55 protein-coding genes and 2 rRNA genes (1 of these 57 cut by a window edge) are annotated in these 50,021 nt (G+C 70.0%); 20 read left to right on the plus strand and 37 right to left on the minus strand.

All coding sequences use genetic code 11. The features are described 5' to 3' along the window. Together ACNQOV_RS02540 and ACNQOV_RS02545 are read right to left on the minus strand one after the other, a co-directional pair. Positions 1 to 1,848: the 5' portion of an ABC transporter ATP-binding protein gene (locus ACNQOV_RS02540; protein WP_416393238.1), read on the minus strand. 60 nt of this gene lie to the left of the window's left edge; only the first 1,848 of its 1,908 coding nucleotides appear in the window; the start codon lies at positions 1,846 to 1,848; the stop codon falls past the left edge of the window. A gap of 240 nt (positions 1,849 to 2,088) precedes the next feature. After that, the gene (locus tag ACNQOV_RS02545; protein WP_416393239.1) at positions 2,089 to 3,030 is read right to left on the minus strand and encodes a LysR family transcriptional regulator; all 942 of its coding nucleotides are present in this window, start codon (positions 3,028 to 3,030) and stop codon (positions 2,089 to 2,091) included. 120 nt (positions 3,031 to 3,150) lie between these two features. Between ACNQOV_RS02545 and ACNQOV_RS02550 the strand changes: the two genes are divergently transcribed. Both ACNQOV_RS02550 and ACNQOV_RS02555 read left to right on the plus strand, forming a co-directional pair. Then, a complete protein-coding gene (locus ACNQOV_RS02550) occupies positions 3,151 to 4,110 on the plus strand; it encodes a putative oxygenase MesX (RefSeq protein ID WP_416393240.1) in 960 nt (319 codons plus the stop codon). Between the two features lie 32 nt (positions 4,111 to 4,142). Then, complete coding sequence (locus tag ACNQOV_RS02555; protein WP_416393241.1) at positions 4,143 to 5,195, plus strand: methionine synthase; 1,053 nt, start codon at positions 4,143 to 4,145, stop codon at positions 5,193 to 5,195. Between the two features lie 137 nt (positions 5,196 to 5,332). Here ACNQOV_RS02555 and ACNQOV_RS02560 read toward each other — a convergent pair whose 3' ends face one another. Further along, positions 5,333 to 5,560, minus strand: coding sequence for a PLDc N-terminal domain-containing protein (locus ACNQOV_RS02560; protein ID WP_416393243.1), 228 nt, complete (start codon positions 5,558 to 5,560; stop codon positions 5,333 to 5,335). Positions 5,561 to 5,592: 32 nt separating this feature from the next. After that, positions 5,593 to 6,339 (minus strand): hypothetical protein, encoded by a 747-nt coding sequence (locus ACNQOV_RS02565; RefSeq protein WP_416393244.1) that lies wholly within the window; start codon positions 6,337 to 6,339, stop codon positions 5,593 to 5,595. Between the two features lie 508 nt (positions 6,340 to 6,847). On the opposite strand from ACNQOV_RS02565, the gene ACNQOV_RS02570 reads away from it, so the two are divergent. Then, positions 6,848 to 7,273: a PRC-barrel domain-containing protein gene (locus ACNQOV_RS02570; RefSeq protein ID WP_416393245.1), complete on the plus strand. Its 426-nt coding sequence runs from the start codon at positions 6,848 to 6,850 to the stop codon at positions 7,271 to 7,273. Positions 7,274 to 7,359: 86 nt separating this feature from the next. Here ACNQOV_RS02570 and ACNQOV_RS02575 read toward each other — a convergent pair whose 3' ends face one another. Then, the gene (locus ACNQOV_RS02575; protein WP_416393246.1) at positions 7,360 to 7,725 is read right to left on the minus strand and encodes a helix-turn-helix transcriptional regulator; all 366 of its coding nucleotides are present in this window, start codon (positions 7,723 to 7,725) and stop codon (positions 7,360 to 7,362) included. Between ACNQOV_RS02575 and ACNQOV_RS02580 the strand changes: the two genes are divergently transcribed. Both ACNQOV_RS02580 and ACNQOV_RS02585 read left to right on the plus strand, forming a co-directional pair. Further along, on the plus strand, positions 7,608 to 8,144 hold the full coding sequence (locus tag ACNQOV_RS02580) for a DUF1345 domain-containing protein (RefSeq protein ID WP_416393247.1): 537 nt from the start codon (positions 7,608 to 7,610) through the stop codon (positions 8,142 to 8,144). The two genes, ACNQOV_RS02575 and ACNQOV_RS02580, sit on opposite strands and share 118 nt — an antisense overlap. Positions 8,145 to 8,377: 233 nt before the next feature. Then, positions 8,378 to 8,803, plus strand: coding sequence for a hypothetical protein (locus ACNQOV_RS02585; RefSeq protein ID WP_416393248.1), 426 nt, complete (start codon positions 8,378 to 8,380; stop codon positions 8,801 to 8,803). A gap of 105 nt (positions 8,804 to 8,908) precedes the next feature. Here ACNQOV_RS02585 and ACNQOV_RS02590 read toward each other — a convergent pair whose 3' ends face one another. Then, entirely contained in the window at positions 8,909 to 9,310 is a 402-nt protein-coding gene (locus tag ACNQOV_RS02590) for a hypothetical protein (RefSeq protein WP_416393250.1), read from the minus strand. Positions 9,311 to 9,858: 548 nt separating this feature from the next. On the opposite strand from ACNQOV_RS02590, the gene ACNQOV_RS02595 reads away from it, so the two are divergent. Continuing rightward, positions 9,859 to 10,020, plus strand: a complete 162-nt coding sequence (locus ACNQOV_RS02595; RefSeq protein WP_416393251.1) for a hypothetical protein — start codon at positions 9,859 to 9,861, stop codon at positions 10,018 to 10,020. A 290-nt stretch (positions 10,021 to 10,310) separates the two neighbouring features. Here ACNQOV_RS02595 and ACNQOV_RS02600 read toward each other — a convergent pair whose 3' ends face one another. Then, positions 10,311 to 10,502, minus strand: a complete 192-nt coding sequence (locus tag ACNQOV_RS02600; protein ID WP_416393253.1) for a hypothetical protein — start codon at positions 10,500 to 10,502, stop codon at positions 10,311 to 10,313. A gap of 113 nt (positions 10,503 to 10,615) precedes the next feature. Between ACNQOV_RS02600 and ACNQOV_RS02605 the strand changes: the two genes are divergently transcribed. Further along, a complete protein-coding gene (locus ACNQOV_RS02605; protein WP_416393255.1) occupies positions 10,616 to 11,143 on the plus strand; it encodes a hypothetical protein in 528 nt (175 codons plus the stop codon). Between the two features lie 92 nt (positions 11,144 to 11,235). Further along, a complete protein-coding gene (locus tag ACNQOV_RS02610) occupies positions 11,236 to 11,475 on the plus strand; it encodes a hypothetical protein (RefSeq protein WP_416393256.1) in 240 nt (79 codons plus the stop codon). Positions 11,476 to 11,544: 69 nt separating this feature from the next. Here ACNQOV_RS02610 and ACNQOV_RS02615 read toward each other — a convergent pair whose 3' ends face one another. The 3 genes from ACNQOV_RS02615 to ACNQOV_RS02625 form a co-directional block, all read right to left on the minus strand. Further along, a complete protein-coding gene (locus tag ACNQOV_RS02615) occupies positions 11,545 to 11,766 on the minus strand; it encodes a hypothetical protein (RefSeq protein WP_416393258.1) in 222 nt (73 codons plus the stop codon). A 96-nt stretch (positions 11,767 to 11,862) separates the two neighbouring features. Further along, positions 11,863 to 12,318: a hypothetical protein gene (locus tag ACNQOV_RS02620; protein ID WP_416393260.1), complete on the minus strand. Its 456-nt coding sequence runs from the start codon at positions 12,316 to 12,318 to the stop codon at positions 11,863 to 11,865. 34 nt (positions 12,319 to 12,352) lie between these two features. Continuing rightward, positions 12,353 to 12,655 (minus strand): hypothetical protein, encoded by a 303-nt coding sequence (locus ACNQOV_RS02625; protein WP_416393261.1) that lies wholly within the window; start codon positions 12,653 to 12,655, stop codon positions 12,353 to 12,355. 162 nt (positions 12,656 to 12,817) lie between these two features. On the opposite strand from ACNQOV_RS02625, the gene ACNQOV_RS02630 reads away from it, so the two are divergent. Then, positions 12,818 to 13,027, plus strand: a complete 210-nt coding sequence (locus ACNQOV_RS02630) for a hypothetical protein (protein WP_416393262.1) — start codon at positions 12,818 to 12,820, stop codon at positions 13,025 to 13,027. A 37-nt stretch (positions 13,028 to 13,064) separates the two neighbouring features. Next, positions 13,065 to 13,490, plus strand: coding sequence for a hypothetical protein (locus ACNQOV_RS02635; protein WP_289459950.1), 426 nt, complete (start codon positions 13,065 to 13,067; stop codon positions 13,488 to 13,490). Positions 13,491 to 13,713: 223 nt separating this feature from the next. Here ACNQOV_RS02635 and nrdF read toward each other — a convergent pair whose 3' ends face one another. The 4 genes from nrdF to nrdH form a co-directional block, all read right to left on the minus strand. Further along, complete coding sequence (nrdF, locus tag ACNQOV_RS02640) at positions 13,714 to 14,688, minus strand: class 1b ribonucleoside-diphosphate reductase subunit beta (protein ID WP_416393263.1); 975 nt, start codon at positions 14,686 to 14,688, stop codon at positions 13,714 to 13,716. Between the two features lie 98 nt (positions 14,689 to 14,786). Then, the gene (gene nrdE, locus ACNQOV_RS02645; protein ID WP_416393265.1) at positions 14,787 to 16,892 is read right to left on the minus strand and encodes a class 1b ribonucleoside-diphosphate reductase subunit alpha; all 2,106 of its coding nucleotides are present in this window, start codon (positions 16,890 to 16,892) and stop codon (positions 14,787 to 14,789) included. A 17-nt stretch (positions 16,893 to 16,909) separates the two neighbouring features. Next, positions 16,910 to 17,326, minus strand: a complete 417-nt coding sequence (nrdI, locus tag ACNQOV_RS02650; protein WP_022906556.1) for a class Ib ribonucleoside-diphosphate reductase assembly flavoprotein NrdI — start codon at positions 17,324 to 17,326, stop codon at positions 16,910 to 16,912. 107 nt (positions 17,327 to 17,433) lie between these two features. After that, positions 17,434 to 17,667, minus strand: coding sequence for a glutaredoxin-like protein NrdH (nrdH, locus tag ACNQOV_RS02655; RefSeq protein ID WP_022904483.1), 234 nt, complete (start codon positions 17,665 to 17,667; stop codon positions 17,434 to 17,436). Positions 17,668 to 18,091: 424 nt separating this feature from the next. On the opposite strand from nrdH, the gene ACNQOV_RS02660 reads away from it, so the two are divergent. Together ACNQOV_RS02660 and ACNQOV_RS02665 are read left to right on the plus strand one after the other, a co-directional pair. Continuing rightward, on the plus strand, positions 18,092 to 19,297 hold the full coding sequence (locus ACNQOV_RS02660) for an MFS transporter (protein ID WP_416393267.1): 1,206 nt from the start codon (positions 18,092 to 18,094) through the stop codon (positions 19,295 to 19,297). A gap of 176 nt (positions 19,298 to 19,473) precedes the next feature. Next, positions 19,474 to 20,292, plus strand: a complete 819-nt coding sequence (locus tag ACNQOV_RS02665; RefSeq protein ID WP_416393268.1) for an aldo/keto reductase — start codon at positions 19,474 to 19,476, stop codon at positions 20,290 to 20,292. Positions 20,293 to 20,297: 5 nt separating this feature from the next. On the opposite strand, the gene ACNQOV_RS02670 is transcribed toward ACNQOV_RS02665, so the two are convergent. Genes ACNQOV_RS02670 through ACNQOV_RS02680 form a run of 3 tightly spaced genes read right to left on the minus strand, consistent with a single transcriptional unit; the run spans position 20,298 to position 21,138 of the window. Further along, positions 20,298 to 20,519, minus strand: coding sequence for a hypothetical protein (locus ACNQOV_RS02670; RefSeq protein WP_416393270.1), 222 nt, complete (start codon positions 20,517 to 20,519; stop codon positions 20,298 to 20,300). Beyond that, complete coding sequence (locus ACNQOV_RS02675) at positions 20,516 to 20,752, minus strand: hypothetical protein (protein WP_416393271.1); 237 nt, start codon at positions 20,750 to 20,752, stop codon at positions 20,516 to 20,518. The genes ACNQOV_RS02670 and ACNQOV_RS02675 overlap by 4 nt, the downstream gene beginning before the upstream one ends. Before the next feature lie 47 nt (positions 20,753 to 20,799). Then, positions 20,800 to 21,138 (minus strand): hypothetical protein, encoded by a 339-nt coding sequence (locus ACNQOV_RS02680; protein WP_416393272.1) that lies wholly within the window; start codon positions 21,136 to 21,138, stop codon positions 20,800 to 20,802. Positions 21,139 to 21,308: 170 nt separating this feature from the next. Between ACNQOV_RS02680 and ACNQOV_RS02685 the strand changes: the two genes are divergently transcribed. After that, entirely contained in the window at positions 21,309 to 22,133 is an 825-nt protein-coding gene (locus tag ACNQOV_RS02685) for a hypothetical protein (RefSeq protein ID WP_416393273.1), read from the plus strand. Between the two features lie 66 nt (positions 22,134 to 22,199). After that, entirely contained in the window at positions 22,200 to 22,721 is a 522-nt protein-coding gene (locus tag ACNQOV_RS02690; RefSeq protein WP_402269353.1) for a ribonuclease H family protein, read from the plus strand. Between the two features lie 58 nt (positions 22,722 to 22,779). Here ACNQOV_RS02690 and ACNQOV_RS02695 read toward each other — a convergent pair whose 3' ends face one another. The 3 genes from ACNQOV_RS02695 to ACNQOV_RS02705 all read right to left on the minus strand — a co-directional run bounded on the left by ACNQOV_RS02695 (position 22,780) and on the right by ACNQOV_RS02705 (position 26,229). Further along, the gene (locus tag ACNQOV_RS02695) at positions 22,780 to 23,031 is read right to left on the minus strand and encodes a DUF6458 family protein (RefSeq protein WP_022908472.1); all 252 of its coding nucleotides are present in this window, start codon (positions 23,029 to 23,031) and stop codon (positions 22,780 to 22,782) included. 65 nt (positions 23,032 to 23,096) lie between these two features. Then, complete coding sequence (locus ACNQOV_RS02700) at positions 23,097 to 23,615, minus strand: GNAT family N-acetyltransferase (RefSeq protein WP_416405893.1); 519 nt, start codon at positions 23,613 to 23,615, stop codon at positions 23,097 to 23,099. 16 nt (positions 23,616 to 23,631) lie between these two features. Next, positions 23,632 to 26,229: a DEAD/DEAH box helicase gene (locus tag ACNQOV_RS02705; RefSeq protein ID WP_416393275.1), complete on the minus strand. Its 2,598-nt coding sequence runs from the start codon at positions 26,227 to 26,229 to the stop codon at positions 23,632 to 23,634. 102 nt (positions 26,230 to 26,331) lie between these two features. Between ACNQOV_RS02705 and ACNQOV_RS02710 the strand changes: the two genes are divergently transcribed. Beyond that, positions 26,332 to 27,348 (plus strand): LLM class flavin-dependent oxidoreductase, encoded by a 1,017-nt coding sequence (locus ACNQOV_RS02710; RefSeq protein WP_416393277.1) that lies wholly within the window; start codon positions 26,332 to 26,334, stop codon positions 27,346 to 27,348. 432 nt (positions 27,349 to 27,780) lie between these two features. On the opposite strand, the gene ACNQOV_RS02715 is transcribed toward ACNQOV_RS02710, so the two are convergent. Next, a complete protein-coding gene (locus ACNQOV_RS02715; RefSeq protein WP_416393279.1) occupies positions 27,781 to 30,261 on the minus strand; it encodes a beta-glucosidase H in 2,481 nt (826 codons plus the stop codon). A gap of 177 nt (positions 30,262 to 30,438) precedes the next feature. Between ACNQOV_RS02715 and ACNQOV_RS02720 the strand changes: the two genes are divergently transcribed. Together ACNQOV_RS02720 and ACNQOV_RS02725 are read left to right on the plus strand one after the other, a co-directional pair. After that, positions 30,439 to 31,029: a TetR/AcrR family transcriptional regulator gene (locus tag ACNQOV_RS02720; RefSeq protein ID WP_022908477.1), complete on the plus strand. Its 591-nt coding sequence runs from the start codon at positions 30,439 to 30,441 to the stop codon at positions 31,027 to 31,029. Between the two features lie 118 nt (positions 31,030 to 31,147). Beyond that, a complete protein-coding gene (locus tag ACNQOV_RS02725; protein WP_022908478.1) occupies positions 31,148 to 32,011 on the plus strand; it encodes an NAD-dependent epimerase/dehydratase family protein in 864 nt (287 codons plus the stop codon). 48 nt (positions 32,012 to 32,059) lie between these two features. On the opposite strand, the gene ACNQOV_RS02730 is transcribed toward ACNQOV_RS02725, so the two are convergent. Together ACNQOV_RS02730 and ACNQOV_RS02735 are read right to left on the minus strand one after the other, a co-directional pair. Then, a complete protein-coding gene (locus ACNQOV_RS02730; RefSeq protein ID WP_416393282.1) occupies positions 32,060 to 33,625 on the minus strand; it encodes a methyltransferase in 1,566 nt (521 codons plus the stop codon). Next, the gene (locus ACNQOV_RS02735) at positions 33,622 to 33,987 is read right to left on the minus strand and encodes an ArsR/SmtB family transcription factor (RefSeq protein ID WP_416393284.1); all 366 of its coding nucleotides are present in this window, start codon (positions 33,985 to 33,987) and stop codon (positions 33,622 to 33,624) included. Before ACNQOV_RS02735 ends, ACNQOV_RS02730 begins: the two co-directional genes overlap by 4 nt. 97 nt (positions 33,988 to 34,084) lie before the next feature. Between ACNQOV_RS02735 and ACNQOV_RS02740 the strand changes: the two genes are divergently transcribed. Continuing rightward, positions 34,085 to 35,341 (plus strand): MFS transporter, encoded by a 1,257-nt coding sequence (locus ACNQOV_RS02740; RefSeq protein ID WP_416393287.1) that lies wholly within the window; start codon positions 34,085 to 34,087, stop codon positions 35,339 to 35,341. Positions 35,342 to 35,438: 97 nt separating this feature from the next. Here ACNQOV_RS02740 and ACNQOV_RS02745 read toward each other — a convergent pair whose 3' ends face one another. Together ACNQOV_RS02745 and ACNQOV_RS02750 are read right to left on the minus strand one after the other, a co-directional pair. Continuing rightward, positions 35,439 to 35,882, minus strand: coding sequence for a TIGR02611 family protein (locus ACNQOV_RS02745; RefSeq protein WP_416393288.1), 444 nt, complete (start codon positions 35,880 to 35,882; stop codon positions 35,439 to 35,441). A 205-nt stretch (positions 35,883 to 36,087) separates the two neighbouring features. After that, a complete protein-coding gene (locus tag ACNQOV_RS02750; RefSeq protein ID WP_416393289.1) occupies positions 36,088 to 36,420 on the minus strand; it encodes a TraR/DksA family transcriptional regulator in 333 nt (110 codons plus the stop codon). A 56-nt stretch (positions 36,421 to 36,476) separates the two neighbouring features. On the opposite strand from ACNQOV_RS02750, the gene ACNQOV_RS02755 reads away from it, so the two are divergent. Beyond that, a complete protein-coding gene (locus ACNQOV_RS02755) occupies positions 36,477 to 37,508 on the plus strand; it encodes an LLM class flavin-dependent oxidoreductase (RefSeq protein WP_416393291.1) in 1,032 nt (343 codons plus the stop codon). A 122-nt stretch (positions 37,509 to 37,630) separates the two neighbouring features. Next, positions 37,631 to 38,077: a DUF2510 domain-containing protein gene (locus ACNQOV_RS02760; RefSeq protein WP_402269335.1), complete on the plus strand. Its 447-nt coding sequence runs from the start codon at positions 37,631 to 37,633 to the stop codon at positions 38,075 to 38,077. Between the two features lie 154 nt (positions 38,078 to 38,231). Here the strand turns inward: ACNQOV_RS02760 and ACNQOV_RS02765 are convergent, their stop codons facing one another. The 12 genes from ACNQOV_RS02765 to ACNQOV_RS02820 form a co-directional block, all read right to left on the minus strand. Next, on the minus strand, positions 38,232 to 39,263 hold the full coding sequence (locus ACNQOV_RS02765) for a site-specific tyrosine recombinase XerD (RefSeq protein ID WP_416393306.1): 1,032 nt from the start codon (positions 39,261 to 39,263) through the stop codon (positions 38,232 to 38,234). A 32-nt stretch (positions 39,264 to 39,295) separates the two neighbouring features. Beyond that, complete coding sequence (locus ACNQOV_RS02770) at positions 39,296 to 39,877, minus strand: DUF1349 domain-containing protein (RefSeq protein WP_416393293.1); 582 nt, start codon at positions 39,875 to 39,877, stop codon at positions 39,296 to 39,298. Further along, complete coding sequence (locus ACNQOV_RS02775; protein WP_416393295.1) at positions 39,874 to 40,449, minus strand: NUDIX domain-containing protein; 576 nt, start codon at positions 40,447 to 40,449, stop codon at positions 39,874 to 39,876. Before ACNQOV_RS02775 ends, ACNQOV_RS02770 begins: the two co-directional genes overlap by 4 nt. Before the next feature lie 101 nt (positions 40,450 to 40,550). Beyond that, complete coding sequence (locus tag ACNQOV_RS02780) at positions 40,551 to 42,266, minus strand: CTP synthase (protein ID WP_031263262.1); 1,716 nt, start codon at positions 42,264 to 42,266, stop codon at positions 40,551 to 40,553. Positions 42,267 to 42,798: 532 nt separating this feature from the next. Further along, complete coding sequence (recN, locus tag ACNQOV_RS02785) at positions 42,799 to 44,493, minus strand: DNA repair protein RecN (RefSeq protein ID WP_022908498.1); 1,695 nt, start codon at positions 44,491 to 44,493, stop codon at positions 42,799 to 42,801. After that, positions 44,490 to 45,416 carry an NAD kinase gene (locus ACNQOV_RS02790; protein ID WP_031263263.1) on the minus strand — a complete coding sequence of 309 codons (927 nt, stop codon included), beginning with the start codon at positions 45,414 to 45,416 and terminating at the stop codon, positions 44,490 to 44,492. Before ACNQOV_RS02790 ends, recN begins: the two co-directional genes overlap by 4 nt. Then, on the minus strand, positions 45,413 to 46,258 hold the full coding sequence (locus ACNQOV_RS02795; protein WP_416393297.1) for a TlyA family RNA methyltransferase: 846 nt from the start codon (positions 46,256 to 46,258) through the stop codon (positions 45,413 to 45,415). The genes ACNQOV_RS02790 and ACNQOV_RS02795 overlap by 4 nt, the downstream gene beginning before the upstream one ends. Then, positions 46,251 to 46,478 (minus strand): hypothetical protein, encoded by a 228-nt coding sequence (locus ACNQOV_RS02800; RefSeq protein ID WP_416393299.1) that lies wholly within the window; start codon positions 46,476 to 46,478, stop codon positions 46,251 to 46,253. Before ACNQOV_RS02800 ends, ACNQOV_RS02795 begins: the two co-directional genes overlap by 8 nt. 10 nt (positions 46,479 to 46,488) lie before the next feature. Next, positions 46,489 to 47,466 carry an HAD-IIA family hydrolase gene (locus tag ACNQOV_RS02805; RefSeq protein WP_042724101.1) on the minus strand — a complete coding sequence of 326 codons (978 nt, stop codon included), beginning with the start codon at positions 47,464 to 47,466 and terminating at the stop codon, positions 46,489 to 46,491. Positions 47,467 to 47,491: 25 nt separating this feature from the next. Continuing rightward, the gene (locus ACNQOV_RS02810; RefSeq protein WP_416393300.1) at positions 47,492 to 48,232 is read right to left on the minus strand and encodes a hypothetical protein; all 741 of its coding nucleotides are present in this window, start codon (positions 48,230 to 48,232) and stop codon (positions 47,492 to 47,494) included. 1,397 nt (positions 48,233 to 49,629) lie between these two features. Beyond that, positions 49,630 to 49,746, minus strand: a 5S ribosomal RNA gene (rrf, locus tag ACNQOV_RS02815). 135 nt (positions 49,747 to 49,881) lie between these two features. Continuing rightward, positions 49,882 to 50,021 (minus strand): 23S ribosomal RNA (locus tag ACNQOV_RS02820); the annotation flags it as partial.

Consider the following 50,021-nt stretch of genomic DNA (forward strand, 5'->3'; position numbering starts at 1 on the left):
CTGCGTCCGGTGCAGTTCCTCGTACCGGCCACCGGCCGCGAGCAGTTCGTCGTGCGTCCCGCGCTCGACGATCGAGCCGTCCTCGACGACGAGGATCTGGTCCGCGCTCCGGATGGTGGACAGGCGGTGCGCGATCACCATCGCCGTCCGGCCCTCGAGCGCCTCGCTGAGCGCCGCCTGCACCGCGGCCTCCGACGTCGAGTCGAGGGCTGCGGTGGCCTCGTCGAGGATGACCACGCGCGGCTGCGCGAGCAGGAGCCGCGCGATCGTCATCCGCTGCCGCTCCCCGCCGGACAGCCGGTACCCGCGCTCCCCCACCATCGTGTCGAGCTGGTCGGGCAGCGATCGGATGAGCGACTCGAGGCGGGCACGACGGACCGCGTCCCACACCTCGTCGTCCGAGGCGTCGGGGCGCGCGAGCCGCAGGTTCGAGCGGATGGTCTCGTGGAAGAGGTGCCCGTCCTGGGTCACCATCCCCATCGTGTGCCGGAGGGACTCGAACGTGACGTCGCGGACGTCCTCCCCCGCGAGCCGGACCGCGCCGCTGTCGACGTCGTAGAGGCGCGAGAGGAGCTGCGCGATCGTGGACTTGCCCGCACCGGAGGTCCCGACGAGCGCCACGGTCTGGCCGGGCTCGATGCGGAACGAGATGCCGTGCAGCACCTCGTCGCCCCCGCGGGTGTCGAGCGTGGAGACCTCCTCGAGCGAGGCCAGCGACACCCGGTCGGCCGAGGGGTAGGCGAACCGGACGTCGTCGAACTCCACGGCGACGGGACCGTCCGGCACCCGCACGGCCCCGGGCTTCTCCTGGATGAGCGGCTCGAGGTCGAGGACCTCGAACACCCGCTCGAAGCTGACGACGGCGCTCATGATCTCGACGCGGGCGTTCGCGAGGCTGGTCAGCGGCACGTACAGCCGGGTGAGCAGGAGCGCGAGCGTGACCACGTCACCCGTGTTCAGCTGGCCGCCGAGCGCCAGGACGCCGCCGAGCCCGTACACGAGCGCGAGGGCGAGCGCCGCGACGAGCGTCAGGGCGGTAACGAAGACGAACTGCAGCATCGCCGTCCGCACCCCGATGTCCCGGACGCGCGCCGCACGGACGCGGAACTCCTCGGACTCCTCGTCGGGGCGTCCGAACAGCTTGACGAGGGTGGCACCGGGTGCCGAGAACCGCTCGGTCATCTGCGTGCTCATCGCCGAGTTGTGGTCGGCGGCCTCGCGGCGCAGGGCTGCGAGCCGGCCACCCATGCGGCGGGCGGGCACCAGGAAGAGCGGCAGCATGAGCACCGCGATCACGGTCACGAGCCAGGACGTGCTGAGCATCACGGCGAGGGTGAGGACGAGCGCCACGAGGTTCGTGACCACGCCGGACAGCGTGCCGCTGAAGGCCTGCTGCGCCCCGATCACGTCGTTGTTGAGGCGGCTGACGAGCGCGCCCGTCCGGGTCCGGGTGAAGAAGGCGATCGGCATCTTCTGCACGTGGTCGAAGACCGCCGTGCGCAGGTCGAGGATCACCCCTTCGCCGATCCGGGCCGAGTACCACCGGGTCACCAGCGACGAGGCAGCGTCGGCGACGGCGACGAGGGCGATGACCACCGCGAGCCAGACGATCGTGCCGACCGCGCCCCGGGCGGCGATGACGTCCACCACCTGGCCCGCGAGCACCGGCGTCGCGACCGCGAGGAACGCGCCCACTATCGACAAGGCGATGAAGACCACGAGCTTGGCGCGGTACGGCGTGGCGAACGTCATGATCCGCCGGAGCGATTCGCGGGAGAACCCGTGCTTGCCGTCCTTGGCGGTCGAGATCTTGTAGAGCGAGCTCCAGGCCGCGCCTTCCATGCTCATGGCTGTTCCCTCCGTGCCGCGGGCTCGACGCGGACCGGGAGCAACGATACGGCGGTCCGCAGCGGCCTGCGTCGTGCGTGCGGCAGCTTGGAGGGGGGGGGGGGGGGGGGGGGGGGCGGCGGGGGGGTGGGGGGGGGGCGCCTGGCTGCGGGCGGCCCCCCCCCGGCGCGGGGCCCCCCCCCCCCCTCCAGGCTGGTCACCGCGCATGCGGTCGGTGCGGGTCCGCCCGCCGGTGGCGGACTACCCCAGCGGCTCGACGCCGTAGCCCGTGACCACGGCCCGCAGCTCGTCCAGGTACGTCTGCGCCTGCACGGTGAGGGGCACCGAGGCGTGCGCGATCCAGCCGATCTCGATGCGCTCGTCGACCTCGAGCGGGATGGCGACGATCTCGGGGTCGAGGTCGTCGCTGATGAGCCCGGTCGAGATCGTGTACCCGCCGAGGCCGATCATGAGGTTGAAGATCGTCGCCCGGTCCGAGACGCGGATCTCGCGCTTGCTCGACATCGTCGACAGGATCTCCTCGGCCAGGTAGAAGGAGTTGTTCGCGCCCTGGTCGAACGTGAGCCGCGGCAGGTCCTCGAGGTCCGCGAGCGTGGCGCGCTCCCGGGCCGCGATCGGGTTCCGCCGGGAGACGAAGATGTGCGGCTCCGCGACGAACAGCGGGGTGAACACGACCCCGGCGTCCCGCAGGAGCTTCCCGAGCACCTGCCTGTTGAAGTCGTTGCGGTAGAGGATCCCGACCTCGCTGCGCAGCGTCCGGACGTCCTCGATGATGTCCCAGGTGCGGGTCTCACGGAGCGAGAACTCGTACTCGTCCGCCGCCGCACCCTCGACCATCCGGACGAAGGCCTCGACCGCGAACGAGTAGTGCTGCGCGGACACCCCGAGCAGCCGACGCGATGCCTGCCGGCCGACGTAGCGCTGCTCGAGCAAGGAGACCTGCTCGACGACCTGCCGGGCGTACCCGAGGAACTCCACGCCGTCGACGGTGAGCACGACCCCCCGGGCCGAGCGGGTGAAGAGCGGGCGCCCGATCCGTGTCTCGAGGTCCTTCATCGCCGCGGACATGGTCGGCTGCGACACGTAGAGCAGATCGGCCGCGGCGCTCATCGAGCCCTCGGTCGCGACCTCGATGAAGTACCGGAGCTGCTGCAGGGTGATGTCGTTCGAGACCCGGGCCATAGGCCGAGGCTATACCGCCGCATAGTGTCTCGGTATTACCTGATGACCCTCGGTTCCGGTCATGATCGATGCATCCATCCCACCGTGCCCACGGGCAGCTCGACGAACAGATTGCCGACCATGGCGAACGACCTCACCTTCAGCATCACCCGGACCCGGTTCGACGAGGACTACTCCCCGTCGGACAGCTCCCGGCTGACCACGAACTTCGCCAACCTGGCGCGCGGCAAGCGCCGGCAGGAGAACCTCCGTGCTGCGCTGGCGATGATCGACGGGCGCGCGAACGACCTCTCGTCCGCCGGGGACCGCTACCGCCTGGAGCTCGACATCGTCTCGGCCTCGCTGCAGTTCTCCGACGGTGGATCGGACGCCGAGTTCCCGCTGCTCGAGATGCTCGACGTCACGATCGTCGACCAGCACACCGGCGAGCGCCACCACGGCATCCTCGGCAACAACTTCTCGTCGTACCTGCGGGACTACGACTTCTCGGTGCTGCTGCCGTCGTCAGAGGGCCTGCCGTCCGACTTCGGTGTGCTGCACGGGGCGCTCTTCCAGCGGTTTCTCTCGTCGTCGGCGTTCCACGACGGGTTCGGTGCCGAGCCCGTCGTCTGCATCAGCGTCTCGACGAGCCAGACCTATCGCCGGACCGGGTACGTCCACCCGGTGCTCGGCGCCGAGTACGAGCACGAGCACTCCTCGCTCACCGACGACTACTTCGGCCGGATGGGCATGCAGGTCCGGTACTTCCAGCCCGCCGGAGCGTCGGCCCCGCTCGCGTTCTACTCGCGCGGTGACGTCACCGCGGACTACTCGGACCTCCAGCTGATCGGCACCATCGCCACGATGGAGACCTTCCAGAAGATCTACCGTCCGGAGATCTACGCCGCGAACACGCCGGCCGGGGACACCTACCGCCCCACCCTCGACCACACCGACTTCACGCCCACCCCGGTCACCTACGACCGCGAGGAGCGCAGCCGCCTCGGGATCACCCAGGGCCGGTGGACCGAGGAGCACCTCGTGACGCCGCACCACGCACTCCTCTCGCGGTTCGCCGCCGAAGCCACCGTTGCCCTCTGACCCCGTTCCCTCCTGACAGGATCCGCACGCGCATGACGTCTCTCCTCCCCACCGCGATCGTCGGCAGCCTGCCGAAGCCGTCCTGGCTCGCCGAGCCCGAACGACTCTGGTCCCCCTGGCTGCTCGACGGCGCCGCGCTGACCGAGGGCAAGCAGGACGCCCTCCGCGCGGCCGTCCACGAGCAGGAGCGCCGCGGCCTCGACATCGTCAGCGACGGCGAGCAGACCCGGCAGCACTTCGTGACGACGTTCATCGAGCACCTCGACGGCATCGACCAGGAGCGCAAGGAGACCGTCCGGATCCGCGACCGGTACGACGCCGCCGTCCCCACGGTCGTCGGCGCCGTGAGCCGCCCTGCCCCCGTGTTCGTCGAGGACGCGAAGTTCTTGCGCGCCCAGACCGACCGGCCGATCAAGTGGGCACTGCCCGGCCCGATGACCATGATCGACACGCTCTCCGACCAGCACTACAAGTCTCGCGAGAAGCTCGCGTGGGAGTTCGCCACCATCCTCAACCAAGAGGCCCGCGAGCTCCAGGACGCCGGCGTCGACATCATCCAGTTCGACGAGCCCGCCTTCACCGTCTTCCACGACGAGGTGCAGGACTGGGGCGTCGCCGCGCTCGAGCGTGCCGCCGAGGGCCTGCACACCGCCGAGACCGCCGTGCACATCTGCTACGGGTACGGCATCGAGGCGAACAACAAGTGGAAGGAGACGCTCGGCGCCGAGTGGCGACAGTACGAGCAGTCCTTCCCGCTGCTGCAGCAGTCGTCGATCGACATCGTGTCGCTGGAGTGCATCCACTCGCACGTGCCGCTCGACCTCGTGGAGCTCATCCGCGGGAAGAAGGTCATGCTCGGCGCAATCGACGTCGCCACCGAGACCGTCGAGACCCCGGACGAGGTCGCGGAGGTGCTCCGTCGGGCGCTCGACTTCGTCGACGCCGACAAGCTCATCCCGAGCTCGAACTGCGGGATGGCGCCGCTGGCGCGGGACGCTGCGCTCGCGAAGCTCAGTGCGCTGTCCGCCGGTGCGGGCATCGTGCGGGCCGAGCTCGTCGGCGCGGCCGTGCCGGCCGGGCGCTAGGCGCTTCCGGTCGACACGACGGCCCCGCTCCGGACGGAGCGGGGCCGTCGTGGTCGTCGCGTTGCCAGACGCTCAGCGTTCGAGCGGGCCCGGAGGCGCGGCGACCGTCCGGTGCGCAGGTCCCGCTGGCACTGCGGTCACGGGTTGCTGCGCGCGGTCGACCGCTCACGTCGCCGGGCGACGAACCACGCTGCCGGCCCGACGATCGGGACGACGAGGACGATGAGGGCCCAGGCGAGCAGGTGCCAGCCCGAGGCCGTCCTGGAGAGCAGCAGCGACACGAAGGCAGTGAGCGCCAGGATGAGTGCGCCGACCGCCACGGCCATCAGCGCGCCGTCGAACGTCGTCGGGACGAATGGGTTCATGATCTTCTCCTCGATCCGCGATGCCGTCTCGTTCACTCCCACCGGTTGGCGGTGATGGCGCCGTTGCCCTTCGCGCTGAGACGCTGGATCGCGGAGTAGGTGCTCCAGGCGACCGTTCCCCACGGAGTCAGTACGCCGCGCTTCACCGTCACCTTGCACTTCGCAGTTGCCTGCCCGCCGCTGACGTACCCGCTGCTCTTGGAGGTCTGCACCTCCGTGAAGGGCTGGACGTTCCTCGTGACCGCGCACGAGTAACCGAGCAGCCTCTTCGCTGTCGTGCCGCTGTACTCGTACGACATCGAGACCTTGGTCTCGGTGAGCCGGACGCCAGCGAAGGCGAACCACTGCGTCCCCCAGGACGATCGCGACGCCGCCCTGGACTCGGCCGAGCCTTCACCCAGCACAGCCCCCGACGCTGCGTCGACAGCTCCCCACTCGAAATCTCCGCTCGTGCGGATGGTCTTCGGCCCGAGGACCCTCTCGGCCGAGTCGGCAAGTGCCGCTGCCGCTGCATCCGGCTCCAGGAAGTACGAAGTGAGTTCGCGGCGCTGGTCAGCGTTGAGACGGTCGAGAGCGGCAACGTCGGAGGAGGCCCCGGACGCGGTCAGCTCGGCTCGGATGGCCGACAACACTGCCGACGGTGTGCGCGGAGCGACCTCGTCGCTCGCGGCGGGCCCCGTTGCCACGGCATTGGCCGGCACTGCTCCGATGACAGATGCCGCGACGACAGCACACGCTGCGCCGATCGGGATGGTCCGTCCATTGGTCGACTGCTTCATCAACGTTCCCCTCGTCGTCCGGCGTCAGTGCCGGGTCCGTTGTCGGCCGCGTTGCCGACAGGGACCATTCAAGTACTTGATACATCAGATACGCAAACCCAGAACCAAATTACACACCACCGGGAAGAGCACTCCGGCACGCCCATCAACGAGACTGCGGGGTATCGGCAGGCTGGTCCTCGCCGCAATACCGATGGTCCGATGGCACCACGGACAGCCGAGTGACCGATACTCGGCATCGGGGAGTGGCAGCTTGAGCGGTCCGTCTCGCTGACAGCCTTGGTTCACGAAGGAATCTGGCGACACGCGACGCACAGGAGGCGCGGTGCCAGCTGGCACCGCGCCTCCTGTCCGGACACGGTCACGCGGGGGCGATGGACGGCTTGGTCCTCTGGCAACGAGACAGCCCTATCGGACGCCCCTCGTGCGGGGCGACGGGCTCGCCCGCGTCGGAGAGTGGCCGAATTGCGTTCCGCGAAGCGTCAGACCCACGGCGTTGACTGTGGCCATGATCCCCAAGAACCTCATCCATCAGGTCGAGAGCGCGACGGTCCGTGATCGCGACGGCGCGACGGTCGGCAAGGTGACGCAGGTGTTCCCCTCCGACGAGGACGGCAGTGCGGCGTACGTCAGTGTCACGACCGGCTTGCTCGGGAGGCACCACGCGCTGGTCCCGGTCGAGGACGCCACCTTCGACGGCACGGATCTGCACGTCGGGTACACGAAGAACGCGATCACGGACGCTCCGTCCGTCGGTCCCAGGAACGCCCTGTCCCCCAGCGAGGCGAACGCCGTCCGCAGACACTTCGGCCTCTCCGCCGCGGGCGCAGCAACCGGAGACATGGGCGACCCGAACGAGAACCTCGATCAGGCCGGAACAGGGCCGGCAGGCGCGGACGACACCGAGGGAGCCGGCACGACACCGCCGGCGTGACCGGGAGGGGTCGACGGCATCCGACCGGGCCGAGCTCGTCGGCGCGGCCGTGCCCGCGGGGCGCTGACCCGGCCCGGCGACCTCCGTCACCGCCCCCGGCGCGCCGCGACGTCTGCGACGGCCGTCAGCGCCCCCGGCGCCCCGCAACGTCGCCGACGGCCGCTCGCCGAACCGCTCGGCGTAGGCCCCCGCGAACCGGCTGACGTGCAGGAAGCCCCAGCGGGACGCGATCTCCGAGACCGTGACGTGACGCTGCCGGGCCGAGCGGTGAGCAGGTCCTCGCGTGCACGTTCCAGACGCAGCCGCCGCAGGTAGGCCATCGGCGTGGTGTCGAGTGCCCGACGGAAGCCCTCCTGGAGACTGCGGACGCTCGTCGGGACCGACGCCGCGAGCTCGCCGAACGTCCACGGCCGCGCCGGGTCGTGGCGCAGCAGCTCGACGGCTCGGTCCACCGATCGCGCACCGGACCCGGGGGGCCGGGGCGTCGAGCGCGGCGGAGTGGTTGTGCGGCTGCCCGAGCAGGAGGCTGTGCAGGAACACCACCGGGTCAGCGGCAGCGATCCTGGCGGTCGTCGGGGCCGTGGCCGCCTGGGCGCTCGTCAACACGGTCTACGCCTTCAAGTACGCGCGAATGTACTACATCGACGACCGACACCGTTTCGACTTCGACCAAGACGAGGACCCTGCGTACAGCGACTTCGCGTTCACGGCCTTCTCGATCGGGATGTCGTACAGCGCGAACAGCATCACCAAGTCCTCGACCCCGTCGCGTCGAGTCGCGATGGGACACGCGCTGCTGTCCTACTTCTTCGGCACCTTCGTGGTCGCGGTGGCCATCAACCTCGTCACGAGCCTGACCCAGGGCGGGTGAGCCGGAACGTCGCAGGTGCGGCTGCGGCTCCTGCCGCACCCCGGACCGGCCTGGAGGCGCGGCTGCTGTCCGCCCCGTCCGTCACGTTGGGAGCGGACGCACGTCTCCGGCTCGCAGCCGCTGCCGGCGATTCGTGCTCTGTGCGTGGCGCTCCGCGCTCGGCGCCCGGCGCTCGGCGCCTGCGAAGCGTCAGGCGGACGGCGCTGACTGCGCTGACTGCGCTGACTGCGTCCATGATCTCGAAGCGCGACATCCACCAGATCGAGAGCGCGACGGTCCGTGATCGCGAGGGCGCGACGGTCGGCAAGGTCACACAGGTGTTCCCCTCCGACGAGGACGGCAGCGCCGCCTACGTCAGCGTCGCGACCGGGTTGCTCGGGAGGCACCTCGCGCTCGTCCCGGTCGAGGACGCCACCCTCGACGGCGCTGACCTGCACGTCGGGTACACGAAGGACGCGATCAAGGGTGCGCCCTCGATCGGACCCGGGAACGCCCTGTCCCCTGCCGAGGCGAACGCCGTGCGCAAGCATTTCGGGCTGTCACCGGTCGGCAAGGCGCCCGGTGACATGGGCGACCGGGACGAGAACCTCGACCAGGCCGGGACCGGTCTGCCGGGCACGGACGACACCGAGGGGGCGGGGACGACGCCGCCGGCGTGACCGGCGTCAGCACTTCCCTCTGCACCCCGGCGTGCCGGCCGCCGACCGGCCAGCGGCCTGTCCGATGCTGCTCGACGCACGCTTCCGGCACCCTGAGCGCACAACTCAGTCGGGCTGCGCTGCGAAGTGGACGACCGTTGCAGCGAGGACGAACAGGGCGACGATGGTGAGGACCGCTGCTGCTCCGCACATCCATGTGCGACGACGGGCACGCCGGCGGCGTTCAGCAAGCGACGCCCAGAACGCGATGCTGACGACGGCCGCGATCGGGAATCCGATCCAGGCGACCGATCCGGCGGTGTCGTTGCAACCCCCGCCAGCACAGGCGTCGAAGGCCATCATCGAGAGCACGACGCCGAACCAGCCGACAGCGAGCATCGGCAAGGTCAGACCGAACAACGTCAGGGTGACTGCGAGATCCTTCCAACCTGCAGGAGTGTCGATCGAGAGCGTGTGGCGGTCAGGGCGCCCGAGCGGGAAGAGATCGTCTGCGTCGTCCTGCTTCATCGCGACAGTGTGCCGGACCTTGTCCGCCGACGCTCGCATCATCAACCCGTCTCAGTGGCGGATCGGCTAGCGGTCGTGCGTGTCCTCTCTCGATCCTCTGCGCCGGCGGACAGCTCGGAGAATCGCTCTCCAGCAGGCGAGGTACCCAAAAACGCTGATTGCTATGGCGATCGGTTGAGGAACGTTCACGAGCATGAGCACCACGGCCGCGAGGAGCGCTGCCAGGAAAGCCCCGAGGAGAAGTAGGGTCTGGAGGTTGCGCAGCCGCCGCTCGGCCCTTGTCGGTCGCATGTCTTGAAGCTAACGGAAGTGTCCACTAGCCGATCGGCCACCGAACGCTTGCTGTGGCTAGCGTGTGACCATATTGCCTATTGCAGTCGCGCTGCCCCCAGGGGGCAGAGGCTCCCTCCCCGTCTGGCTTTGGGTTCCGATCGTTGCCGTCGTGTCGTCGCAGCGGTCGTCCTGTTCCTTCGGCGCAGCCGCTGATGGCGTCTCGTTAGCCGAACGACCTCCGGCACACACGTCGGCGGCAAGCTGACCTGAACTACTTGGAGATCTACGTCGTGAACTCGATTCTGCTGCTGCTCGCCGGCCCTCCCGGCGGCGCTGGTTCTCAGCACGGCATGTCCGTGCCTGTTTGGCTCATCGTTGCGGCCGTCGTCGTCATCGCCATCGTCGATGTGATCGGCATCCTCCGACGTCGTCGCTGACGGGACCGACAGGGCGCGGCGAAGCCGGTATCGCTTCATCCGACACCGTGCCACTGCCGGATGATCAATCACCCTCCGGGGGCTGGCTACTCGCGGCCGTTTTTCTTCCGCCACCACCCAAGGATCAAACCGAAGATCAGGATGGCACCAAGCACCGGCAGTGCCCACCAGTCTCCGTTTGCACCTGCCGCGAACATGAGCTGAAACTACGCCGCCTCGGAGCGGTCGGCCGTCCGATAGCCGATCGGTCAGCGGACAGGTGCTCCAGCCCGAGGCTGACGACGCAGGGGTCAGGACGATGCAGGCGTGGCGACGGCGTAGGCGATGGTGGCACTCATGATGAGCCCGGCCGCGCAGAAAGTTCCGATCGCTCGACGAGACATCGACCGGCCAGCTCGGATGTCCCTGATCGTGAAGACGATTGCGGCGATCGCCACCACGCATCCGACGGCGACTCCCACCAGGATCACTGCTCGCATCATCTGTCGACCGTAACGGCTCGACAATCAGGGAAACGGATACTGCCCAGGACCGGGGCGGCGGCCGTCCGATAGCCGGTCCGCTACCGGACGGCGCGAGCTGCAAGGATCGGGCCATGGCACTTTCAGACATCTTGGCGGCCCTTGGGCTGGCCGGAGGCGTAATCGGCTTCTTCGTCGCTCTCGCGGCACGCAAGAAGGCGGACGAGTCAGAGAGTGTTGCCAACGACGCTCGAGCGGACGCAGCAGCAGCCCTATCGCGCAGCGCAGATTCGGGTGAGCGGATTGCGGAGGCCGTCGAAAAGATGGCTGCGGTCGCTTCTGAGCCAGACGTCGACCTCGTCCGCGTGTACGAAGATGCCCTGCACGCGAAGGTGGAGTGGGCAATCGAGGAACGCGCAGACGCGCACTCGTACCGGCTGCGAAACGCCGGAAACGTTAGCGCTGAGGACGTGCAGATCAGCGCCGTTCCCTCCGAGCATGCAGCCCTCCTCGTCGGAGGTAGCCTCGGCAACCTCGACGCCGGCCAGGCCGGCGTCTTTCACACGTCACCGCGACTGACGCTGTCACTTCGCCGGATCGCGGTGAGCTGGTTCGAAGCAGACACCAGACAGCAGATGTCGGCGGAGCTGACTCTCCCCTGACCGCTTACGGCACGCCGGGTCCCTAACCACCACTGACCATTCCAATACACGATACGCTGCCGGACGCTTCCGCGCAGGAGGATGCTGGTCAGATGACGGACGAGGACGAAACGAGTGGGACTCCACGTCGCTTCCGAACGCTGCGACCAAACCCTCTCCGGGACGTTCTCCCGTTGGTTGGCGTTGTGGTGGGAGTGGTCTTGGTAGTTCGAGGGGTCTTCGACCTCGTCAACCGCCTCGGGCCCGATGAGCTTCTCGTGGGTGCCGGCCTTGCGGGCATCGGTCTGGTCGTGTTCTTCGTCAACCGATGGCAGGCGAGGAGAGGGCTCTGACGTCGTCTTGTACGCCGATCGCCTTCGGATGGGGTCCGCATCCGCAGCTCCTGATAGTCCCTCTTGTCGCTAGGCGCGGCCGGTGAGGGCGAGAAAGACCATGAATCCTCCGACCAGGACGAAGAAAATTCCGATCATCTGGACGAAGGTCGGCGTGACCATCCGGCCTGCTGCCTCGCCAAACGCCTTGGCCTGTGAGGCACGAAGCACGCGTGCGATCCGAGCCCCGAAAACCGTGAAGGCGAGCCCGACAATCACGCCGAAGACACCGAACAGGATCGACTGGATCATGCGACCGAGCTTAGCCAGCGGGCACGGATAGGGCTGACGTTGAGAGCGGCGAAGCGGCGGGCGAGAGACACACTCGAACGCTCGCAAGCGGATCCTCTACCGGGCAGTGGCCACCAGGACCATAACTTCAGACGAGTCCGTGACCGGCCCGCGCTGCCAGTCGCCGTACACCGAAGTGAGATCAAAGCCCGCGACGTCGAGTTGATCCCCAAGCTCGCTCAGCTCCCGAAAGAACAGGTCCTCCGTGTACGTGAGAAGTTCACCTGTACCAACGAAGGCGTTGTGAGCGACCAGGCGAACAACTCCCGGCGCAGTCTCCTTCGCCTCCAACCACTCTTCCAAGGGACCGCTCGCGGTTTCGCGGACGGAGCGCTCTGATGAGGACCACGTACGCCACGCTCCCGCGGCAGGGTTACGGCTCTCAAACGCGAGGGTGCCTCCGGCGCGAAGTGCGTGGTGAAGATCGGCGAGCGTCCGCTGCCAGTCTCCATCGGAAATGTGCTGCGCAACGTTGCCGGTCATCACTGCATAGTCAGCATCGATGACCGGCAACGCGCGACTGTCCCCAAGGACCCACATCACACCGTCACCGCCAGGCCGCTGCCTGGCGTAGTCCTGCCGCGCGAATCGAAGTCAGAAGGGACTGCTCGAATTGCGAGAGAACCGTGTCGGGCGCGGGCAGGCCACTCCGCCGAGCGCTGACGATCACGACCTCAGAGTCCGCATGCGGTGTTCGCCGGAACGCGAGCGAGATGACCTCGACACGAGGAATCAAGACGCCCGAGCGTTGCGTGAGTGTCGCCCCATTGCCGTCGAGCTCGGAGACGGATGCGTGGGGCAACCGCGCCACGGCAGCCCGCACGACGCTGGGTACGTCCGGCAGCGCCACTTCGACGAGCGTGGAACCCCTCACGGCTCTAGTCACGTGTCCACACAAGCACGCTATCCCGTTGATCGATGGGGTCCCGGACACTTCTGCGGCGTCGCGGTCGGCTGGCCAGTCAGCACAGATCCAGCCCGCCAACGGGCGGGTGATGTCTACAGTCGAGCCATGAACGGAGCTGACCTGTTCCTGCCGATCCTGATCGCGGGCGTGGTGATCGGAACGGCACTTCTCGTGGTTGCCGTGGTCAAGACCGTGCGGCACCACGGGTGGGGGCAGCAACGGTGGGCTCCCCCCGCCATCCCGTGGTTCGTGGCTGGGTTCATCGTCCTGGTGGCGGGGCCCGTGGCCGCGTTCACCGTCGCGAACGATGCGTGAGGCGGTGCGGACACGGCGAGACGTTCCGGTACCCGTCGTGACACGCGTCACACTCGGAGCAGGCGCAGCCGTGCTCACGGTGCTCGCGGTCGTCGTCCTGGTTGAGGACGTCCGTGACTGGCTCTTCGCTCTCCTGCTCGTGGGCGTCGCCGCTCTCATCGCGGTCCGCGGGGTCCCGGCCGGCATCGACCTCCACGAGGACGAGCTGGTGCTCCGCGACTACCTGCTCACCACTCGAATCCGACGAGTGCAGGTCGTTAGCGTCGAGCGATTCCCGGCGATCGACTGGCGCAGCGTCGGAGGAGTACCGCGAGAGACGCTGATGTGGGCGTTCGTCCGCCGCGCCGCCATGATCACCGCCCCCACAGACAGTGACCGAGCCCACGCCCGATCGATCATCGAGGACTGGCTCCACGACGGTGAAGAGCGCCAGCACCGATCGAGCGACGAAGCAACGTCGTAGAAGCACAGCTTCGGCAAGCCGTCGAAGAAGCGTCCGATAGCCGGTCCTTCAGCGGACGCACCCTCCTGTCCCGCGCGCACTGCAGCAGCCGTGTCGCACATACCCCGTCCGAATTGAATCTCGTTGAGGGCCCGCCATACGACCGCACCAGCGACGACGGCCGCGAACGAAGAACGCCCCGCCAGCCGAAGCCAGCGGGGCGTCCCCGTGAGTCAGATCTGGATCAGAAGTCCCAGTCCTCGTCCTCGGTGTTCACGGCCTTGCCGATCACGTACGACGAGCCCGACCCCGAGAAGAAGTCGTGGTTCTCGTCAGCGTTCGGCGACAGGGCCGACAGGATGGCCGGGTTCACGTCCGTGATGTTCTTCGGGAACATCGGCTCGTAGCCCAGGTTCATCAGCGCCTTGTTGGCGTTGTAGTGCAGGAACTTCTTGACGTCCTCGGTCAACCCGACCTCGTCGTAGAGGTCCTGCGTGTACTGCACCTCGTTCTCGTACAGCTCGAAGAGCAGCGAGAACGTGTAGTCCTTCAGTTCGTCGCGCTCGGCCTGCGTGAGATGCTCGAGCCCCTTCTGGTACTTGTACCCGATGTAGTACCCGTGGACGGCTTCGTCACGGATGATCAGGCGGATGAGGTCGGCGGTGTTCGTGAGCTTCGCCCGCGACGACCAGTGCATCGGCAGGTAGAAGCCGGAGTAGAACAGGAACGACTCGAGCAGCGTCGAAGCGACCTTGCGCTTCAGCGGCTGGTCGCCCTGGTAGTAGTCCATGACGATGGACGCCTTCTTCTGCAGGTTCGGGTTCTCCTCGGACCAGCGGAAGGCTTCATCGATCTCGGGCGTCGACGCGAGGGTCGAGAAGATCGACGAGTAGCTCTTGGCGTGCACCGACTCCATGAACGCGATGTTCGTGTAGACGGCTTCTTCGTGCGGGGTGACCGCGTCGGGGATGAGCGACACGGCGCCGACGGTGCCCTGGATGGTGTCGAGCAGGGTCAGGCCGGTGAAGACGCGCATGGTCAGCTTCTGCTCGGCCGGCGTCAGCGTGTTCCACGACTGCACGTCGTTCGACAGCGGCACCTTCTCGGGCAGCCAGAAGTTGTTGACGAGGCGGTTCCAGACCTCGACGTCCTTGTCGTCCTGGATGCGGTTCCAGTTGATGGCCTGGACCCGATCAATGAGCTTCAGCTTCTCGACCAACGCACGTTTCCTTCAAGAGATGGTGACTAAGTGACGGACTGGAGGCGCGGTGCGGGGCCGCCCCGCGCCTCCAGTCCAAAAGGTGATCGCGTGAGCGATCAGAGCATGCAGGAGACGCAGCCCTCGACCTCGGTGCCCTCGAGCGCGAGCTGCCGCAGACGGATGTAGTAGATCGTCTTGATGCCCTTGCGCCATGCGTAGATCTGCGCCTTGTTGATGTCGCGCGTGGTGGCGGTGTCCTTGAAGAACAGCGTCAGGGACAGGCCCTGGTCCACGTGCTGCGTCGCCGCGGCGTAGGTGTCGATGATCTTCTCGGCACCGATCTCGTACGCGTCCTGGTAGTAGTCCAGGTTGTCGTTCGTCATGAACGGCGCCGGGTAGTAGACGCGACCGAGCTTGCCTTCCTTGCGGATCTCGATCTTCGACGCGATCGGGTGGATCGACGACGTCGAGTGGTTGATGTACGAGATCGAACCGGTCGGCGGGACGGCCTGCAGGTTCTGGTTGTAGATGCCGTGCTCCTGGACGGACGCCTTCAGCGCCTTCCAGTCGTCCTGCGTCGGGATGGTGATGTTCGCGTTGGCGAACAGCTCCGCGACGCGGGCGGTCGCCGGCGTCCACTCCTGGTCGGTGTACTTGTCGAAGAACTCACCCGACGCGTACTTCGAGTCACGGAAGCCGTCGAAGGTCTCGCCGGTCTCGATGGCGATCTTGTTCGACGCACGCAGGGCGTGGAAGAGCACCGTGTAGAAGTAGATGTTCGTGAAGTCGATGCCCTCTTCGGAGCCGTAGTACACGCGCTCACGAGCGAGGTAGCCGTGCAGGTTCATCTGGCCGAGGCCGATGGCGTGCGACTTGTCGTTGCCGTCCTCGACGGAACGCACCGACGTGATGTGCGACATCTGCGACACCGAGGTGAGGCCGCGGATGGCGGTCTCGATGGTGCGGCCGAAGTCCGGCGAGTCCATCGTGAGCGCGATGTTCAGCGAGCCGAGGTTGCAGGAGATGTCCTTGCCGATCTCGTTGTACGAGAGGTCCTCGTTGAACGTGGTCGGGGTGTTGACCTGCAGGATCTCCGAGCACAGGTTGGACATGTTGATCCGACCCTTGATCGGGTTCGCCTTGTTCACCGTGTCCTCGAACACGATGTACGGGTAGCCCGACTCGAACTGGATCTCGGCGATGGTGGTGAAGAAGTCGCGCGCCTTGATCTTCGTCTTCTTGATGCGCGAGTCGTCGACCATCTCGCGGTACTTCTCGGAGATCGGGACGTCACCGAACGGGACGCCGTAGACCTTCTCGACGTCGTACGGCGAGAACAGGTACATGTCCTCGTTGTTCTTCGCGAGCTCGAACGTGATGTCCGGCACGACGACGCCGAGGGACAGCGTCTTGATGCGGATCTTCTCGTCGGCGTTCTCACGCTTGGTGTCGAGGAACCGCATGATGTCCGGGTGGTGGGCGCTGAGGTAGACCGCACCGGCACCCTGACGCGCGCCGAGCTGGTTCGCGTAGGAGAAGGAGTCTTCCAGCAGCTTCATCACGGGGATGATCCCCGAGGACTGGTTCTCGATCTGCTTGATCGGGGCGCCGGCCTCGCGGATGTTGGAGAGGAGCAGGGCCACGCCGCCGCCGCGCTTCGAGAGCTGCAGCGAGGAGTTGATGCCGCGCGAGATCGACTCCATGTTGTCCTCGATGCGGAGGAGGAAACAGGAGACGAGCTCGCCGCGCTGGGCCTTCGCGGTGTTGAGGAACGTCGGAGTCGCGGGCTGGAAGCGGCCGGCGATGATCTCTTCCACGAGGTCGATCGCGAGCTGCTCGTTGCCCTGTGCGAGGCCGAGGGCGGTCATCACGACGCGGTCCTCGAAGCGCTCGAGGTAGCGCTTGCCGTCGAACGTCTTGAGCGTGTAGCTCGTGTAGTACTTGAACGCACCGAGGAACGTCTGGAACCGGAACTTCTTCGAGTACGCCAGGTCGTTGAGCCGCTGGATGAAGTCGAGCGAGTACTGCTCGATCGTCGCGGCTTCGTAGTACTCGTTCTCGACCAGGTAGTCGAGCCGCTCCTTCAGGTTGTGGAAGAAGACGGTGTTCTGGTTGACGTGCTGCAGGAAGAACTGCTTCGCGGCCTCACGGTCCTTGTCGAACTGGATGTTCCCGTCCGCGTCGTAGAGGTTGAGCATCGCGTTGAGGGAGTGGTAGTCCATCCCCGTCTGCGGCGACGTCAGATCGACGTCTGCAACTGCTGCGTCCAAAATGCATCCAATCCTGTGTTGACCGCTGACACGTCGTCAGGAGTCCCGAAGAGTTCGAATCTGTAGAGGACGGGGACGTTGCACTTGCGTGCGATGACGTCCCCTGCGAGGCCGTACGCCTCGCCGAAGTTCGTGTTCCCCCCGACGATCACGCCGCGGATGAGCGAGCGGTTGCGTTCGTCGTTGAGGAACTTGATGACCTGCTTGGGGACCGCGCCCTGTCCGTTGCCGCCGCCGTAGGTGGGCAGCACCAGCACGTACGGCTCGTCCACGTGGAGGAACGGGTCGTTCGGGTAGAGCGGGATCCGGTCCGCGTCGCGGCCGAGCTTCTCGACGAAGCGCGCGGTGTACCCGGACACGCTCGAGAAGTAGACCAGTCGGCTCATGGTGCGCTCCTCGTGGAAGGTGCGGACAGACGGACCGTGGGTGTCCTGCGGTGGTGATCCGAGCCTCCTGAACGAGCTCGGGTCACCACCCGCGGACGTGGGACGAACTACGCGAGTTCGGCGCTGAGCGTCGCGATCTTGTCGGGACGGAAGCCCGACCAGTGGTCGTCGTCGGTGACGACGACGGGCGCCTGCAGGTAGCCGAGGCTCTTGACGTGCTCGAGCGCGGCCTCGTCGGTGGAGACGTCGTGCACTTCGTACTGGATGCCCTTGTTGTCGAGCGCCCGGTACGTCGCGGTGCACTGGACGCAGGACGGCTTGGTGTAGACGGTGACGGCCATGATCTCCCCTGGTGGTGGTACGCGCTTGCGTTGCTGTGTGTGGGTCGTGCTGGTGCCTGTGGACCGGTGCTCCCACCCCTGTGGAACCCGTCGTGACCGACGTTTCCGGGCAGGTGCTTTCCGGTGACTCGATACTACATCTAGTGGCCGACACCGGGACCGACCACAAGAGAAAGTGTTACAGCCGTGTAGTTCTCCACAACGCCCTCCACAGTGTGAACAGTTCGGAGAGGCCCGTGATTCCGCCACTCTGGCACCGGCCACCGACACTCCTCCACACCTTGTGGACACATCTCTCCACGGGTGTGCACTGCACTCGCTCGGCGTGTCGCAGCAACCCCTCCACAACCCGTCCGCGAGCCGCCGCCGTCCACCTCCCCCGGACGGGTGACAGGGCGATCCGTCCGGTCCGTACACTCGTGGCGTGAGCACGTACGGTCCCCTCCTCAAGACGCCCGGCGTCGGTCGCGTCATCGCCGCGCAGCTCACCGCACGCTTCCCGTTCGGCATGCTGTCGCTGGCCTACCTGCTGCACGTCGAGCACGTCTTCGGCTCGTACGGCGCAGCCGGCCTCGTGCTCGCGACGACGAGCGTCGGCCAGGCGATCGCGGGACCGCTCACCAGCCGGTGGATGGGCAGCTGGGGCATGCGTCCGGTGCTCGTGCTGACGAGCCTCGTCGCGCTCGTGAGCATGGGGGTGATCGCGTTCGTCGTCATGCCGCTGTGGGCCTACGTGGTCGTGGGGTTCCTGGGCGGTCTCGCCGTCCCGCCCGTGCAGCCCGCGGTGCGCACCATCTACCCGAAGATGGTGACCTCGTCGCAGCTGACACCCCTCTTCTCCCTCGACGCGAGCGCGCAGGAACTCATCTGGGTCGCCGGCCCGGTCATCACCACGTTCGTCGCGACGCAGATCGGCACGATCGAGGCGATCGTCCTCGCGATGGTGTTCCTCGTGGTGGGCGGCACGTGGTTCATCGCCTCCCCCGAGCTCGGCCGCGTCCGCATCCCACGGTCGAAGCGCGCGTTCGGCGTCGTCCTGAGGCGGCCGTCGGTCGTCGTCGCCACCCTCACCGGTCTCCTCCTGATCGGGGCCTGTGCCGCGGTCGAGGCGAGCGTCACGAGCGTCTTCGGCGAGGGCAGCCCGAACGCCGGCATCGTCCTCGCGGTGTTCGCGGTCGGGTCGCTCATCGGCGGCCTGACCCTCGGCCACCTGCCGATCTCGCGCAACACCCTGTGGACGCGCATGTCCATCGTGTTCGTCGGCCTCGCCCTGGCCGTCGGTGGCACGGACTTCTGGTGGCTCTGCCTCGCCCTCGTCATCGCCGGTGCCGGCATCGCCCCGGCCCTCGCGGTCATGTTCGGCTCGGTCTCGGCGACGGTGAAGTTCTCCGACACCGCCGAGGCCTACGGGTGGATGGGCACCGGACAGCTCATCGGCGCGGCGGGCGGGTCCGCCGTCGCCGGGTTCCTCATCGACAGCCAGGGCGCCACCGGCGGGATGATGGTCGGCGCGGTGATGGCCGCGGTGGGCGTCGTGCTCCCGCTGGTCACGAAGCGCTGGCTGCCCGACCTGCGCGGTCGCGACGCGAGCCCCATCCCCGACACCGAGCCGGTCAACATCCCCACGTAGCCGCGGCGTGCCCCGGGCCCGCGTACCTGGTCGAAACGGGCGTACCTGGTCGGAAGTCCCGACCAGGTACGCCCGTTCCCACTCTCCATCGCAGCCGTTCTGGGAAGGAACGACGCACGACCGACGCCCGGCCTGGAGGCGCGGCGCATCCCCGCCACGATCGGCAGGATGGGTGCATGGTCACCTCAGTCCCCCTCCGCGACGGCACCTCGATCCCCGCCGTCGGCTTCGGCGTCTACAAGGTCGACGACGCCGAGGCCGCGACGGCCGTCGGTCTCGCGCTCGACGCCGGCTACCGGCACGTCGACACCGCCGAGATGTACGGCAACGAGACCGGTGTCGGGAAGGCGATCCGCGCCTCCGGGCTCGACCGTGACGACGTCTTCGTGACGACGAAGGTGTGGAACGACCACCAGGGGCGCGACGCGACCCTGCGAGCGTTCGACGCGAGCCTCGAGCGGCTCGGGCTCGACACCGTCGACCTGTACCTGATCCACTGGCCGGCCGCCGCGAACGACCGCTACGTCGACACCTGGCGCGCACTCGTCGAGCTGCGCGCGTCTGGCCGCGCTCGGAGCGTCGGCGTCTCGAACTTCCAGGTGCCGCACCTCGAGCGGATCATCGACGAGACCGGCGAGGTCCCCGCGGTGAACCAGGTCGAGCGGCACCCATGGCTGCCGCAGCGCGAGCTGGTGGCCTTCCACGCACAGCACGGCATCGTGACCGAGGCCTGGTCGCCGCTCGGCCGCGGGCGACTCGTCGACGAGCCGGTCCTCACCGGCATCGCGGACGCCCACGGGGTGAGCGTCGCGCAGGTGCTCGTGCGCTGGAACGTGCAGCAGGACGTGGTGGTGCTGCCGAAGTCGGTGACGCCGTCGCGGATCCGGTCGAACCTCGACGTCGACGGGTTCGTGCTGACCGACGACGACCTGGCGGCGATCGCGTCGCTCGAGTCGGGGCAGCGCACGGGGTCCCACCCGGACTCGGTGTCCTGAGGCGCTCAGCCGGTCGGGAGCAGCCCACTGAAGGCGATCACGGCGATCCCGGTCCCCACGACTGCGAGGAAGATGCCGATCACCCGGACGAACCGCGGCGTGAGTGGCCTCCCGTTCGCGAGCTCGTCGCCACCGATGGACTGCGCCCACCGGTTGAACACCGCGATCGTCACACCCCACAGCGCCACGACGACCGCACCGATGCCGAACCAGGTCGCGCCGGTCACCGACCCCGCCTCCGCTCGATCTGCTGCCGGAGGTTCCGGACGAACACGACCTCCAGGGTGACCGCGATCGCCGTCAGGACGATCGCGAAGGCGATGTGCGCGAGGTCGTGCCCACGGCTCAGCACGCTCAGCGGCAGTCCGATGACGAGCACTGCGCAGACGACGACGTTGAACCACGCACCGACGACCCCGCCCGGGGTCCGACCAGTGCGCTCCATCCACGGGACCGGCATGCGCGGGACGCTACGCCGGCGGCCTGGGCGATCCGTACCCCGGACCCTCAGCCCCGCCGGTCCTCCTCCGACTGCCACGGCAGGTGCAGGTCGCCGGGCTCGGGTTCGACGTCGCCTGCATCGTCGGCGCCGCCGGTCCCCGGTGCGGCGACGATCCTCGACGGGTCGATGCCGTCGGCCTCGAGCTCGGCGTCGTCCCGCTGGTCGGTCTGCGCCGCCCGGGTCTCCCGTTCGCTGGACGGGCTGTACGAGGTGTCGGCTGCCCGCTGCTGGTGCTCCCCGGTGCCCTCCGCGCCCTCGTGCTGCACCCGGTCGCGCATCGCGTCGGTTCGTGCTCGGTCGTCGGAGTCCTCGGGGCCCGGGACGTCGGGGATGCTGTCGCTCATGGCGCCGACCGTAGGCCCCGGACCCCGAGCGGGTGCACCGGGCAGTCCGATCGGCGCACCCGGTCACCGTCCGTACCGATCCGGTCACGAGCCCCGGGATCGCCCCGGGCCCACGCTACGATCCCAGCGGGCCGCGCGTGATCCGACGCCGGCCGGGGACGAGGGGGATCATGCGACGTTCGGTGACGAAGGGACGGGCCACCGCGGTGGTGCTGGTCTCGGCGGTCGCGGCGATCGTGCTGACCGGCTGCTCGGTGTTCAGCGGACCCGACCCCGTGCCGACCCCGACCCGACTGGCCGTGCAGGGACCGGACGACACCGAGCGGCCTGCTCCCTCGCCGTCCCCGACGTCCGAACAGGTGCTCCCCGCCGGGACGGTCGCGGCCGAGACCGACGTCGTGTCGAAGACCGGGGACACGTCGATCCACGTGCGCGTCACCGCAGATGCCGACGGCGTGTTCACGGTGCACCTCTCGGACTACCGGACGACGAACCCGCAGCCGATGTCGATCCAGTTCCGCCACCGCGTCGCCGGGTTCCAGGACGGCTACGACGCGGTCGCCCGTGGGTTCCTGCAGTGGGACGCGGCCACACCACCCGTCTCGTACACGCTCGACGCCGGCGCACGGCCCGACTACCTGGCGAGCGCCGTCCTGGTGCCGATGTCGTCCGGCGACGGCAGCAGTGATGCGGACCGTCCGTGGGTCGGCTCCGTGCTCGCGGTCGGCAAGCTGGCGTGGAAGATCCCGAACCCCTACCCGGACCTGCGCGTCACCGTCGGGAAGGCCCGCCCGGGTGCGTACGGGTACGTGAAGGACGTCGACGGCACGCCCACCTGGTACATGGTGTCGCACGGCGACGACCTCACCACGGTGTCGAAGCGCTTCGGCGTCACCCCCGAACAGTTCGAGTGGATGAACCCCTACCTCGAGCTCCGCGGGGACAAGTGGTTGAACGAGGACGCCACCGTCAACATCTCCCCCGCCAACCGCTGACTCCGGGAAGGTCCGTGCGGTCCGTTACGGTTGACCAGCACTCGCCACACCCCAGGAGGTCCCACCGTGACGATCGTCGCCGCAGCAGACGGCTCAGCCCTCGGCAACCCCGGCCCGGCCGGCTGGGCCTGGTACGTCGACGACGACCGCTGGGCGGCCGGAGGGTGGCCGAACGCCACGAACAACCAGGGCGAGCTGACCGCCGTCCTCCAGCTGCTCCGTGCGACGAAGGACACCGGCGAGCCGCTGCACATCCTGTGCGACAGCCAGTACGCGATCAAGGCGTGCACCGAGTGGCTCGCGGGCTGGAAGCGGAAGGGCTGGCGCAAGGCCGACGGCAAGCCCGTGCTGAACGTCGAGATCATCAAGGAGCTCGACGCCGAGCTGCAGGGCCGGAAGGTCACGTTCGAGTGGGTCCGCGGGCACGTCGGGCACGAGATGAACGAGGCGGCGGACGTCCGTGCCCGCGGTGCGGCGACCGCCTACCAGCAGGGCACCGAAGTACCGCACGGGCCGGGCTGGCCCGGGGCCCCGGTCACCGAGCCGGCAGCGCTGCCCGAGGCGACGCCACCCGCGACCCTGTTCTGACGAGCCCCCGTGCGCGTCGGCCGGCGCCCACGACAGCGGGCGCGCACGACAGCGCCGGTCAGTACGTCCCGTCGCGCCGGTCCTGGCGGGTGATCTGCTCCCCCGACGCCGGGTCGACCCCGCTCCGGGTCGTGGTCGTCGTCCGGCGTCCACCGAACGCCACCGCGAGGCTGATGACCAGCAGCACGACGCCGGCGGCCATCAGGATGTAGCCGATCAATCGCAGGTCCACGCCGGCGACCTGGATGTTCAGGGCGAACGCCACGATGGCGCCGATGACGATCAGGGCGATGCTCGATCCGATGCGCATGGCAGGTCCTCTCGGTTGGACCGCACACCGGTCGGCGCAGGGTCGCGGTCGAACGTACCCGGAGGTCAGAGTGCGCGTTCCCACAGAGCGACGGTGCTCTCCAGGTGGTCGTAGCGGTACGGCTTCGTCTCACCGGTCGGCCGGTAGCCGAGCGCCCACCAGAACGGCTCCGCCACCGATGCGTTCGTCCCGACGATCCCGAGGCGCAAGCGGTCCACCCGTGCGGCGGCGGGCGCCGATCGCACGAAGCCGATGACCGCGTCGTGCATCGCCCGTCCGAGCCCGCGTCCGTGCGCGTCCCCTCGGACGACCAGCAGCCCGATGTACGCGACAGCGGGCGTCGGGTACCCGAGCAACACGTCCGCGAACGCCACGAGCCGCTCCCCCTCCCAGAGCCCGAGGCCGGCCTTGCCCGCCGGATCGAACCCGTCCGGCACCGACAGCAGGGCACTCAGCGCGTCGGACGGCCCCGGCGGGTACCCGGTGATCCGCAACGCGTAGTCCGGCACCGACTCGAGCAGGTCCTGCAGCGCGGCGACGTCACCGTCGGCCGACGAGCCGCCGAGCTCGCGCACCACCGCCATCAGCGCACCACGCGCATCAGTCGACGTCCACGTCCGACCAGCCGTCGAACCGCCCGATCTCGGTCACCCGGATCACGGCCTCGCCCGCCGCGTCCGACGCGTCGAGGTCGATCGTGGCGGAGAACCCGAAGTCCTTGTCGCCCGCGGGGTCGGCGAAGATCTGCCGCGCACGCCAGACGCGCGCCGAGCCCGACGCGCCAGCCGAACCGGACACCCCGGTCGCCCCGGCCTCGTCGAGCACCAGGTACTGCATCGACCGGGCGTCGGCATCGATCCCGATCGTGTCGTGCTGGTCGTAGTACTCCTCGAGCACGGCGTCCCAGGCGTCCTCGTCGAAGCCCGCGGTGCCGTCCAGCGCTGCGAGCCCGGCGACGTCGTCGGCCGCTGCGAGCAGCACGCGCTGGAACAGCGCGTTCCGCACGAGCACCCGGAAGGCGCGCGGGTTGCCGGTCAGGCGCGCGGGCTGCGGCGGCGCGATCTCCTCGTGCTCCGCCTCGGCGAGCGCCACGTCCCCGTTCATCAGCGCCTCCCACTCGTCGACGAGCGAGGAGTCGGTCTGCCGGACGACCTCGCCGAGCCACTCGATGAGGTCGTCCAGCTCGGGCGTGCGCTGCTCCTCGGTGATCGTCTGCCGCATCGTGCGGTAGGCGTCGGACAGGTAGCGGAGCACGAGCCCCTCGGAGCGGGTGAGTTGGTAGAACCGCACGAAGTCGCCGAACGTCATCGCGCGCTCGTACACGTCGCGGACGACGGACTTGGGCGAGAGCGCGAAGTCGAGGACCCACGGCTGCTCGGCGGCGTACGCCTCGTACGCCGCCTCCAACAGCTCGGACAGCGGGCGAGGCCAGGTGACCTCCTCGAGCAGCTCCATCCGCTCCTCGTACTCGATGCCTTCCCGCTTCATGCGGGCGACCGCTTCGCCACGCTCCTTGAACTGCTGCTGCGCGAGGATCGCCCGCGGATCGTCGAGGGTGGACTCGACGATCGACACCATGTCGAGCGCGTAGCTCGGCGACTCGGGGTCGAGCAGCTCGAACGCGGCGAGTGCGAACGGTGAGAGCGGCTGGTTCAGCGCGAAGTTCGGTGCGATGTCGACGGTCAACCGGTACTGGCCGTCGACCTTCTCGATGACCCGGGCGTTGATGAGCGTCCGCGCGATCGTCAGTGCCCGCCGTGCCATCGCGAGCTGCCGCGACCGGGGCTCGTGGTTGTCGAAGACGAGCGACCGGACGGACTCGAACGCCGAGCCGCCGCGTGCGACGACCGAGAGCACCATCGCGTGCGTGATCCGCATCCTGGACGCCATGGGCTCCGGCTCGGCCGCGATGAGCCGCTCGAAGGACGCCTGTCCCCACGACACGAAGCCGTCCGGCGCCTTCTTGCGCTTGATCTTGTTCTTCTTCTTCGGGTCGTCACCGGCCTTGGCGACGGCGCGGGCGTTCTCGATGTCGTGTTCCGGCGCCTCGGCGACGACGTCGCCCTCGGTGTCGTACCCGGCCCGGCCGGCACGTCCGGCGATCTGGTGGAACTCGCGGGCGGACAGCTGGCGCATCTTCGTGCCGTCGAACTTCGTCAGTCCGGTGAGCAGCACCGAGCGGATCGGCACGTTGATGCCGACACCGAGGGTGTCGGTGCCGCAGATGACCGGCAGGAGCCCGCGCTGGGCGAGCTGCTCGACGAGTCGTCGGTACTTCGGCAGCATGCCCGCGTGGTGGACGCCGATGCCCGCTCGGATGAGTCGCGACAGGGTCTGCCCGAACCCCGCGCTGAACCGGAAGCCAGCGATCGCGTCCGCGATCGCATCGCGGCGTTCGCGTGACGCGACGCGCGCCGACATGAGCGCCTGCGCCCGTTCGAGCGCGGCCGCCTGGGCGAAGTGCACGATGTAGATCGGCGCCTTGCCCTCCTCCAGCAGCCGTTCGACGGTCTCCTGCACGGGCGTCATCACGTACTCGTACGTCAGCGGGACCGGCCGCGAGACGCCGGTGACCCGCGCGGTGGGGCGGCCGGTCCGGCGCGAGAGGTCGTCGGCGATCGTGGTGACGTCGCCGAGCGTCGCCGACATGAGCAGGAACTGCGCGCGCTCGAGCACGAGCAGCGGCACCTGCCAGGCCCACCCGCGGTCGGGGTCGCCGTAGTAGTGGAACTCGTCCATCACGACCACGTCGACGTCGGCGTCCGGGCCCTGCCGCAGCGCGAGGTTCGCGAGGATCTCCGCCGTGCAGCACACGATCGGGGCGTCCGCGTTGACGCTCGAGTCGCCCGTGACCATGCCGACGTTCTGGGCGCCGAACAGGTCGACGAGCTGGAAGAACTTCTCGGAGACGAGGGCCTTGATCGGCGCCGTGTAGTAGCTCCGCTTGCCCTCGGCGAGGGCGGCGAAGTGCGCCCCGGCGGCGACGAGCGACTTGCCGGTGCCGGTGGGGGTCGACAGGACGACGTTGGCACCCGACACGAGTTCGATGACCGCCTCGTCCTGCGCCGGGTAGAGCGGGCGACCGCCCTCGGCGGCCCAGGCCGCGAACGCCTCGTAGACGGCGTCCGGATCGACGACACCGTCGACCGCCGCCGGCAGGGCGGCGACGAGCGGGGGCTGGGTGGTGACGTCGGTCATGCATCCATCCTCCCAGGTGCGGGTCCACCGGCCGGGAGGCGCGGTGCGGGCCCGACCCGCGCCTCCCGGCCGTCTGTGGATGCGTTCGCATACACTCGCGCCATGCGCGAACTCGGCTTCCTCTCCTTCGTCCCGAACCACGGCGGCACGGCCGGCGCGGCTGCCGCCCTCGAGGACGGCCTGCGGCTGTTCGAGACCGCCGAGGCGCTCGGCTACGGCACCGGCTGGGTCCGCGGTCGGCACTTCGAACCGTTCCTGACCAGTCCGATGACCTTCTTCGCAGCGGCCGCGCAGCGCACCTCGACCATCGGCTTCGGCACCGCGGTCCTCGGCATGCGCTACGAGGACCCGATCCGACTCGCCGAGGACGCGAGCACGGTCGACCTGCTGAGCGGGGGCCGCGTGCAGCTCGGCATCTCGACCGGGATCGCCGGGTACGGCCCCATCCTCGACCCGGTGTTCGGCGGCTCCGACCGCAGCTTCCGCGACGAGGCCGAGGCCCGCGCGGCGCGGCTGCTCGAGGTGCTGCAGGGCGAGCCGCTCGGCAGCGCGGGGAAGGGCTACGAGAGCATCCCCGCCGGCGCCGACCTGACCCTGCAGCCCCTCAGTCCCGCGCTCCGCGATCGTGTCTGGTGGGGCGGCGGCAGCATGGGCACCGCGGTCAGGACGGCCGAGAAGGGCCTGCTCCTGCACTGCTCGACGCTCAACACCGAGGACACCGGCGCACCGTTCGCCGAGGCGCAGGCGGACCAGATCCAGGCGTACCGCGCGCGGTTCGCCGAGCTCCACCCGGACCGCACCCCGAAGGTCGCCGTCGGGCGGATCGTCGTGCCGCTGCTCGACGAGCACGACCGGGCCGTGCACGAGGAGTTCCTCACCGGCTACGCGAGCGGCATGGACGACGAGGGGCGACCGCTCTCCGGGAACCCGCCGTTCCGCTTCAGCACGGTCGTCTCCGGCGAGCCGTCCGCCATCGTCGACGCCCTGCTGGCCGACCCGGCCGTGCGGGCGACCGACGAACTCGTCATCACCCTGCCGGCGAACGGCGACGCGGCGTCCCACGAGCGGATCCTGCGCATCGTCGCGGAGGAGATCGCGCCGGCCGTCCGCGACCACTGAGAGCAAGGGCATCCGGCGGGGCTCGCACCAGGGGTTGGTGAGGCTCCCCGGGAGCCCCTGCCGGATGACCATCTCGTCCCTGATCCGTACGGGATGGTGGACCCATCGTTTCACCTACCCGCCGGTTTGTCACACCGGATTGCGGTTCGTGGCCCCGAAAGTTGACGTTCGGTCACACCTTTTTCCCAGACTGGACGAAGCAACCGGTTGCGGCGCGACACCGCACCCCGTGAACGAACGAATGCGCCCCCGCGCGGACGCGGGGACGCATTCTGGACGCACCAGGACCGCCAGGGCTCCATCGGCCGGATCAGGAGGCCGTGTCGCACACGTGGCGATCCCTTCGCGGTGCGCGCGTCGACGGTAACCAGCCGTCAGGCGCAGGACGATGTTACTGAACGCAGCTTGGTTCCGCGCGGAAACCGGACGAAATCACGCCAGTTCGAGGGTCACGGTGCCGGATTCGGCTGCGACGGATGCGCCGACGTGCAGGGTGAACGCGCCCGGTTCGTAGGCCCAGGCGCCGTCCCAGTGCGCGAACGCCCGGGCCGGGACCTCGATCGAGACCTCGGTCGACTCGCCCGCACCGAGTCGCACGGGTGCGAACCCGACGAGCCAGCGGACCGGACGGTCGACGGCCGAGGACTCCCGCGACGCGTACACCTGCACGACGTGCTTGCCGGCACGGTCGCCCGTGTTCGCGACCGTCGCCGTCACGATGACGGCGTCGCCCTCGCGCACGGTCGGCGTCGCGGAGACACCGTCGATCGTCCAGGTCGTGTAGCCGAGGCCGTGGCCGAAGGGGTACGCGGGGGTGGTCCCGGCACGGAGCCACGCGCGGTAGCCGATGTGCACGCCCTCGTCGTAGGACACCTTGCCGTGCGCCGGGGTGACGTCGAGCACGGGCACGTCCGCCATCGCGGCCGGCCAGGTGGTGGGCAGACGACCGCCGGGCTCCGCGGCGCCCGTGAGGACGTCGGCGAGCGCGTTGCCGTACTCCTGACCACCGAACCAGGTGAGCAGGACCGCGGCGACGTCGTCCCGCCACGGCATCTCGACCGGCGAACCGGCGTTCACGACGACCACCGTGTTCGGGTTCGCCGCGGCGACCGCGCGGACGAGGTCGTCCTGGTGCCCCGGGAGTGCGAGCGACGAGCGGTCGTAGCCCTCGGACTCGACCTTCGAGTTGGTGCCGACCACGACGACCGCGACGTCCGCGCCGGTGGCGGCCGCGACGGCTGCCTCGATGAGCACCGACGGGTCCTCGTCGCTCGGCTCGGTGCCGAACTGGTAGGCCAGCACGCCGCCGAGGGTCTCGTCCTGGACGACGTCGTACTCGATGCGGATCGCGACGTCCTGGCCGGCCGTCACCGACACCGGCACCGACCGCGCCGGCGGGTTGAGGAACGCGGCGCCGAGCTGGTCGCCCTCGAACCCGACGAACTCGTCGAGGACGAGCGACCCGTCGATCCACATGCGGGAGTGTCCGGCCGCGCCGATGCCGATCCGGACGGTCCCGGTCGAGGGTGCGGTGTAGGTCGTGGTGATGTCGAGCCGGTCGGCCTCGCGCGTCGGGGCGTCGCCGCCGAACCAGAACAGCGCCGTGGCACGACGGTCCTCGACGTACAGCTCCTCGCCGTCCTTGACGAAGGCGACGCGTGCGCCGGGCTCGCCGGTGCCCGGGTTCGTGATGGTGGACAGCGGGAACTCCGCGATGCCCTCCTGCACGACCGCGCCGATGGCGTAGTCGACCGTTGCACCCGGGAACGCCGAGCGGATGCCGTCGAGCGGCGAGACGACCTGCGACGGCACGACCGTGGCCGAGCCACCGCCCTGGGTGCGGGCCTGGTCGGCGTTGTGGCCGATCACCGCGATGCGGGAGACGGCGGGGGCGTCGAGCGGCAGGATCCCGGTGTTGCGGACGAGCACGGTGCCCTCGGCCTCGGCTTCGCGGACGAACGCGACGCCGTCCTCCACGTGCACGGGCGCGGCGGCGACGGGCTCGAAGCCCTCGAGTGCGCCGACGCGGGCGGCCAGGGTCAGGATACGGCGGACCTTGCGGTCGATCGCGGCCTCGGGCACCGAACCGTCCTGCACGGCGGCGAGCAGGGGACCCTCGCTCCACCACGGGTTCGGGCCGGGCATCGCGACGTCCTGGGACGCCTTCGCCGAGTCGACCGAGCGGACGCCGGTCCAGTCGGACACGACGATGCCGTCGAAGCCCCACTCGGAGTTCAGTGGCGTCTCGAGCAGGTCGTTCTCGGACGCCGTGACGCCGTTGATCGCGTTGTAGGACGACATGACCGCCCAGGCGTGCGCCTCGGTCACGGCCTTCTCGAACGCGAGCAGGTACAGCTCGCGGAGGGCACGGTCGGACACCTCGGTCGACGCGGTGAAGCGGTCGGTCTCGTAGTCGTTCGCGATGTAGTGCTTCGGGGTGGCGGCGACGCCGTTCTCCTGCACGCCGTCGACGTAGGACGCGGCGAGGTCGCCGGTCAGCACCGGGTCCTCGCTGAACGCCTCGAAGTGTCGGCCGCCGAGCGGTGAGCGGTGCAGGTTGATGGTCGGGCCGAGCACGACGTCGACGCCCTTGCGACGGGCCTCGACGGCCGCCGCGGCGCCGTAGCGCTTCGCGATCGCGCGGTCCCACGACGCGCTCAGGGCGGTCGCCGACGGCAGGTTCAGCGACGGGTCGCGCTCGTCCCAGACCTCGCCGCGGACACCCGAGGGGCCGTCCGACATGAGGATGCGGCGCAGGCCGATCTTCTCGATCGGCCAGGTGGTCCAGAAGTCACGCCCCGTCAGGAGCTGCACCTTCTCCGCGGTGGTCAGCTGGTCGACCAGCGCGTCGATGCGCTCGGTCAGCGGGCTGGTCGGACTGGAGGCGGTGCTCGCGTCGGTCACGGTGGTCACGGTGGTCGGTCCTCTCGTTCGGGAAGCCGCGGGCGCCGCTCGGACGGCCGGGGCTCCGTCGCCCACACCCACCGTCCACCGGGTTCGCCGCCCGCACTGGCAGCTACCGCACCGTACCACCCAAAACCGACTATCGGTTGGTTTTATGCGGACACACACGAGCGGTACAGTCTGGCCATGGCACGACGGGGTTCGTACGCAAAGGGCATCGCGAAGCGCGAGGAGATCCTCACGGTCGCGCTGGACCTCGTCGCGTCGCAGGGCTTCCGGCGGACGAGCATCAAGGACATCGCCGACGCCGTCGGGCTCACCCAGGCCGGACTGCTGCACTACTTCGACTCGAAGGACGACCTCTGGGTCGAGATCCTGCGACGGCGCGACGAGATCGACCTCGCACACGACTGGGACGCATCCGACCCGGCGACCCTCCTCGCCGCGATCGTCCGGCACAACGCCGAGGTCCCGGGGCTCGTGCAGATGTTCGTGAACCTGTCCGCCGCGGCCGCGACCGACCCGGAGCACCCCGCGCACGAGTACTTCCGCGAGCGCTACGACCGGAGCCGGCAGAACCTGTCCGCCGACTTCCGGGCCATGCAGCAGGACGGGCGACTGCGGGACGACGTCGACGTCGAGGAACTGACGAGCGTGCTGCTCGCCGTGTCGGACGGCATGCAGATCCAGTGGCTCTTCGACCCGACCCGGGACATGGCCGAGCACGTCGAGCTCGTCGCCCGGCTGGCCACCGCCCAGGTCACCCGCACCGTCTGACGCCGCACCGCCCGGGTCCACCGCAACGGGGTACGGACAGGGCCTGGTCGCCCCAGGCCGAGCCGGGCAGGATGGGCGGTGCCCGGAAGGGCTCCCGACGACGATGTGGAGTGACGCGATGACGCGTGTAGTGGTGACCGGCGGCAGTGGGAAGCTCGGGCGAGCGGTGGTCCGCGACCTCGACGAGCACGGGTACGACGTGGTCCTGGTCGACCGCGTGCCCTCCCCCGACAAGCCCGAGCGGGTGCAGTTCGTCCGCACCGACCTCACCGACCACGGCCAGGTGCTGAACGTCCTGCTCGGCATCGACGACCGGTACGACCACGTCGACGCGGTGGTGCACCTCGCTGCCGTCCCGGCCCCGGGTCAGGTGCCGGACGTCGCCCTCATCACGAACAACGTGACGTCGTCGATCAACGTCTTCCACGCCGCGCGCCAGGCCCGGGTGAAGAACGTCGTCTGGGCGTCGAGCGAGACCCTGCTCGGCATCCCGATGGGCGAGCACCACCCGCCCTACCTGCCCGTCGACGAGGAGTTCCAGGTGCGCCCGCAGTCCTCGTACTCGCTCGGCAAGGCCGTCGAGGAGGAGATGGCCCGGCACTTCACCCGCTGGGACCCGGAGCTCAAGATGATCGGCCTGCGGTTCTCGAACGTGATGGACGAGACCGACTACCCGGCGTTCCCCTGGGACGCCACCCCCGAGGCGAAGACGTTCAACCTCTGGTCCTACATCGACTCCCGTGACGGCGCCCAGGCGGTGCGGAAGGCACTCGAGGCCGAGCTCACCGGCTTCGAGGCGTTCGTGATCGCGAGCCCGGACACGGTCATGGACACGCCGACGATCGAACTCGTCGAGCGGTACGTGCCGGACATCGAGCGCCGCGCGGACATCGACGGCGTCAGCTCGCTGCTCTCGTCCGACAAGGCCCGCGAGCTCCTCGGCTACGCACCCGAGCACAGCTGGCGCGACCACCGCGCCTGAGCACGGCCGGACCGGCCACGGCCCCGGGCCCGGGCCCGGGCCCGGGCGTCAGCCCGCCGGGACGAGCAGCCCGTCGAGCACCAGGTCGCGCGCCGCCGGCAGCAGATCGGCGGCGAGCGCCTGCTCGTCCACCCCGGTGATCTGCGCGAGGGCGCCGATGATCGCCGCCACCGACAGCTCGCCGTCGCACGCACCGACGAACGCGGCGAGCGCGGTGTCGGCGTCGACCCGGCGACCGAGTCCACCACCCTGCACGAGCGTCATCACGGTCGGGTCGTCGTTGCCCGGCCAGTAGAACCGTTCCTCGGTGACGTCGCCGGCGACCGCGAGGTGCGCGGTGGCGAGGGCCTGGTCGTCGTGCGCGGCCAGCCACGCCGCCGCGTCGAGGACCCGGGCGACCGTCGCACCGAGGCCCGCGGGGTTGGACCCGAGCGTCTCGGGGACGCGCTCGAAGCGGCGGAGGTGCACCGCGCCTCCCGGCCCGGGGCGGCGCACCACGACGTAGCCGAAACCGACGCCGGTCACCCGGCGGGCGGCGAAGTCGTCGAGCCAGGCGCCGACGAGCCGGTCGAACTCGGACGATCCGGGCTTCGTGCCGCCGTCGCGGATCCAGGTCTCGGCGTAGGCGGCGGGGTCCTGCCGCTCCCGCTCGACGACCCACGCGTCGAGCCCGCGCCCGTCGGTGTCGGCGCGTTCGAACCAGGAGCGCACGCGGTCGAGGCCGTCCGTGCCCCAGTGGTACTCCCAGTTGCCGAGCAGCTGCGCGGTCCCGCCGGGTTCGAGGTGGTCGCCGAGCCCCGTGAGGACCGTCTCGACGAGCGCGTCGCCGACCATGCCGCCGTCGCGGTACTCGTAGGCGGGGACGCCCTCGCTGCGGGGCGTGATGACGAACGGCGGGTTCGAGACGATCCGGTCGAAGCGCTCCCCCGCGACCGGTTCGAACAGCGACCCGGAGCGGAACTCGATGCCGTCGATGCCGTTGAGCATCGCGTTGAACCGGGCGATGTCGAGGGCCCGGTGCGAGATGTCGGTGGCGACGACCTCGGCGGCGAAGCGTCGGGCGTGCATCGCCTGGATGCCGCACCCGGTGCCGAGGTCGAGCACGCGCCGGACGGGCGCGGGGACCTGCAGGCCGGACAGCGTCGTCGTGGCACCGCCGATGCCGAGGACGTGTTCCTCGCCGAGGGCCGTCCCGAGCGCGAGTTCGCCGAGGTCGGAGACGATCCACCAGCTGCCGGCGCCGAGGTCGTCGACGAAGGCGTACGGCCGCAGGTCCACCGCGGGGTGGACGGTGTCGGCCTCGGTGCGGACCAGCCCGGCCGACGCGACGGCGGAGGTCCCGGCGGTCGGGAACGCCGCGTCGGCGTCGACCCGCGACACCGGGAGTCCGAGCACGAAGAGCGTGGCGAGCGTCGTGAGCGGGGTCGTCGGGCGCGCGCGCAGTGCCCGGAGCGCTGCGACGCGCGATCCGCGGTGGAGCGACGCGGCGGCCTCGGTCCCCCAGAGGGCGTCCACCCGTTCGACGGTGAACCCGGCGTCGGTCAGGTCACGGCGGAGGGCATCGGTGACGTCCGCCTCGGGGACGATCGTCGGGAGCGTGTGCACGGCGCTCACGCCGGGACGTCCTCGCGCATGAGGGCCGCCGGGACCTCCCACGCGAACACGAGGTCGAGGAGCCCGGGGAAGCGCCGCTCGACGTCCTCGACGCGGACCCGGCTCGACCGCGTGAGTCCCTCCTGGTGCTGCTCGAGGAGTCCGGCCTCGCGCAGGACGCGGAAGTGGTGGGTGAGCGTCGACTTCGGCCGGTCGATCCCGACCCATCCGCAGCTGCGGATGCCGCCGGCGGCGTCGACCAGGTAGCGGTGCAGGATGGCGAGCCGGATCGGGTCGCTCAGGGCGTCCATCACGACCGGCAGGTCCATCTCGGCCACGGTCGGCTGTGGCAGGCGTTCGGGAGCATCCACGGTCGCGGGCATGGACGGGACGCTACCACCGTTCCCCTCGCAGTACGAGTTGCGTCGTACAGCGGACTGCTGTACGAATGCACTCGTACTTGATTCGGAAGGGGCGCTCATGGCGCAGTCAGCTCGGTCGGTCGCGGGGTTCTGGATCCTCGCGGCGATGCTCCTCGTGTCCGTCGCCTCGTCGGCGGTCCCGTCGCCCATCTACCCCGTCTACGCCGCCGAGTGGCACCTCACCCCGCTCATGCTCACCGGGGTGTTCGCCATCTACGTCGCGGGGCTCCTGGCGAGCCTGCTCGTCGCCGGTCGCCTGTCGGACCACGTCGGCCGGAAGCCCGTGCTGGTCGTCGGTGGCCTCGGGGTGGCCCTGTCGCTCGGGCTCTTCGCGATCGCGGACGGCGTCGGCGCCCTCGTCGTCGACCGCATCGTGCAGGGCGTCTCGGTCGGCCTGCTCATCGGTGCGCTCGGTGCGGCGTTGATCGACAACTCGCTCGAGCGCCACCCGTCGCTCGCCGGCGTGCTGAACGGCGTGATCCCGCCGATCGCACTCGCCACCGGCGCCATGTCGAGCGGCGCCCTCATGCAGTGGGGCCCCGCGCCGGAGCAGCTGGTCTACGTGCTCTTCGGCGCGTTGCTCGTCCTCATGGTGATCGCACTCGTCGTGGTCCCGGAGCGGGTCACCCGACGACCGGGCGCCCTCCGCTCCCTGGCGCCCCGGATCAGCGTGCCGCGTGCCTCGCGCCGACTCTTCCGCAGCGTCGCCGGGTCCCTCATCGCGAGCTGGGCCCTCGGCGGGATGTTCCTCTCGCTCGTCCCGTCGGCACTCGGCGCGGTGTTCGGCATCACGAACCACTTCGCCGCCGGCGCGCTCATCGCCGTCGTCACGGGCGTCGGCGCGCTGACCGGGCTCGCGACGCAGCGGATGGACGCCCGCCGTGCCGTCCTGGTCGGCCTCGTCGCACTCGTCCTGGGACCGGTCGTGACCGTGGCGTTCGTGTTCGCGCACTCGCTGCCCGGGCTCGTCGTCGGGAGCGCGATCGCCGGCGTCGGCTTCGGCGCCGGGTTCCAGGCGCCGCTCCGGATGCTGCTCGCCACCGCGGCACCGACGCACCGTGCGGGGTTGCTCTCCACGATCTACGTCGTCAGCTACCTGGCGTTCGGGGTGCCCGCCGTCGTGGGCGGACTGCTCGAACCCGCCGTCGGTCTCGTGCCGGTCATCGCCGGGTACGGCGCCTTCATCGTCCTCGCCGCGGCCGTCGCCCTCGTGCTGCAGCTCGTGTCGCGGGACGCCGCCGTCGTCGAGGAGCAGGCCGCCGAGGTCCTCGAGCGCACCTGCACCGGCTCGGTCCGGGTGTCCCCGGCCGACTAGGTCGCTCCCCGAACGCCGAACGCCGACCGCCGACCGCCGAACGTCGTCCGCCGGACTCCGACTGCCGGACTCCGACTGCCGTCCGACCGCGACGGGGTCAGTGCCCGGGTCGCGCCCGCTTCGCCCCGCGCCCGCGGACCCCGACCGTGCGGGCAGCACCCGTGTGCGCCGCGTCGACGTCTGCCTTGCCGCGGTCCGCAGCGTTCCGCAGCCACCGGGGACCGCGCGCCTTCGCCCAGTCCCAGAAGCGGTGCAGCAGCGCCCGGAGCCACGTGATGATCCGGTGGAAGAAGTGGAACTCGCTCGCGAGGATCGTCAGCCCGATGAACACCACGAGCCACCCGGGACCGGGCAGCGGCACGAGGATCAGGCCGATCACGACGACCAGACCGCCGACGATCCCGACGAGCACCTTGTAGACGAGGTGCAGGTGCGGACGTGCGTGGATCCAGGCGCGCAGGTCGTGGAACCACTGGAACCGCCGGTGCGGCGTCTCGGCGCGTTCGACCGCGTCTGTCCGGTGGTTCGGGTCGCCTTCCATGTGCGGCAATGTAGGGCGCGCGGCTGGGAATCCGCGGCGCAGGCGGTGGGCGTGCGGTGCATCCGCGGCGGCCTGCCGGGGCGGTGGACGCCACCGCCCTGCGGCGGCCGGAGGCGCGGACCGGGGCCGACCCGCGCCTCCCGTCAGGCGATGCGGGCCAGGCCGACCCGCGCCTCCTGTCAGGCGATGCGGGCCAGGAGGCGCGTCACGCGTGCGCGACGCACGTCGCGGCCCACGGGACGGCGGCGAGGCGCGCCTGGGGGATCGGTTCCCCGCCGACCGCGCAGCGGCCGTAGCTCCCGGCGTCGAGCCGGGCGAGTGCGGCGTCCACCAACCGGATCCGCCCGCGGGCGTCGTCCCGCACGGCGCCGAGCGAGCCGCGCTCCCAGGCGAGGGTCGCGCCCTCCGGATCGTGCTCGTCGTCGGAGTTGGCGTCCTGCCGGGCGTCGCTGACGTCCCGCATGCTCCGCTCGACGTCCGCGAGGAGCCGCTCGCCTCGCGCCCGCTCCGCGACCAGTGCCTGACGGGGGTCGTCCATGCTGGTCACCGTAGTCGGCCCGGAATGACCGTGCCGTCGGATGCGTTTGTATCGACATGACGAAGATCGGGTTCCTGTCGTTCGGACACTGGCGCGACGTGCCGGGGTCGAAGGTGCGCAGCGGCCGCGAGGCCCTCGTGCAGGCGATCGACCTCGCGGTGGCCGCCGAGGAGGCCGGGGTCGACGGCGCCTACTTCCGCGTCCACCACTTCGCGCCGCAGCAGGCGGCGCCGTTCCCGCTGCTCTCCGCGATCGCCGCCCGCACCAGCCGCATCGAGATCGGCACCGGCGTCGTCGACATGCGCTACGAGAACCCGCTCTACATGGCCGAGGAGGCCGCCGCCACCGACCTCATCTCGGGTGGCCGACTGCAGCTCGGCGTCTCCCGTGGCTCACCCGAGACCGCCCTCGCCGGTTACCAGCAGTTCGGGTACGTGCCCGACGCGACCGACACGAACGGCGGCGACCTGGCGCGCTCCCACACCGACGTGTTCCGGCGCGCGATCGCCGGCGAGCCGATGGCGAACGCGAATCCCCAGATGACCGGATCGGTCGGGTCGCTCGCGATCTCCCCGCTGTCCGAGGGCCTCGGCGACCGCATCTGGTGGGGCGCCGGCACCCGTGCGACCGCCGAGTGGACGGCCGAGCAGGGCATGAACCTCATGTCGTCGACCCTGCTCACCGAGGACACCGGGGTGCCGTTCGACGAACTGCAGGCGGAGCAGATCGCACGGTTCCGGTCGACCTGGAGCGAGATGGGCTGGGAGCGGACCCCGCGGGTCAGCGTGAGCCGCAGCATCATCCCGATCATCGACGACGAGTCGCGGCACTACTTCGGCGTCCGGGCACAGGTCGAGGGGCAGGACCAGGTCGGGCACCTCGACGGTGGGCTCGCCCGGTTCGGCCGGTCCTACATCGGGTCGCCCGAGCAACTGGTCGCCGAGCTCGCGGCGGACCAGGCGGTGCGTGCTGCCGACACCGTGCTCGTCACGGTGCCGAACCAGCTCGGCGTGGACTTCAACGCGCGGCTGCTCGCCGCCGTGAAGGACGTCATGCGCGAGGTGGACGCGGCGGCCGTCCCGGCCTGACCCGGGATCAGTTCTCCGCGACTGGTCCCCCTTCCTGCCGACACCCGGGCTGGGACTGTGGCCGGTTCCCGCACTCCAGTACCGTCGGTGTGCACCTTCCCCCGCACCCCGAGGAGCACCCCGTGACGCTGCCGGCCGCCGGCTGGTTCCCCGACCCGCAGGACGCGAGCCGCCTGCGCTGGTGGGACGGGCGCGCCTGGGGAGCGGCGACGCGCGTGCTGCCGAGCCGGACCGAGCCGATCGTGCCGGTGGTCGTCGCCCCGGTGGGTCCGTCGTTCTCGGTGCACACCGCCTCGGTGCGGACCAGTGCCTGGGCGTCCGGAGGCTCGGGCGTGCACCGCTTCAGTGCGTTCTCCACGTTGGCGGTGCTGCTCGCGGTGGCGTCCGTACTGCTCAACCCCTGGGGCGTCTGCAGTGCGGCCGCGATGGTGTCGGGGCTGCTCGGCGTCGTGCGGCCCGGGGCGACCGGGGGCTGGCGGGTGCTGGCGCGGAGTGCTTCGGCGAGCGCCCTGGTCCTCGCGGTGGCGACGGCCGCCGTGGCAGCCTCCGCGCAGTTCCACGTGTTCTGAGCGGGCTGACGCACGCTCGTGCGTTCCCTCGGGCCATCGTGAGCACGAATGGTCGGGTCCGCGCAGGCAACCCGACCATTTGTGCTCACGAGACGCGCCCGCGCCGCGCGCCAGGCTGAGAAAGCGCGCCGCGCTCCCGCCGGGCCCGCCCGCGCTACCGCCTCGCCCGCGGGTGCGCCGTCTGGTAGACGTCGCGGAGCATGTCCGCCGTCACCATCGTGTAGATCTGCGTCGTCGCCACGCTCGCGTGCCCGAGCAGCTCCTGCACGACCCGCACGTCAGCTCCCCCCTCGAGCAGGTGCGTCGCGAACGAGTGCCGGAACGTGTGCGGCGACACGTGCTCGGAGAGCTCCGCACGCTCCGCCGCCGCCTGGATCACGAGCCACGCACTCTGCCGTGACAGCCGCGCGCCCCGGGCACCGAGGAACAGCGCCGGCGTCGACGCCCCCCGCGCCGCGAACACCGGCCGCGCCCGCACGAGGTACGCGTCGATCGCCGCCCGGGCGAAGCTCCCGAGCGGCACCACGCGCTGCTTGTTCCCCTTGCCGGTGACCTTCACGACCGAGAGCCCGTCGTCGGCCGCGGGCCCGGAGCCGTCGGACAGCGTCGTGACGTCGTCGACCGACAGCCCGACCGCCTCCGAGATCCGTGCCCCGGTGGCGTAGAGCAGTTCGAGCAGCGCGCGGTCCCGCAGCCCCACGAGATCGTCGGCGGGGCCGCCGGACGCGCCGGGGGCGTCGGTCGCACCGACGGGGCTCGCAGCCTGGAGCAGCCGCTCCATGTCGTGCACGGAGATCGCCTTCGGCAGCCGCATCGGGGCCTTCGGCGGCCGCACGGACGCGCCGGGGTCGAGCTGGAGCCACCCCTCGCCGGCGGCGAACGCGGTGAACGACCGCACGGAGCTGAGCATCCGCGCGACCGACCTCGGCGCGAGGGGTCCGGACGGCCGGGTCGCGAGGTGCTCCACGAACCCCGCGAGGTCCGCACGCGCGATCCTCCCGACGTCGTCGAGCACCGCAGGTCCCCCGGCGCGGTCGGCACCCTCCGACTCCACGACCGGAGCCGTCGCGAGCCACGACGCGAACGTCAGCAGGTCCCGCCGGTAGGCCGACAGCGTGTGCTGCGAGAGGCCCCGTTCGATCGCGATGTGCCGCAGGTACGTCTCCGTGGCACGCTCGAACGGGATCACTCCACGAGGCTAGCGCCGCTCGAGGAGCGTCAGTGCAGCGAACCGTCCGGCTCACCCAGGCGGAACCCGGTGAAGGTCACGGTGAGGCCCGCGCGTGACGGTGCCGCGCACAGCAACCCCGCCGAGACGTCGGCCCCGGGATCGAGGTACGCCACCCGCACGAGCCGCGGTGGCTCGTCGTCCGCCCACGCCCGGATCGTCACGGCGTCGCCGTCGCGGCTGGCCCGCACGGTGACGGTCCGCCCCGTCCACTCCGCGACCGGAGCGACCGACCAGTCGGACCAGTCACGTGTGACGACGGCGCCGACCTGCGGCGTCCCGTCGGCGAACTCGACGCCGGCCTTGATCCAGTTCCGGTCGTCCACCCGCAGGAACACCCCCGCCTGGTCGAACTGCTCCGTGTAGTCGAGCACGAACGACACCTCGACCGAGAACGCCCCGTCGAACGGCCGGAGCAGCGCGTGCTCGGAGTCGTGGACGAACCCGTACGAGGTCGTCCGCCAGGCGTCGCTGCCCTCGACGGCGGTCACGCGCAGGACGTCGCCGTCGAACTCCGCCGCGACGGGGTCGTTGGTCCACCGGCCCCCGTCGACGAGCGCCGCGAGGCTCATCGCGCGCGCCGTTCGACCGCGTCCACCGCGAGCACGGCCACGACGAGCCCGGAGTTGTGCAGCCGACCGTCGAGGATCGCCGCCACCAGCTCGGCCCGGGGCACCCACCGCTTCACGATGTCGGCCTCTTCAGCTTCGCGGTCGAACGCCGTCGCGGTCGCGCGCACCCCTCGGGCGCGGTAGATCTGCAGGAACTCGTCGCTGCCGCCGGAGGACGTGTTGTACGTCACGAGCGGTTCCCAGTGGTCGGCCTCGAGGTCGGCCTCCTCCGCCAGCTCGCGCTGTGCCGCGGTGAGGTGGTCCTCGCCGGCCATGTCGAGCAGGCCGGCCGGGAGCTCCCAGTCGCGCATGCGCACCGGGTGCCGGTACTGCTGGATGACGAGGACGCGCCCCTCGTCGTCCTCGGCGTAGACCGCGACGGCGCCGGTGTGGTCGATGTACTCCCGCACCATCGTGTCGTCGTGGTACGCGATGCTGTCGCGGCGCACGTCCCAGACGGCGCCCTCGTAGACGACGGTGGAGTCGGTGACCTCGAACGAGGCGGGTTCGTCAGCGATGGGTGCGTCAGTCACGCGCCCATCCTGGCACGCGCCTCCGACGCGACGACACGGCAGACGGGAGGCGCGGTGCCAGCTGGCACCGCGCCTCCCGTCTGATCGTGGCTGTGCTGCGCTTACGCGACCTGCTCCTCTTCCTGCGGGTCGAAGAGGCTCGACGCCTCGTGCCGCTCGATCGCGGCACCGACGAGCCCCGCGAACAGCGGGTGCGCGTCCGTCGGGCGCGAGCGCAGCTCGGGGTGCGCCTGCGTGGCGATGTAGAACGGGTGCACCTCGCGCGGCAGCTCGACGTACTCGACCAGCGTGCCGTCGGGCGACGTGCCCGAGAACACCAGACCGGCGTCCGCGATCTGCTCGCGGTACTTGTTGTTCACCTCGTAGCGGTGACGGTGGCGCTCGGAGGCCTCGGGAGCGCCGTACAGCGACGCCGCGAGCGACCCCTCGGTGAACGTCGCCGGGTAGAGGCCGAGGCGCATGGTGCCGCCCAGGTCGCCGCCCGCGATGATGTCCACCTGCTCCGCCATGGTCGCGATGACCGGCGTCGAGGTCTCCGGGTCGAACTCGGTGCTCGACGCGTCGGTGAGGCCGACCTCGTGCCGGGCGTACTCGATGACCATGCACTGCAGGCCGAGGCACAGACCGAGCGTCGGGATGCCCTGCTCACGTGCGAACTTCAGCGCGCCGAGCTTGCCCTCGATGCCACGGACGCCGAACCCACCGGGGACGCAGATGCCGTCGACGTCGCCGAGCTGCTTCGCGGCGCCCTCGGGCGTGGTGCAGTCGTCGGACACGACCCACTTCAGCGTGACCTTCGCGTCGTGCGCGAACCCGCCGGCACGGAGCGCCTCGGTGACGGACAGGTACGCGTCCGGCAGGTCGATGTACTTGCCGACCAGGGCGATCGTGACGTCCTTCTTCGGCTCGTGCACGGCACGGAGCACGGGGGTCCACGCGGTCCAGTCGACCGGACCGGCCTCGAGCTTCAGCGCGTCGACGATGACCTGGTCGAGCCCCTGGTTGTTGAGCAGCGTCGGGAGGTCGTAGATCGACGGCACGTCCACCGCGTTCACCACCGCGTCCTCGTCGACGTCGCACATGAGCGCGATCTTGCGCTTGTTCGCGTCCGACACCGGACGGTCGCTGCGGAGGACCAGCGCGTCCGGCTGGATGCCGATCGAGCGGAGCGCGGCCACCGAGTGCTGCGTCGGCTTCGTCTTCTGCTCACCCGAGGCGTTCATGAACGGCACGAGCGACACGTGCACGAAGAACACGTTGTTGCGGCCGAGTTCGTGGCGCACCTGCCGCGCGGACTCGATGAACGGCTGGGACTCGATGTCGCCGACGGTGCCGCCGACCTCGGTGATGATGACGTCGGGCTGCGGGTCGTTCTGCGCCTGCTCACGCATCCGCCGCTTGATCTCGTCGGTGATGTGCGGGATGACCTGCACGGTGTCGCCGAGGTACTCACCCCGACGCTCCTTCGCGATCACCGTCGAGTAGACCTGCCCGGTCGTGACGTTCGCGGCCTGCGACAGGTTGATGTCGAGGAAGCGCTCGTAGTGCCCGATGTCGAGGTCCGTCTCCGCACCGTCGTCGGTCACGAAGACCTCGCCGTGCTGGAACGGGTTCATGGTGCCCGGGTCCACGTTGAGGTACGGGTCGAGCTTCTGCATGACGACCTTGAGGCCGCGAGCCGTCAGGAGGTTGCCGAGGCTGGCCGCCGTCAGCCCCTTGCCGAGAGACGAGACGACCCCGCCGGTCACGAAGATCTGCTTCGTCACCTTCGGGGTCGCGTTCGAAGAATTGGTACCGCCGCTGAGAGTGTCCGCCACGGGATTCCATCGTACGTCAGAACTGCCGGGAGGCGCGACCTCGGTTCGCCGCGGGCGTTGCGCGTGCGCGTGCGCGGGCCGCGCCCGCCGCGCCGGCCGCACCGCACCGTGCGTGCTCCGCCACCCCGTGCGAGGTTGCACGCACGGTGCCCGATCACAGCCCCGCACCATGCCGCGAACCCCGCACCAGCCGACGACCGACGCACCGTGCGGAGCTGCCCAGCCCGCACGCCGCCCGCCACCCCGTGCGCACTCCGCCATCCCGTGCGAAGTTGCACGCACGGTGCCCGACTACAGCCCCGCACCATGCCGCGAACCCCGCACCAGCCGACGACCGACGCACCGTGCGGAGCTGCCCGGCCCACACGCCGCCCGCCACCCCGTGCGCACTCCGCCATTCCGTGCGAGGTTGCACGCACGGTGCCCGATCACAGCCCCGCACCATGCCGCGAACCCCGCACCAGCCGACGATCGACGCACCGTGCGGCGCGGGCGTGAGCCGCGCCTCCTGGATCGGCGTGTGGAGACGCGCTCAGGCCTTCTGGCCGGCGACGTCGAGGAGCTCGCGCGCGTGCTCGATCCCGCTCGCACTGTCACCGAGACCCGAGAGCAGGCGTGCCATCTCCTGCAGGCGGTCGTCGCCCTCGAGGCGACGGACGCTCGACGATGTCACTGCGCCGCTCGCGTCCTTCACGACGTTGAGGTGGTTGTTCGCGAACGCCGCGACCTGAGCGAGGTGGGTCACGACGATGACCTGGGTGCGTTCGGCGAGCTTCGCCAGACGACGGCCGATCTCGATCGCCGCGGCGCCGCCGACGCCGGCGTCGACCTCGTCGAAGACGAACGTCGGGACCGTCGTGCTGCCCGCCATGACCACCTCGATCGCGAGCATCACCCGGGAGAGCTCACCGCCCGAGGCGCCCTTGCCGATCGGCCGGGGATCGGTTCCGGAGTGCGGTTGCAGGAGGATCGACACCTGGTCGCGTCCGTGGCGTCGGTAGTCGCCGGCGTCGGAGACCTCGACGACGAGGGTCGCTCCGGCCATCGCGAGGGACTTCAGCTCGGCGGTGACCCGCTTGGCGAGGTCCTTCGCGGCCTTGGACCGTGCCGCGGTCAGCGCGGCTGAGGCGTCGGCGAGGGCGCGCTCGTCCTGCTCGACCGCCTGCTGCAGGGCGACGATCCGGTCGTCGTCCCCGTCGAGCTCGAGGAGACGGTCGCTCGCCCGCTGACCGTAGGCGATCACGTCGTCGACGGTCTCGCCGTACTTGCGGGTGAGACCGGCGAGCAGCGACCGACGTTCGTTGATGAGTTCGAGGTCGTGACCGGCGTCCGGTTCGAGCGAACCGAGGTAGCTCGACAGGCTCGCCGAGGCCTCGGACGCCTGGATCCCGAGTTCCGTCAGCTGCTCGAGCACGGGCTGCAGCTCGGCGTCGGACGACACGACCCGTTCGATCGCCCGGCGGGCGGACTCGACCAGCCCGACGACGTCCTGCACGCCGTCGAGGGACTCGCTCGACAGCGCTTCGTGCGCGAGCCCGGCGGAGAGCCGGAGCTCTTCGAGGTTCCCCAGTCGCTCGGCGCGGTCGGCCAGCTCGACGTCCTCGCCGGGCTGCGGGTCCGCGGCCTCGATCTCGTCGGAAGCCGCACGGACGCGCTCGGCCTCGGCAACGCGGTCGTCGCGGTCCCGGGTGAGCGTCTCGAGGTCGCCGGTGTGCTGCTGCCAGGTGTCGTACGCCCGCACGTACGCGGCGAGGACCTTCTCGAGCGCCGCACCGCCGAACCCGTCGAGGGCCGCACGCTGTGCGGTGGCCGAGGTCAGGCGGATCTGGTCGGACTGCCCGTGCACCGTGACCAGCTGGTCCGCGAGCTCGCCGAGCACCGCGACCGGGGCACTGCGCCCGCCGACGGTCGCGCGACTGCGCCCCTCGGCAGAGACGGTGCGCGTCAGGATGAGTTCGCCGTCCTCGACCGTGCCGCCAGCGTCCTCGACGCGCTCGGCGACGGCGTCGTGCTCCGGTACGTGCCACCGGCCCTCGACCACTGCGGTCGACGCACCCCGTCGCACCGAACCCGCATCGGCCCGCGCACCGAGGAGCAGACCGAGGGCGGTGACGATCATCGTCTTGCCCGCGCCGGTCTCGCCGGTGACCACGGTGAAGCCGGGCCCGAGCTCGAGGGTGGTCTCGCCGATGACCCCGAGGTCCGAGATGGAGATCTCCTCGATCACAGCGTGTCCTCGTCGTCCTGCTGCGGGCCGCGCCACCCGGCGACGGGCAGCTGGAACTTCGCGACGAGTCGGTCGGTGAACGGGGCGTCCTTGAGCCGTGCGACGCGCACCGGATCCGGCGAACGTCGGACCTCGACGCGAGCGCCTGGTGCGAGGTCGTGGGTCCGTCGGCCGTCGCACCACAGCACGCCGACGCCGCTCGTCCGACGGAGCACCTCGATCGCGAGCGTGCAGTCCGGTCCGACCACGATGGGCCGTGCGAACAGGGCGTGGGCGCTCAGCGGCACCATGAGCAGGGCGTCGACGTCCGGCCAGACGATCGGCCCGCCGCCGGAGAACGAGTACGCGGTGGAACCGGTCGGTGTCGAGACGACGACACCGTCGCAGCCGAACGAGGACAGCGGGCGACCGTCGACCTCGGTCACGACCTCGAGCATGCGTTCGCGGGAGGCCTTCTCGATGGTCGCTTCGTTGAGCGCCCAGGAGGAGTAGACGATCTCGTTGCCGACGACGACGTCGACCTGGAGTGTGACGCGTTCCTCGACGTGGTAGTCGCCGGACAGTGCCCGTTCGACCGTCGCGCGGAGGCCGTCCCGCTCGCTCTCGGCCAGGAACCCGACGTGTCCGAGGTTGACCCCGACGATCGGAGCGCCGGTCCCGCGCACGAGTTCTGCGGCGCGCAGGATCGTGCCGTCTCCCCCGAGCACGATCACGATCTCGAGCTGGTCGGCGTGGACGTCGACACCGAGGATGTCCACCTGTCCGACAGAGGCCTCGGCACGACGGATGTCGGCGTACTCGTCGAACGGCATGACCGGAACGAGACCGGCGGCGTGCAGGAGGTCGCAGACCTCGACCGCAGCGTCGATCGAGTCACGGCGGCCCGTGTGGGACACCAGGAGGATGTGCCGGTCGTCGCTCATGCCGTCCCTTCCGTCAGTTCGGTCGCCCGGACGATCCATTCTGTCGGATTGGTACCGACATCCCGCTGGAAACGCGCCAGGTACTCGTGGTTGCCGTGCGTCCCGACGATCGGCGACGCTGCGAGCCCCGACGTGCCGAGCCCGAGGTCCCATGCCGCCCACAGCACGTTCATGAGCGCGTCGTTCCGGAGTGCCGGGTCGCGGACGATGCCCTCTCGGACGCCGCCCCGCCCGACCTCAAACTGCGGCTTCACGAGCAGGACGAAGTCGTCGGCGGGAACCGACTCGACCAGCGCGGGCAGGACGAGCCGGAGCGAGATGAACGACAGGTCCCCCACCACGAGACTCGTCTCGGTGGCGGCGGGGTCGAGTGCCCGGAAGTCGTCGGCCGTCAGGTTGCGTGCGTTCGTCCCTTCGACCACGACGACGCGGGGGTCGAGGGCAACCATCGGGTCGAGCTGCCCGTGCCCGACGTCGAGGGCCACCACGCGGCGAGCACCGCGGCTGAGGAGCACCTGCGTGAACCCGCCGGTGCTCGCACCGACGTCGAGCGCGACGCGGTCGGCGGGGTCGATGGCGAACGTGTCGAGCGCGGCGACGAGCTTCAGTGCGGCGCGGGACACCCACTCGTCCGCACCGTCGACGTGGATCGACGCCGACGGCCGCACCGACGCGGACGGCTTGACCACAGGGGTCCCGCCGACCGTCACGCGACCGTCCTGGATCAGCTTCGAGGCCGCGGTGCGGGACTTCGCGAGCCCGCGCGCAGCGAGGAGGGCGTCGAGTCGGACCGGGCGCTCGTCCTGCAGGGTCTCGTCGGCGTGGGCGTGCTCGTCAGGCACTCGTGCTGCCGCCGCTCTCGAGGCGGGTGCGGAGCTCGTCGTACAGCGCGGAGAAGGCGTCAGCGCGCTCGGTCAGCGGCAAGGCCTCAGCTGCCTCGGTGCGGTGCGCGAAGCGGTCGCGCTCGACGGCGTCGTCCGGCGCCGTGGGACCGGCCGCCGGCGTAGTGCCCGCTCCGTCGTCGAACGGCTCGCGCACGGGGTCCTGCTCGTGGTTCGACACCTCGGCCACGCTACTCGCCGCCGTACAGCTTCGGATCGACGTCGAGGCCGTAGATCGCGAGCCCGGACTCCCAGATGAGCGCGGTGCCCGCGCGGAGCAGGTCGATCGCGTCGCCGTCGTCCAGGACGCGCACGACGTGCCCGCGCATGGCGACGGTCACCGCTCCGACGGTCGCGTAGCGGGTGCCGTCCGGATCTTCACGCCGGACCGTCACCGGGTACGGCTCGGAGAGGCCACGGAGGTCGTCGAGGATGAACGTGGGTCGCGAACGCTGATCGGCGGCGAGGACCTGCTTCGCTTTGTCGATCCCCGTCAGCACGAGGACGCTGGGGATCCCCGCGTCGTTCGCTCCCTTGATGTCGGTGTCGAGGCGGTCGCCGATGAAGAGCGGGTGCTCACCGCCGAACCGCGCGAGCGCCGCATCGAAGATCGGTCGCTCCGGCTTTCCGGCGACGACGGGCATCCGACCGACTGCCTGGTGGACGGCCGACACCAGCGTGCCGTTGCCGGGCGCGATGCCGCGCTCGACGGGGATCGACCAGTCCATGTTCGTGGCGACCCACGGGACGTCCGGGTCGGCCAGGGCGAACGACGCTTCGGCGAGGTGCGTCCAACCGAGGTCCGGCGAGAAGCCCTGGATGACCGCGGCCGGGGAGTCCTCGGCGCTGGAGGTCACCGTGAAGCCGGCAGCCTCGACGATGCTCGTCAGGCCGAGGCCGCCGGTCACCAGCACGGTCGACCCGGCCGGGACCAGGGTCTCGAGCAACCGGACCCCGGCTTGCGACGACGTCACCACGTCGTCCTCGGACACCTCGAGCCCGTAGCGCTCGAGGTGTTCCGCGACGTCGACGGGTCGGCGCGAGGCGTTGTTCGTGATGTAGCCGACGCGCGCGTGCAGCGAGGCACGGGTCAGCGCCTCGACCGCGTGCGGGATGGCGTGCCGACCGCGGTACACGACGCCGTCGAGGTCGGTGAGGACGACGTCCACACCGTCCGTCGGCGGCTTCGGGACGTCAGTCGGCTGCGGACCCGTCGACGTCGGCGGGGTTGTCGTCGTCGAGCTCGCCGGGCTCGTCGCCGGCTGGCTCGTCGTCGTCGGGCTCGTCGCCGAGCGGCTCGTCGGCGAGTTCGGCGTCGGGCTCGTCGTCGACGGCTCCGGCGAACTCGTCTGCGGATCCTTCGACCTCGAGCGTTTCCTCGACCACATCAACTGTCTCCCAAGCGTTCTCGTCGGCGACCTCGGCAAGCGCCGCTGCCGCACGATCGACACGGGCCCACCACTCGTCGGCCTCGTCCTGACGGCCGAGCTCCTCGAGCGTGGCCGCGTAAGCACTGTAGAGCGCCGGGGACCAGCTGTAGGCAGTGGACGGGTCGAGCTGTGGAATCTCCAGCTCACCGAGCGCGGCTGTGGGATTCTCGAGGTCGAGGCGTGCGCCGGACATCGCGATGGCCAGTTCGACCTGGACCGCGGTGTCGAGCGCCGCACGGTCGACCGACCGACCGAGCTCGAGCGCCCGCTCGGGCCGGCCGAGCCCACGCTCGCAGTCGACCATCATCGGCAGCTGGTCGTTCCGGCCGGAGATGCGACGGTACGTGCGGAGTTCTCGCAGCGCCGTCGCGAAGTCGCCGAGACGGTACGCCGTGATGGCTGCGGTCTCGCGGACCACACCCACCCGTCCGGCACGACGGGCAGCGCTCAGCGCGTGCTGGTTCGCGGTCTCCGGGTCCTCGTCGACCAGGAGCGCGGCTGCCACGAGGTGACGGGCGACCCAGTCGGCGTTGTCCTTGCTGAGCGTCTTGAGCTCGGCCCGGGCGACCTTGTCGAGGTCGCGGGCCTGGATGTCCTCGGGGATCTCCGGGTCCTCGTGGCGGGGACGGATCGACTTGGTGCCGTAGGGGTCCCGGTCCTCCCAGTCGTCCCGCGAGGCCTCGCCGAAGCGAGCGCCGGCGTGACGGCTGCCGTCGCCGAAGCGCTGACGGTCGTCGCGGCCTCCGCGGTCGCGGTCCTGGCCGCCACGGAAAGGACGGTCCCCGTCTCGACGCGGACGATCCCCGTCACGGGCGGGACGGTCCGAACGGAACGGACGGTCACCATCGCGACGCGGACGGTCGTCGCCGCCACGGAACGGACGGTCGCCGTCACGACGCGGACGATCCCCGTCACGAGCAGGACGGTCCGAACGGAACGGACGATCACCGTCGCGGGCAGGACGGTCGGAACGGAACGGACGATCGCCATCGCGACGCGGACGGTCGTCGCCCCCACGGAACGGACGGTCGCCGTCACGACGCGGACGATCCCCGTCACGGGCGGGACGGTCCGAACGGAACGGACGGTCGCCGTCGCGGGAAGGACGGTCGGAACGGAACGGACGATCGCCATCGCGACGCGGACGGTCGTCGCCGCCACGGAACGGACGGTCCCCGTCACGACGCGGACGATCCCCGTCACGAGCAGGACGGTCCGAGCGGAACGGACGATCACCGTCGCGACGCGGACGATCGCCGTCACGAGCGGGACGGTCCGAACGGAACGGGCGATCACCGTCACGAGCAGGACGATCCGAACGGACCGGACGGTCACCATCACGACGCGGACGATCCGAACCACGCGGACCATCGCCGCGAGGAGGTCGGCTCGAGTCGTCACGATCCCCGCGCCACGCGGGACGCCGTCCCCCGTCGCGGAACGGACGGTCGCCGTCCCGGAAGGAACGAGCGCCGTCGCGCGATGGACCGCCGCCGCGAGCCGGACGGTCACCGTCGCGACGAGGAGCATCGCGCCGCTCACCCTCACGACGCTCGAAGTCACGGGGGCCGGACGACCAGCGGTTCCCGCCGTCGCGCCGAGGGCCACGGTCGCCATCGCGACCAGATCGGTCTCCGCGATCGCCGTCGTTCCGCCGCTGATCGTCGTCGTTCGCCACCGTTGCTCCTCTGTGCGTGCCCGAGCGCTCGCCCAGGCCATCGTCCGCTGTGTCGTTGTGTTGGCGCTGCACGGTACCGCCCGCGCGCGCCCAGTCCATCACGAACGGGCGTGCGAGTCGAGCGACCTGCAGCAGAAACAAATGTGGCCACCGGCCTCCCGAGAACGAGGGTCTCCCCTGCGAGTTCTCGATGGAGGGCCGATGGCCACATCTTCTTACGTTGAGTCCGGCGGCGTCCTACTCTCCCACAAGGTCCCCCTTGCAGTACCATCGGCGCTGAGAGGCTTAGCTTCCGGGTTCGGAATGTGACCGGGCGTTTCCCTCTCGCTATGACCACCGGAACACTTTCGACCCAATCCTGGATCAAAACTGTTCCTCAGCTGTAGCTGAAGTATTCAGTTTGATTCCCGATCGTCTGTCGGGAACCACAAAGTGGACGCGAGCCCCACACCCGTGAGGGTGTGGGAAATAATTGTGTTGTCAAGTCTTCGGCTTATTAGTACCGGTCAGCTCCACGGGTCGTTAGTCCCCGCTTCCACATCCGGCCTATCAACCCAGTAGTCTGCTGGGAGCCTCTCACACTCAAGGTGCATGGAAATCTCATCTCGAAGACGGC

It is taken from the genome of Curtobacterium sp. LFS084, from assembly GCF_047977705.1.
GTDB lineage: Bacteria > Actinomycetota > Actinomycetes > Actinomycetales > Microbacteriaceae > Curtobacterium.

What these genes read in the sequence shown, in the direction of transcription:
- ACNQOV_RS02545 (WP_416393239.1), bottom strand. Translation starts at nt 3,030, where the DNA reads ATGGCCCGGGTCTCGAACGACATCACCCTGCAGCAGCTCCGGTACTTC.
- ACNQOV_RS02550 (WP_416393240.1), top strand. Translation starts at nt 3,151, where the DNA reads ATGGCGAACGACCTCACCTTCAGCATCACCCGGACCCGGTTCGACGAG.
- ACNQOV_RS02555 (WP_416393241.1), top strand. Translation starts at nt 4,143, where the DNA reads ATGACGTCTCTCCTCCCCACCGCGATCGTCGGCAGCCTGCCGAAGCCG.
- ACNQOV_RS02560 (WP_416393243.1), bottom strand. Translation starts at nt 5,560, where the DNA reads ATGAACCCATTCGTCCCGACGACGTTCGACGGCGCGCTGATGGCCGTG.
- ACNQOV_RS02565 (WP_416393244.1), bottom strand. Translation starts at nt 6,339, where the DNA reads ATGAAGCAGTCGACCAATGGACGGACCATCCCGATCGGCGCAGCGTGT.
- ACNQOV_RS02570 (WP_416393245.1), top strand. Translation starts at nt 6,848, where the DNA reads ATGATCCCCAAGAACCTCATCCATCAGGTCGAGAGCGCGACGGTCCGT.
- ACNQOV_RS02585 (WP_416393248.1), top strand. Translation starts at nt 8,378, where the DNA reads ATGATCTCGAAGCGCGACATCCACCAGATCGAGAGCGCGACGGTCCGT.
- ACNQOV_RS02590 (WP_416393250.1), bottom strand. Translation starts at nt 9,310, where the DNA reads ATGAAGCAGGACGACGCAGACGATCTCTTCCCGCTCGGGCGCCCTGAC.
- ACNQOV_RS02600 (WP_416393253.1), bottom strand. Translation starts at nt 10,502, where the DNA reads ATGATGCGAGCAGTGATCCTGGTGGGAGTCGCCGTCGGATGCGTGGTG.
- ACNQOV_RS02605 (WP_416393255.1), top strand. Translation starts at nt 10,616, where the DNA reads ATGGCACTTTCAGACATCTTGGCGGCCCTTGGGCTGGCCGGAGGCGTA.
- ACNQOV_RS02610 (WP_416393256.1), top strand. Translation starts at nt 11,236, where the DNA reads ATGACGGACGAGGACGAAACGAGTGGGACTCCACGTCGCTTCCGAACG.
- ACNQOV_RS02615 (WP_416393258.1), bottom strand. Translation starts at nt 11,766, where the DNA reads ATGATCCAGTCGATCCTGTTCGGTGTCTTCGGCGTGATTGTCGGGCTC.
- ACNQOV_RS02630 (WP_416393262.1), top strand. Translation starts at nt 12,818, where the DNA reads ATGAACGGAGCTGACCTGTTCCTGCCGATCCTGATCGCGGGCGTGGTG.
- nrdE (WP_416393265.1), bottom strand. Translation starts at nt 16,892, where the DNA reads ATGGACTACCACTCCCTCAACGCGATGCTCAACCTCTACGACGCGGAC.
- nrdI (WP_022906556.1), bottom strand. Translation starts at nt 17,326, where the DNA reads ATGAGCCGACTGGTCTACTTCTCGAGCGTGTCCGGGTACACCGCGCGC.
- nrdH (WP_022904483.1), bottom strand. Translation starts at nt 17,667, where the DNA reads ATGGCCGTCACCGTCTACACCAAGCCGTCCTGCGTCCAGTGCACCGCG.
- ACNQOV_RS02665 (WP_416393268.1), top strand. Translation starts at nt 19,474, where the DNA reads ATGGTCACCTCAGTCCCCCTCCGCGACGGCACCTCGATCCCCGCCGTC.
- ACNQOV_RS02675 (WP_416393271.1), bottom strand. Translation starts at nt 20,752, where the DNA reads ATGCCGGTCCCGTGGATGGAGCGCACTGGTCGGACCCCGGGCGGGGTC.
- ACNQOV_RS02680 (WP_416393272.1), bottom strand. Translation starts at nt 21,138, where the DNA reads ATGAGCGACAGCATCCCCGACGTCCCGGGCCCCGAGGACTCCGACGAC.
- ACNQOV_RS02685 (WP_416393273.1), top strand. Translation starts at nt 21,309, where the DNA reads ATGCGACGTTCGGTGACGAAGGGACGGGCCACCGCGGTGGTGCTGGTC.
- ACNQOV_RS02695 (WP_022908472.1), bottom strand. Translation starts at nt 23,031, where the DNA reads ATGCGCATCGGATCGAGCATCGCCCTGATCGTCATCGGCGCCATCGTG.
- ACNQOV_RS02700 (WP_416405893.1), bottom strand. Translation starts at nt 23,615, where the DNA reads ATGGCGGTGGTGCGCGAGCTCGGCGGCTCGTCGGCCGACGGTGACGTC.
- ACNQOV_RS02705 (WP_416393275.1), bottom strand. Translation starts at nt 26,229, where the DNA reads ATGACCGACGTCACCACCCAGCCCCCGCTCGTCGCCGCCCTGCCGGCG.
- ACNQOV_RS02710 (WP_416393277.1), top strand. Translation starts at nt 26,332, where the DNA reads ATGCGCGAACTCGGCTTCCTCTCCTTCGTCCCGAACCACGGCGGCACG.
- ACNQOV_RS02720 (WP_022908477.1), top strand. Translation starts at nt 30,439, where the DNA reads ATGGCACGACGGGGTTCGTACGCAAAGGGCATCGCGAAGCGCGAGGAG.
- ACNQOV_RS02725 (WP_022908478.1), top strand. Translation starts at nt 31,148, where the DNA reads ATGACGCGTGTAGTGGTGACCGGCGGCAGTGGGAAGCTCGGGCGAGCG.
- ACNQOV_RS02735 (WP_416393284.1), bottom strand. Translation starts at nt 33,987, where the DNA reads ATGCCCGCGACCGTGGATGCTCCCGAACGCCTGCCACAGCCGACCGTG.
- ACNQOV_RS02740 (WP_416393287.1), top strand. Translation starts at nt 34,085, where the DNA reads ATGGCGCAGTCAGCTCGGTCGGTCGCGGGGTTCTGGATCCTCGCGGCG.
- ACNQOV_RS02745 (WP_416393288.1), bottom strand. Translation starts at nt 35,882, where the DNA reads ATGGAAGGCGACCCGAACCACCGGACAGACGCGGTCGAACGCGCCGAG.
- ACNQOV_RS02750 (WP_416393289.1), bottom strand. Translation starts at nt 36,420, where the DNA reads ATGGACGACCCCCGTCAGGCACTGGTCGCGGAGCGGGCGCGAGGCGAG.
- ACNQOV_RS02755 (WP_416393291.1), top strand. Translation starts at nt 36,477, where the DNA reads ATGACGAAGATCGGGTTCCTGTCGTTCGGACACTGGCGCGACGTGCCG.
- ACNQOV_RS02770 (WP_416393293.1), bottom strand. Translation starts at nt 39,877, where the DNA reads ATGAGCCTCGCGGCGCTCGTCGACGGGGGCCGGTGGACCAACGACCCC.
- ACNQOV_RS02790 (WP_031263263.1), bottom strand. Translation starts at nt 45,416, where the DNA reads ATGAGCGACGACCGGCACATCCTCCTGGTGTCCCACACGGGCCGCCGT.